Source organism: Streptococcus taoyuanensis, from assembly GCF_029589235.1.
Lineage (GTDB): Bacteria > Bacillota > Bacilli > Lactobacillales > Streptococcaceae > Streptococcus > Streptococcus taoyuanensis.
On sequence record NZ_JARQVW010000001.1, the window covers coordinates 344,720 to 389,401 of the forward strand.

Consider the following 44,682-nt stretch of genomic DNA (forward strand, 5'->3'; position numbering starts at 1 on the left):
TTATAGAGTTTGGCATACTGGTCCCTGCTACCGTATCCTGTCAGATAGTAGGCTTTGGCGATCTCATTTTTGAAATAGACGGCTTGGAAATCATGCTCTTGGAAGATTTGCCGTAGTTGCTCTAAATCCTCAGGGATATTTCCAACTACAACAGCGGGCTCGCCTGTCAGATCTGGCAGTTCTTGGGTAAAATCAAGAACAGGAACACCTGCGGGGAGACTAGCATTTTTAGAGCGGATATTAAAGAGCTGCACGCCGTCCACACGCGCATCAACCAGCATGAGCTGCAAGGTTGTTTGGCCATTCCATTGGTTGACCGACAACTGCACAGCTAGCTCTAGGTCTTGCGCCTGTGCAAACTCTGCCTCTAAGCTTCCCAAGCCAAAGGCAACCACCTCAAAGGTCGCATTTTCTTGAGAAATTTTGAGTTTCAAGTGGGTATTGCCGGCTCCCATCGAGCGTGCCCCTTCTACCTTGAAATTACGGACCAAAAAGACGGGCTTTTTATTGTCCATGCCAAATGGACTCAGGCGATCAAAGCTTTTCAAGGTCTCAAGCGTTAGTTCTGTTAGATGTAGTTCCTCGTCGATGGCTAAGCTGGACTTGCTGCTGAGATCAATTCCTTGCTCTCTAATGTAATCCGTAAGAGCCCGAGACAAGGCAGGGAGTTGGTCCACCTCCAGCGTCATCCCTGCTGCACCGGCATGCCCGCCAAAGGCTACAAAGAGCGACCGGTGGGGATCGAGGGCATCAAAGATATTGACCGACTCAGGACTTCGAGCGCTTCCTTTAGCCCGTCCATCTTCGATACTTAAAACAACGACCGGCTGATGAAGCTCTTCCAACAAACGACCAGCGACAATACCAAGGACCCCTGGATTCCAGCCTTCTTTGGCCAAGACTTGGGCAGACAAGTTCGGATCGACCATGGTTTTAGCTTCGTCATAGATAGCTTGGACAATCTCTTTTCGTTCTTCATTCTTTTGATGAATCATGAGGGCAATCTCGTGTGCCTCTTCATCGTCAAATCCTGTTAGGAGTTCAATAGCCGGATTGGGATCATCGAGGCGGCCAAGGGCATTGAGACGAGGAGCAATCTGAAAACCAACTGTTTCTTCATTGACATCCTCCGGACGAATCCCTGCAATCTCCAGGAGTTCCTGCAAGCCCATGCGCTGGGTATGTTTGAGAACGCCCAGACCGTATTTGACCAGGATCCGATTCTCATCTGTCAGGCTGACCATGTCAGCAATGGTCCCAATTGCTACCAGGTCTAAGAGATCGACTGGTACTTCCTCTAGGAGGGCACAGGCCAACTTAAAGGCCACACCACATCCTGCTAAATAATGGAAGGGATAATCCGCATCTGGATGCTCCGGATGAATGATCGCATATGCATCCGGTAAAACCTCTGGCATAGAGTGGTGATCCGTCACGATAACATCAACTCCCATCGCTTGGGCCATGGCAATGGCTTGATTGCCCGCGACCCCATTGTCCACCGTGACAATCAGGGAAATGCCTTGCTGCTCGATAAAGTAGTTGTAGACACTCTCATTGGGACCATAGCCGTCTGTGAAGCGGTTGGGTAGGTAGACTTGCACCTCTGCACCCATCTGCTCCAAGGTTTCCTTCATAATGGAGGCCGATGTCATCCCGTCCGCATCATAGTCTCCGTAGATGAGGATCTGCTCATAATCTTCGATGGCCCGTCGGATGCGCCCCACTGCCTTGTCCATATCATGGAGCAAATAAGGGTCATGTAGCTTCTCTAGTTTGGGTTCTAAAAAGTCTTCTAAATCCTCTTTGGTTTGAATGCCACGCTCATACAGCAAGGTTGCTACGGACGCTTCTAGGCCTGCTTTTTTGGCAAGGGCTAAAAAGGCCTCATCTGCACTTGGCGAAGCTAACTGCCAATCGTATTTTGAAGTGATCATCTAGCTTTTGGTCTCCTCTTTTTCTTATCTGAATATTATAACATGAAAGGCTAAAATGGCGGGAAATAAAAGGTCGACTTATACAAAAACCAAAATCAACATTTTTCATTATTTTTGTTGCATTTAACTTGACTTATCATACTAAAAGAATATAATAATGATGATAATAATCTTTTAAATATGCAATGGGATGATTATTCTGTTAAAATTTGCAACGTTTATTATCACTTTAACATTATGACGCTTGTCATTTCCCTTGTTTTTCTATCTAAACAAACGTAGTTAGAGGGTTTGAGCTGATTTTGTCGGTGGGTTTGTTTTCTTTTAATGCATAAAGAGGAGCATATAATTCATCGATCTATCCTAAACTGAGGCAGCTGGTTTCATGGAGTAGAAATTAGAAGCCTTTCTATTTTAGGATATATCACTATATAGAAAAGCCTCGGAAAGGGCAGGCAGAAGAAAGGAAATGAGGCCAATTGAAATCTCTTTATAAAAAGATAGTTGCATTTGTAGCTATCATCGGTGTGGTAGCCTTGGGCTTGTCTGTGATCAAACCCGTAAGCGCGGCCACTGTTTCACCAACCGTCACCAACTTAAAGGCCCAAACAAATGGACAAAAGGTTACCTTTTCATTTGACTGGGATTTAACCGGTAAATCAGTTAAAGACGGTGATACATTTACTATTGACGCTCCAGAAGGTGTTAATATCACTGAAATTGCAACTCAATCACTCCAAGCAAATGGAGCTGAAGTCGCAACCATTTCAATGACAAACAAAAAGATTACTTTCACCTTTAAAAAAGCAATCGAATCCATGAACCAAAACGTTAAGGGTGGTTTCTCATACAAAGCAGAATGGGATAGCACACCAGGAAATCCTGGAAATAAAACTGCCACTTCTAAGGTTGGATCTGAATCCGTTGTTATCACTCGTCCTGACGGACCTGGAGTATTTGAATCTGTGTTGAACAAGTACAACCTTACTGGTGACTATGTAACTAAGCAATTCAAATTAGACGCATCTGAAAACTATGCATGGTTGAATGTTGGAGATGACTACTATCTGACAAAATGGTTCATCCGTATCAATGGAGATGGTAAGAAACAAGCTTTGACAAACCCTGTTGTATCAGATAAAATCCAAGCTCCAGCAGTCGATTACTCAAAAATCACTTTTGCTCCTGCTGCTAACCACGCTGCAAATGAATTCTTTGTGGGAACTTACTTGAAACCATCCTTTACATTAAGAAAAGGTGGACAAGTGGTGGCTTCTGGTTGGGACTTCTGGCAACATGTGAAATTCGATGCGGACGGCAATGGATTTACTGTGAATTTATCAGACGTCAGTGATGTCTTTAAAACAGCATCAAGCGATGAATTGATCGTTGAATACCAAACATTAATTCCTAAGACAACCATCAGAGTAGATAACAATGCTACATTGACAGCTGATGAAATCACAACACCTCAAACTGACCCAGCATTCTGGAACAATACAGAATTGAAATACTGGGTTACTGGAGATCAAACAGTTACTGTTCAAAAAGAATGGGTTGGTGATGATGAAGCTGACCGTAAAGATATCACGGTTCAATTGTATGCGGACGGCAAAGCCTTGGATGGGTTAACACAAACCCTTACAAAAGCTTCTGGCTGGAAAGCAGAATTTACGAAATTGCCAGGTATCAAAGACGGTAAGAAGATTGAGTACTCAGTAGTGGAAACAAACACTCCAGAAGGTTACACTTCTAAAGTTGAGAAAATTGATGATAACAACGTGATTAAAGTGGTCAACACATCAAATAAACCAACTACAACTACAACTACAACCACAACCACTACGACTACTACAACTACGACTCAAGAGCCTACAACTACAACTACTACGACTCAAGAGCCTACAACCACAACTACTACGACTCAAGAGCCTACAACCACAACTACTACGACTCAAGAGCCTACAACTACAACTACTACGACTCAAGAGCCTACAACCACAACTACTACGACTCAAGAGCCTACAACTACAACTACTACGACTGAAGAGCCTAAGACTACTTCAACTACAACTGAAGAGCCTAAGACTACTTCAACTACAACTGAAGAGCCTAAGACTACAGTAACGACTACCGATGAACCTTCGACTACTTCAACTACTTCTGAAGAGCCTAAGACTACTTCAACTACGACTCCAGAGCCTAAGACTACTTCAACTACAACACCTGAGACTCCTCCTACTACAACACCAGAGGAACCAGAAAATCATAATAGTAGTGAGGAAGATACAACAACCACTACGACTACAACTGTAGAACCTAAGACTACACCCGAAAAGCCAAGTAAACCTAGTCATTCTGGTACCACAACGACACCAAGTGCGCCAGGTTCAAATGGTGGAAACAATGGTGGACGTCGCAAACCGCTTCTTCCAAATACAGGTGAAGTTGTTGCATCTGGACTTGTCTTCTCAGGAATTCTTGTCTTAGCAGGTGCTGTTGGAATCAAACGGAAATTGACTGATAACTAATCGTATCATTAGGAACAGTCCTTACTTCTATCAACCCCCTAACGAAGAAACTTCTACTCTCATTCGTAGAAGTTGAAACAAATAAGAGAGAACCTAAAGGTTCTCTTTTTTATCCCGTTTTTCTTTAATAGATAACAAAAACAGCTCAGGGACCTTCATCCTGAGCTGTCGTTTTTTCTATTTTACCTTTTTTACTGATCCAATTTCACAACCTGTCCATCCTTAACGTTGAATTTATAAGTGATGGATTCATGATCTTTATTCTTGAAATCCAGATAATAGAAATCATAATCACCATCTGGAAGATCACTGGCATCCAACTTTTTAGCAGCAGCTTTTAAATCCTTTTCCTGGATGGCTTGGTCATCTTCTACTGAGATCATCATACGAACCATCCCCTTTTGAATAAGGGTGGCGTACGGAATCTGGTAATAACCCGCGAAATCATTCTTTCCTTCTTGCCTATTTTGAGCCGCCAGTTCTTCCAACTCTTCTGCAGACTCCTTTTGATAAGAAGAATCAACATTGGAGATAAAATGAAAATAAGAGAGAGTCAGGCCTAAATCCTGCTTTTTAAGCTTATCCAGTAGTTGGGCCTCTTTTTTCTGTACTATCTTCTGCTCTGTAAAAACTTCTTTATAACTTGGAGTGGTTTGTCCATAGGGATCAGACCAGTCATTTTGTAAGAAAGCATGCACCTCAAGAGGTACGGTTTGACCGTCATAGGTTTTCTCCGAATAAGTAAAATCGACATTATAACCTGGAATTTCTAAAGCCTGCCAGGAAAGACGATTAATTTTAACATTTCCATGAAGACCAACCTTAGCAAGCTCACTGCTGACAACTTCCTTCGCTTTTTTATAATCACTCGGTTTCATGATCTTACAACTGGAAAGAAACAGGCAACAAAGAATAAGTGGAATTCCTGCGAATAGTTTGAAATAGTTGGGCTTCATAGCCTGACCTCCTTGCTAAATTCGACCTAATCGATTAATTTTTTACATCATATGGGAACATTTTTTTAATATCTTCTTTCATCTTTTTATTAGGAATTTTCTCTAAATCCATATATTTGAAGAATTCTTCATCATTTTGAACGACATGAACCTTCCCATCTTTAGTATACTCAGCTGGTATGGTCAGATTACCGAAGGACTGACCAAAATCTCTAGAGACCACGTAGTTCTGTACTTCATATAAGCGTCTCAGCAATGAGAACTCTGTAGTATCCTTACTTTGATTTAATTCCTTTTTAAAATATTGGAAAAATTCTTTTTTGTTATTCGCAAGATGTTCTTGCCCATCTTTTGAAAATTCTGCGGGAATAGTTAAATTTTTAAAAAGCTCTTTCCTTAGGTATCCTTCTGGGTGTTACTTCGTAAAATATATTCATAAGAGCTAACTCGAAATTAGTACTGTTTTTTTTGAGGCTGGGATTTGAAGTATCGAAAGAATTCTTCTTTATTCTGAACAAGGTGCTCTTGCCCATCTATTGAAAAATCAGCAGGAAGCGTGAAATTTTTAACGAAAGAACCATAGGAATCATGTAGTAATTCCAAAAAGGAGAGTTGAAACTCTACATCTTCCTCGCCTAAAAAATACAAAGTTGATCGATACTGATTTTTCATCATCTGATAGACCTTTGGGTAGGCTGAAGCTAAAGGTATGATATTCTTTTCAGTTTCCCTAAAACTTTGATTAAACCTAAGTTGTAAGCCTCTAGAACTTAAGTGATTTGCTCTGGGACCAAATAATCCAGTTCCTAGCATAAAGGCAAATGGATGTCTATTCTCAAATCTCTGTTTTGACTCCGTTTTAACTTCTTCAACACTTTTACCAGAGGAACTCTTTTTAGATATTTTTCCTGTTTTTGCATCGATCAGCCCCAGCTCAACCGGATACTGTGAAGTCTCGTTAAACCCCTCCGTAACAACTTTCATAGCTCCATTTTCAATCACTACGTTTGATTCCTTGGGTGCTAACATAGTAATAAGAAAGTAGGCTTCATTGTCCTCTGTTTCGTATATTTCTTCTGAAATATCGAGTGGGATATATTTCTTATTATAGTCACGTACCATTTTAAAGACATCATAGGTTTTAGGTTTTAGGTTTCGATCGTGCGTGTCGTATACATCAATCAACCAATACTCCCCTTCTTTGGGCTCATTGTAGCTTAGATAAGGCGCCGAATCTGGTGCAATTCTATAGGCTAAAAACTTATCACTACTCGCTTTTAACTTATAGCTTTCTTGCATGATATAGCGCTCACCACTTGCACCATTAGGTGTATTAAGTTGGTACGCAAATTTTGGTTTACCATTATTAACTTCTTCAATTAATTCTCTCTCATCAACATCGTCCCATTCGATGACTAGTGCTTCCCCGTTATGAATAAATTCATAGTCCTTAATTACTGGCCTCGGTTTCCATTGAACATACTGACGCAATTCTCTTTCACGAAGTTGTTCTTTGATAGAGGAGATAGAACCAATCATAACGACGAATAAAGTAAATAAAAATATCTTTGACTTAAATAACTTAGGCATAAACAGTTCCTCCTAATCACTAGCTCCTACAAACTATTTTACCATGATTCTTATAAAGTGTCAGTGGTTGAAAAAAAGGATTTCTACTCTTGGAAATCCTTGCATTATGTGAATACTGTCTGATAGAAAAACTCAAAGTAAACAAACATCAGACTAAACCTATCCTATCAAGAAGTATTCCTTATTTTGGAATCACCCATTTTGCATCACCATAAACAACCGTAAATGGTCCATCCCCATCTGTTAAATAGTTAATTTTATATATACCAGATTCTCCTGCCTCAAGGACTGTTGGCTGTTTGTAATTTAAAGTATTATTCAGCATATAAGCAGATTTTGCATGGCCATCATAGAGATCTACATTTGTATAATCTGGAGTATTTTCAATACGGAGAGGTGTTGGATTCGATATGGTGAATTCGACGATCAATCGATGTTGTTTTTTCCTTGTATCGATACGGTCTTGATCATCCTGAACATCCAAATTTGGATCGTCTGTTACACGATTCAGTGTAACTTCTAAGCCATTAGCAAATAGAACTGGCTCTCAAATCGCATAGCTTTTAACAGGATTTTTTGGGTTAAAATTCTTTAATTTTTCTTTTACCTTTTGTCCATCACTATTATTTCCAGATGGGATGGTCCAAAAGATATTATTCTCATCTTGCTTACCATACTGATTATCCCCCTTCATTTGTTGAGGGATTTGTAAGAGAATAGCCAAGTTTTTTAAATCAATTCGAACATCACCTTGATTTGTCACTTCCATTTCAACCGTGAATTCCGTAGGCGAAGTTTTACTATCAGCATAACCGGATAATGAGATTGCCTCGAAATTTTTGTTAACTAACTGTTGTAAAACTGTTGAAAGCATGATATAGGAAATATGATCATCACGATTTGTTTCTTTTTCAGCATACCTTTGATGGAATTCATCGAGCCAATCATAGAAGGCTTGATTGAAATCTGACTCATTAGGATTTTTATAATATTTATTCCCTCTCGATAAAAGCTCTGGGAAGTAAGTTGGTACCTGAATGCGAATGAATACTTTGTTTCCCTTAACTGCATAGCCCTTTAACTCATATTTTTTTCCAAAGCTCAATGCATTCGTCATGAGCTTCAAATACATCGGACCATATATTTTGAGGGGGTACTTCTCACCAAGATATTCCACATAAGTATTTGGATCAAAAGTACTACTGTTTTTTTCAATTTTAGGGATAATATAATCGTTCCAGAGTCGAGTATACATATCTTCTTGATTTTTTGCCCCATTGGCCTTGATTACTGTGTCTATTCTACTTTGATCTACATAGACTCCTTCAACGACCTGCAAAGCTTTTTGAACCCTTCCTTCCTCAGATAGAGAGGCTTCATTCGGTTGCTGTCCATATATTGAAATACCATCGCTATCATCTGACCTCATATATTGTGGAAGTTTTTCAAACGTTATGTATCTGATACTGTTCTTTGCATCCCAATCAAATGTTGCTGCAGGTCCTGTCTTGTCAAAATGAATGTTTTTTCGATCGATTTTCTTCTGTACTTCTTTATTCGAAGAACCTTGTTTTTCTACAGTTCCTTGTTTGCAGGCACTCAAACATACTGGTATAAGTACCGAACATAAGACAAGTCCCCATTTTATTTTCTTCTTCATTCCATCTCCTCCTAATCTCATCCTCATTTTACCATCAATCACCCCTTTTGTCAGTCAAATAGATAAGGCTGGGACAAAAGTCCTAGCCTCTCAATTGTTTTTGGATTGTCGAACAAGGCGCAGTGGTTGAGTGGGCTCTACTACGCTGATTTCATCAGCTTTTACAGCCCTACTCAACTGTGCGGAGGTGGGACGACGAAATCGAATTCTAACGAATTACCGATTTCTGTCCCACTCTCTATTTCATATAAATCATCCCTGTACAGGCTTGCTCTGAAAGTTCGACAAAGCCGAGAGACTGGTAAAAGGCTAGATTTTTCTCGCTACGTTCAGTGACGAGGAGCCGTTGATAGACAGTAGGGAAGGTCGCTAAAGCCTCTGTTAAGAGTTTCCTTCCGATACCTTGACGCTGGTAATCTGGTCTTACCAAAAGGTCCTGCACAAAAATAACCGAGTGGCCATCACCTACCAAGCGAATGTAGGCGACGAGCTCTTTCTCATCATAGACGGCCAACTGCCAGAGACTGGCTTTGACAGCTTGTTCCAGCATAGATGGGTTGTTGGTATAATTGGTCCAACCCACCGAGCTGTAGAGTTCGAGTAGGTCTGTCATCGCTGGAATTTCTTTTTTATAATCTAACATCTTAACTCCTTTTTAACCTATAGTGCTGGAAGAAGGCGATATCCCGGTAAGGGGACTCTTGGCAAACAGCCAGCTCCATCTTGAGCATAGACTCTCGCCAGCCTTCTTGGCCCTTGAAGCGATTGTCCTGCAAGGCATAAAAGACACGGATCCCTTGGTAATCCTTGACTTCAAGGGCTAAGTCTTCTACTGCTGCACCGAGATCATAGGCCTGTGCCAAACCCATGGAGTGGGTTTCCAGATCCTGACCTGCTAAGAGATCAAGGGCCTTTTGAGTATCATTTTCAAAAACGACGGTCTGCAGGACGCGGCCAACTTCATTGTGCTTAACGATAGAGAGCAAGCCTCCTGGTTTCAAGAGACGGATGAATTTCTTGAGAACCACCTTGCGATCCTCTACATACTCCAAGACATTATGGCAGAGGATGACATCAAAGCTGGCATCTTCAAAGCTCTCTATCTGGTCCAGACTCCCAACGAGTTGCTGGTAGGGATGGTCCTGGACCCGCAAGGCCACCATTTCCTCATTGGGTTCCACAGCAAGGACTTGATTGTCTTGCGCCAGGTGGTTGGCTACAAGGCCAAAACCACTGCCGAAATCAAGCACTCGCTTCCCCTTGATGTCCTGTAATTGTTCAAAAAGGATATCATAATAGATCTGTCCCCAGGGTTGCCGAAGGTTTTCTAAATAGGCTTGAATATTTGCGGCCATCGATCTCCTCCTATTTGAAATTGAACATCTTGCTAGCTATCTTATCCGAGATGCGTGGGAAAAGGGTATAGAGCTTGTGGGTCAGGTTCAAAAGCCAAGGAAGATTGAGCTCACGTTTTGGTTTTCCAAAGTTTTTAACAATCTTCTTAGCCACAAAGTCTGGTTCCAAAATGTAGCGATCCACAGCTTTGACATAGCTTCCGTCTGGGTCTGCCTGATCAAAGAAAGTGGTCCGGATGGGGCCTGGATTAACCGTCGTCACATGGACACCAAAAGGCATGAGTTCCAACCGCAGAGCATTGGAGAAGCCGATGGCCGCAAACTTGGTAGCCGAATAAAGGCTGGATTTGGCAGTTGCGACGAGACCCGCCATGCTGACGATGTTGACGATGTGCCCCTTTCCTGCTGCCTTCATGTGCGCACCCATCAAGCGTGAAAACTGCATGAGGGCAAAGGTATTGACCTCAAACATTTCCTGCACCTGCTGGTCAGAAATGCGATCAAAGGCCTCAAAAATCCCATAGCCTGCGTTGTTGACCAAGACATCGATCTGCCCATAGCGCTGATAGAGCTCTTCTACCAAATCTTGAACGGCTGAAGAATCAGTGATATCGATCCCGATGCATTCAGCTTGAAGATGACTGGCATAGAGCTTTTCCAGTTTTTCTTGATTTCTGCCTAGGAGAATCAGCCGATCTTCAGGGAGGAGCTTGACCATTTCTTGGGCCAAGCCTCCACTTGCTCCTGTTATGAGAATAGTTCGCATCTTAGATCTCCACTTCTTCCAAATCTTTGACGACATAGACATTTTCAAAAATGCTGGACGCATCCTTGCGCAATTGGCTGATGTCTTTTGATAAGAAGCGAGCACTGATGTGGTTCAAAAGAAGGCGCTTGGCCCCTGCTTCACGCGCCACTTCTGCTGCCTGCATATTGGTCGAGTGACCGTGTTTCTTAGCAATCTTCTCATCACCCTTGCCATAGGTAGACTCATGGACGAGGACATCCGCATTGACTCCAAGGCGGACGCTGGCATCAGTCTTTCTGGTATCTCCGAGGATCGTGATAATCTTACCAGGCCGAGGGGCTGAAATATAATCCGCTGCAATGATCTTAGTCCCATCTTCCAGGGTGACATCTTGGCCATTTTTAACCTGACCAAAGAGCGGCCCAAAGGGAACACCCGCTGCCTTCAGCTTATCTGCGTCGAGCGTCCCTTCGAGGTCTTTTTGCATGATCCGGTAACCGACACAGAAAATGGTGTGGTCCAAAGCCTCCGCATAAACCGTAAATTTATCGGTTTCTAAAATCTTGCCCAGAGAATGTTCATCGAATTCATGAAAATGAATGCGGTAAGGCAGGCGAGAGCCTGATACGCGAAGACTAGTCATCACAAAGGATTTGATCCCTACTGGTCCATAGATATCTAGATCCGTCTGCTCTTCATTGGCCTGAAAGGCCCGACTAGAGAGGAAACCTGGCAAACCAAAAATATGGTCTCCGTGTAAATGAGTGATAAAGATCTTGCTAACCTTTCGCGGACGAATGGTCGTTTCTAAAATTTGATTCTGTGTCGCTTCGCCACAATCAAAGAGCCAGACTTCATTGATCTCGTCCAGCAATTTGAGCGCTAGGCTCGATACATTACGGGCTTTTGAGGGTTGCCCAGCTCCCGTTCCTAAAAATTGAATGTCCATTGTCTACTTTCTATCTATATAAATCATGGCCGTCCGGTTCTCTGAACGGAAAGAAAGGTCGCCAGGGTAGGCTTGCGCTAACTCGAGGAGCTCTTCTTGGTTATATCCTGACAGTTTCAAGCGTCCATCTTCCAAGGTCATCAAGTCAGTCAGGGCTGAGAGGGCTTCTGTTTTAGTGACCACTTCTGGTTCAGCCTCTTGCAAGCAGATCTTACCATCTTTTTCGAAGACCAAACAATGCGGAAAGATCTCTGCAATTTCGAATAAAATCGAAGAGGTGATATCCTCTGCTGGATGTTCAGCAAAGACACAGGCTAGCTCTTCATTTACGTAAGCCAAGCCATAAGACTTACCTGATAAGTTGAGGCGGATAAAAGGCTTCCGTTCATCAAAGGTTTGCTGGTCTGTGAATAAGTCAAATACCCGGCTCAAGTCCAAGAAATAATCCATGGCTTCCTTGGGGCTCTTCTTTTGGTAGAGCTCGGCGAAATAGGCGTTGATCACACTTGGGGGAGGCGTGATCACACGGAGACGCAATTCCTCAGGGATCGTGCTTAAAAGATTGGTCAGATAGACCCGATCGAGGCTGGTATAGCCTCCATATTTTATTGCTAAATCAACGTAATCCGTCATAAAATTCTTCCAACTTCCACTTATTTTTCTCTGCGATATAACCTTGAATGACCTCGACATCCTCTTCAAATTCACGCTGGTCAATGATCGCAACTGTTTCTAGATCATGTGTCCGATAAGATTTTGAAAAGGGAACGCGAATGGTAAAGGGAACAAAGAGTTCTCTCAGTTTTTCTAGAAGCAAAGCCTGGAGATCTTCACGGGCTGTCTCAGAGCGCGCTGAAATCAAGCTAAAAGGTGTCTGGGTTGGTGTAAAGTCTGCTACTTTATCTGCTTTGTTGTAAAGCGTCAAGCGAGGGATCTCCAGCATATCCAGGTCCTTCATGATCGAAAGTACCGTCTTTTCATGCTCTTCATGATTGGGGTCAGATGCATCGATGACATGGACCAGAAGGTCTACATTCTTACTTTCTTCCAAGGTCGACTTAAAGCTTGATACCAACTCTGTTGGCAGATCTTGGATAAAGCCAACCGTATCGGTCAGCGTTACTTGCAGATTGCCTGTTAGATGGATGCTCTTGGTTGTGGCGTCCAAAGTCGCAAAGAGTTCATCGGCTTCATACTGGCTCTTACTGGTCAACTGATTCATAATGGTCGACTTTCCTGCATTGGTATAGCCGATCAAACCAATCTTAAAGACAGGTGATTCCAAGCGTTTTTCACGAAGGGTTTCCCGGTTCTTTTCAACTGCCTTGAGCTGACGCTCGATATCGGTGATTTGATTGCGAACGCTCCGGCGGTTCAACTCCAACTGACTTTCCCCTGGTCCACGAGAACCAATTCCCCCAGCCTGACGGCTGAGCATGATTCCTTGACCGACAAGGCGTGGCAAGAGGTATTTGAGCTGGGCCAAGTGCACCTGCAACTTGCCTTCATGACTCCTAGCCCGCATGGCAAAGATATCTAAAATCAACTGCATCCGGTCAATGACCTTAACCCCAAGGATTTCTTCTAAGTTGACATTTTGACGGGGGGTCAGGCGGTTATTGACCACCACGGTCGTAATCTCATCTGCTTCGACCATTTGAGCGATTTCTTCTAGTTTTCCTGAGCCGACAAAGGTCTTGGTATCGTATTTCTCCCGCTTTTGTGTATAAGAGCCCCGTACATCTCCACCAGCTGTTTTAGCCAGGCTCGCCAACTCCTCCATAGACATGTCAAAATTGTCCATACCTTGAAGTTCCACACCGACCAAAAGGATGCGTTCTTGTTTTTTTTCTGTTTCAATCATGCTGTAAAAACTCCTTTACATCTGCAAGAACCTGCTCCTTGAAGTGGGGGGCAGAAATGGCGTAAAATTTTACTTCCATCCGATTTCGAAACCAGGTCAACTGCCGTTTGGCAAAGCGCCGCGTATTGCGCTTGAGGATCTCACTGGCTTCCTCAAGGCTCTGCTCTCCCTTAAAGTAAGGAAAGAGTTCCTTGTAACCAATCCCTTTAGCTGCCTGAACCTCCAGATGGTCATCATAGAGCCACCGAGCTTCATCCAGCAAGCCTTCCTCTAGCATGCGATCTACTCGGCGATTGATGCGCTCATAGATCAAGGATCGATCATCATCTAGACAGATGAGATAGGGTTCATAATCGGTCTCTTCGTTTGCGAGGTCCTGCCCAAAATGCCCAATTTCAAGAGCCCGCATGGCCCGACGGCGATTGATCTGAGGAATCACAAGTCCTTGCTCCGCTACCCTTTGGTACAAGTCTTCATCCGACAACAAATCCAATTGAGCGCGATAGGCCAGAATCTCTTCATGAGGAACTTCACCACCTAGATGATAACCTTCGAGCAGACTTTGGATGTAAAGGCCCGTCCCACCTGCAATGATAGGAAGTTTGCCTCTAGCTGTGATATCCTCAATCGCTGTCTTAGCTTCTCTTACAAAATCAAAAGCCGAGTAAGACTCGGTTACCTCCCGCACATCGATCAAATGATGAGGAGCTGCAGCTTGCTCTTCTGGTGTCGCCTTGGCCGTTCCAATATCCAGCTTGCGATAGACTTGCTGGCTATCGCCACTGATAATTTCACCATTGAGGGCTTGCGCTAAATCGATCGCAAGAGCTGTTTTCCCAACAGCAGTTGGTCCCACAATCACAATTATCTTGGTTTTCATCGTTTTTCCTTGCAAAATTCACGTTTTTTCGTTACCATATATTATAACATAAATATTTAAAGTTCAGAAAAGGAGAAATTCTCATGGCTAAAGGATTTGGTAAAGGTTTTGTTACTGGTGTTGCTGGTACAGTTGCTGCTGTCGCAGGTGCAGTTTACACATTCAAGAAGAAAGTAATCGAACCAGAAGAACAAAAAGCAGCTTTCATCGAAGAAAACCGCAAAAAAGCAGCACGTCGCCGTGTCTCACACTAATCATTCAAAAAGCTCCGGGAAACCGGAGCTTTTTTTGTATCTGTTAGTTGCTTTTACATTTTAATAAGTCAGTTGAAATATCCAATGAATTAGTCAAGTAATCCCACAATTCACTATGTCATCATTTGTATATTTTTCTTTCCGCAGTGACAAAAGTACCTGAAACAGGAGCTGTTTCAGGTACTCGGAATTATTGAGAGTAAAACAGTTCGGGGAACTGTTTTAGCCTGAGCTAAGAATTTCAAGAGCGAAGGGGCTCAATAATTAGCTATGGAACTTCGTAGAAGTTCGCTAGCGTCCGCCGTCACCTAAGGAAAGATAAAATATAAATAATGATTTCACCGTTCTTTGATCATCTTTGTTGCGATCTCCAAGAGCTCCACTCCCATCTGAAAGTGCTCGTCTAACAAATCATAGACGGCATCTTCGGACAGGACACCACAAGGAAGATCTGCTGGAAAGTCAGCTTGATTGGACAAGTCCAAATCATCAAAATAGGCCTGACTACTATAATAATCGCGCAGTTGGATATAGTTTTCTTGATGCTCTCTTAGCTGATCCACTGCTTTTTTGGTTTCTTCCAAAGTTTTGGCATAGTCATTCAAATAATCTTCCATTCTTTGGATCCGTTCGATGTTTTTCTGTGCAATTGCCATGATTTACTCCACTTTCACCACTTCTAGATGGGGGCTACCTAGAAGCACGAGGTATTTTTCTACTTGCTCTTTGCCATAAGAACGACGAAGAGCTTCTGCATAGAGATCGAGCTGATCCCGGTAGCGTTCGACCAATTGGCTAGGAACCTTGTAGTGATCCGTCTTGTAATCAAAAAGTAGGATCCGGTCTTCTAGCACCAAGTAACCATCCAGGATCCCCCGCACGACAAAGTCCTCTCCACTAGCTGGATCTTTCTTCAGCATGGCAAAGGGAGCTTCGCGACGGACTCGAGAGGCTTCTTTTTGAAGCAAGGACCCCAAAGGTGTCTCATAAAAAGCAAGGATGGCCTCTAGCTTGATGCGGGCTTTGACCGTTGGCTCTGCTTGAACTTGCTCCAAGGCTTGATGCAGCGTATCCAGCGTGATTTCTTCTCCAAGAGGCACGCGCTGCATGAGTTCATGGACAGCACTACCGACCTGGGCTCCTGTCACGGCTTTTTCTTGACCAAAAGTTGGCAGCTCAAAGTCAGGCGCAACTAGCTTTGCATCCATGATTTGGACGCCATTGGCATCCATGACCGGCTCGTAGAATTTCTTGATCTGACTAGGAGTACGGACACTTGGCAAATGAATGGCTGGAGCATAGAGCTGATTGAGGCGATCAACATTTTCCAAGATATCCAAGGCCCGACGAATATCCTCTGACTGACGGATATCCTTGAGCTGATCGAAGCGGGAATCCTTCTCCTTCTCTAGTGGCTCCAGCTGGTCTGGTGTCAGGTCTTCGTCTGTCACAAAACGCGTGTCATAGGCCAGAGTATTCTTAGCAAACACATCTTGAATAGCAAAGAGCCAGTCCTGATAAGAGGTCCATGCTTTTCGTTTCTCCGGATCCAGCTTGCCATTGCGACTGGTCCCCCAATCGGTATCACGCAATTTGTCCTCACGGCCTTTTCCAACCAGATAGAGCTTGAGCTCGGCCCGTGTCATGGCGACATAAAGAAGACGCATCTGCTCTGAAATCGTGGCCAATTTTGTTTCTTCCACGTTCCGTTGGTAGCAAGGCGTTTCGATCTGCAGGCGAATGGTTTTTGGAGCAGCTGGATTCTCTGTCTCAACCGGCAGGTTCGCAACATATTTAAGGCCAATCCCTTTTTGACGACTGAGAATAATTGGCCCCGATTGATCCTTACGGTTAAAAGCCTTGTCCATATTGAGAATAAAGACATACTTGAATTCCAGCCCCTTACTCTTATGGACGGTCATGAGCTGGACGGCATCTTTTGGAGCCGCAAGAGGTACGCTAGCCAAATCGTGTTCATTTTCGATCACCTTGTCGATCATGGCAATGAAGCGCGACAAGCCCTTAAAGCTGGCCTTCTCATAATCATTGGCCCGAAGCGTCAAGGCATAGAGATTGGCCTGGCGCTGGGCCCCATTTGGAAGGGCGCCGACATAGTCATAGTAATAGCGATCCTCATAGATTTTCCACAGCAAATCATAGAGCGAATGGGTCTTGGCAGCAGCTCTCCAAGTAGATAAAACCTTGAGGAAGTTCTCGATTTTAGCTGAGAGCTTGGCATCAATCAGATTTGCATGCTCTGCAGTCTTTTCAAGGGCTAACTGGACCTTGTGGTAGAAGGCCACTTGCTTTTGCTCTGGAAGCGTCTGCAAGGAAATCCGTGCCAGCTCATCTTCATCAAAGTCAAACATGGGGGATTTCATGAGAGCAACCAAGGGATAATCATGCAAGGGATTGTTAATGGTCCGCAAGGTATCCAACATGACCATCACTTCCAGTGACTCAAGATAATGCGCCTGTCCGCTATCTGCCACAAGAGGAATATGGTACTGGTCAAAGGCTTCCAGAATCGCATCATTTCGCGTTCGAGTCGCCGTTAAGAGCGTGATCTCTTTAAAGGGCACTTTTTCCACCCGATGGAGGCGTAAAATTTCTTTGATAACTAGAAGAATTTCTCCCTTGGAAACCGTCTCGAGTCCAGAAGCAGCTTCCTCGTCTTCTGTCTTTTCTTCCTGGTCTTGGCTGCCATCATAGAGCAAAAATTCTGCCCGATGTTGTGGTAAGGCCATCCGCTGCTTGTCACTACCTGCGACTAGATAGTGGGTTTGATTGTAGTCAATCTCTCCTACCTCTTCGTCCATCAAATGGCGAAAGACATCATTGGTCGCGTCCAATACCTCCACATGACTCCGGAAATTTTCCTTGAGGAGGATCAACCGCCCTTTCGCCCCTTCTTCTTGGTAGGCCTTAAATTTATCATTGAAAATCTGTGGATCTGCCTGACGGAAGCGATAAATGGATTGCTTGATATCTCCCACCATGAAGCGATTATGGCCATTTGACAGTAAATCCAACATCCGCTCTTGAGTGTGGTTGGTATCCTGGTACTCATCGACCATGATCTCATGATAGCGCTCTTGATAGGCTTGTCTCACCTCTGGGAATTGCTCTAAAATTTGAATGGCAAAATGACTGATATCCCCAAATTCATAAGCTTTTTCTTGGATTTTTCGCTCCAGATAAGCGCGAGCAAAGTCTCTGATAAAGTTCCGGAGCAAGGAGAGCATGGGGCCTTCTTCTTGGTGGAAGGATTGTTGAAATTCCAGCTGATAGAGCTGATTTTCCAAGTCTCTGAGGCGATTGATATGTATGGTTTTATCCTGGTTATAGGCTGTGACTAGGTCTTTTAGCTCTTCCTTACGGGCTCTATTGGTCAAGGCTCCCCCATTTGATGCCCGACTAATCGCCACGACTGCCTTTAGGACCGAAGTCAGTTGTTCTTTATTGGTGTGACCTGTCAGGATTCCAATCTGATCGAGCACCTCTTCTACAGCTTCCAAATATTTGGCCTTACCAAATGCTTGGCCCTCATTGGACAAATGAAAGGCAAAAAAGCTTTCTGCCTCATAAAGGGCCTGCTGGATGTTCTCCATCAGATCGCCTTCAACCTTTTCAAAATCAGTCTCCTCATAGCCTTTTAGGAAATGCTCTTCCAGCCATTTCTCCGGATCACTGGTCGACTGAAGAAAATCATAGATCTGGTAAACCTGTTCTTTAAACAAGGTCAAATTTTTGCGCTGGCCGGTGAAATTCTTGACCATCTGCACAAAGGCTTCTTGGTTTTCCCCCTGGTAATAGCGGTCAAAAACAGTTTGAAAAACTTCATTTTGTAAGAGGCGTTGCTCACTGGCGTTTTGTAAAATGCGAAACTGAGGCGCCAACCCAAGCAAATAGCCATAGCGCGTTAGGACCTTTTGGGTAAAAGAGTCCATGGTTCCGATATCGCTGGTGGCGACATCTGCGATTTGACGGGCCAGGTGTTGCTTGAGCTCTGGATCATCACTCGCTTGCAGGGCTTTCCCAAGTTCACTTTCCAAACGCTCCTTGAGCTCTCCTGCTGCCTTGACCGTAAAGGTCGAGATAAAGAGCTCCTTAATCGAAATGCCACGCTGCATCTGATCCAGTATCCGCTGCACCATGACAAAGGTCTTTCCTGATCCAGCAGAGGCCGACACCAGGATATTGGTACCCGAACTATAGATGGCATCGATCTGTTCTGGTGTCCGCTTTTGCTCTTTGGTAGAAGCTGCCTCTTGGACCTGGAGGGCCTTGATTTCTTCTCTTGTCAAAAATGCTTGTTTGATCATTTGTTCAAGACCTCCTTCATCTTCTCGATCCAAGCGGCTTTCACCTTTTCACCGCGTATTCCTTTTTGGTCTAGTTTGGTCAAGAACCGTGCCTGACCTAGGTGACGATCGGCTTCAAATCCTGTAATGGATTTAAACTGCTCCACAAATGGTGCGATATTGCGCCCATTTTCACTATAGGGATTGATGGCAAATTGCCCCTTGAGAATCCCTTCTGCTGCTGTTTTATAGAGATAAGCGTTGTACAAGAGGAGCAAGTCCAGCTCTTCCTTACTCAGCATCATGGCCTTGTTTTTGTCATAGGCCTCGCCCAGATAAGGCGCCTGATCTGCCATAAAGAGCCCCTTGTACTGTTGACTTTTCATGGTTTGGTTGATGGCATCCTCTACTGTCTTGGTCTTTTTCAGATCCACTACAGGATCTCCCATTTCCAAATACATGGCCCCGAAAATCCCCTGCTCTTCTTGGTATTCCTTCAGATCCTGGATGGCAGAAAGATAGGTCGGCAATTGAGAATTCAGGCCATTAAAGAACTTGTCATAGTGGAACTGCGTCAGACTGGACTTGTAGTCCACGACTCCGAGGGCTCCCCGATCCCTCAATTGATCAATGCGGTCCACCTTGCCTCGTAGCTGCAGAAGACGGCCATCGGACAATGGATAAGAGGTGTGGGTGCTCCCTCCAAAGAGGGTCTCTTCACCAATGGTCTCGATGCCATTTTGCTGGGCGAGGACCCGTCCGGTTGTTTTCGCGGTATCAAGAAGCAACTGACGAATAAACTCGGTCTCTCCACTTTCAGCATACAATTGCTGGAACTCTGCTTCCTGGCTGGTTTCTCGAATCGCCTCGTTTAAACGCCGATCAAACGCTTGATCGGAGCTATCTTTTAAGACTTTTTCAAAGATCCGGTGCAGGAAATTCCCATGACTGCGAGCATCTGGCCGGATGGTTTCGTCTTCTTGTAAGCCCAAGACATAGCGCAGATAAAAGGCATACTGGTGCTTGTAGTATTCATTCAAGGCAGAAGCGGATAAGGTCAATGCTTTGCCCTCTGGATAGAGCGCTTGAAGCGTATCCGACTGAAGCTGACGGCTCTTTAATTCCGTTGAAATTTGAGGAATCTGGATGCCTTCAGTGGCTAATTTCTTGCGTAAGACCCGTACCGCCACACCCCAAAAGCTGGCTTCTTCAGGAGACAACTCACTCGTAATTTCTTCTTGATGGAGCTCGATCACGCGCGCTAAAAGGGCTCGGTAGGTCCCGATATCATCACTCGAAGCTTGGGCTTGTTTGGTCGTCCACTCGATGGCAATAGGCTCCTTGGCCAATTCGACAAGGTAAGGAGAGACACTATCTTCCATTTCATTGACCAAGCTAGGAGCCGATAGAACCAGTTGGTTGGTCGCCGCATTGAGGAGCGAAACTGCCACAAAGCGATTCTTCTTGAGATTTTCGCTGGTCACCACCTGGAGCTCTGCTCCTTCTTGGGTGGCCTCATTGAGCTGCTGGCGCTCTTCTTCACTGAGTAGAGAGGTGTTCTGAGCGATCTTTGGAAAACGCTCCTGGGTCAGCCCGATCGCGTAGACGTAAGGCGCTGTCAAGGGTTCAATCAAGTCATAGGACTGAACCGTGACTACATCGACCGTAGCAGGAATTGTCCGGTATTGAGACAATTGCATCCCCGATAAGAGGAGGGCCAAAAAGTCATCCACTGTCAGCTCTTGGTCCTCAAAGACCAGGTTCAACTCTTCTAAGACATGAAGGAAGGCCTTCCAGACTTGATCATAGCGCTCCTGCTCCTCCAAGGATAGATCCTTGATCAAAGCTTGTAGGTTCTGAGAAAGCTGAGCCTCTTGCAGAAACTCTGTAAAGGCGGTTAAGAGATGGGTCACCTTTTGTTTGCGCTGTGAAAAGAAAGGGACTAGAGGTTCTACGACGCGTTCTCGGAGAGTATTGAGCTCTTCCAAATTAAACTTGCCCTGACGATTGCTGGTAAAAGGCTTGTGAAATTTTGTAGCACCCTTTACTTCTGCAAAGCGAAGGTATTGCTCAAAAGCATCGACTTCCTCTTGCGTCAGATCACTATACAGACCCGTTTTCAACAGATTGATAACGTCTTCTGTCTGGTAATTGAACTGCTTGATCCGCCCTAGCGATTCAACGACCTGAATCAAGGGATGGTGGACCATGGCTTCACTTCGTCCCAAGTAAAAGGGAATCTGATACTGGTCAAAAATGGTCTTGAGTTGCAGTTGATAAGCTTCTACATCGCCTAGCAAGACCCGAATATCCCGATAGCGGGCCCCATCATGAAGACGCTGACGGATCGATTTAGCGACAAATTCCAACTCTTCCTTTTGCGTATTGGTTTGCCAGAGTTGAACCGCTGTTCGGTCGTGCTCCTTGAGCTCATTTTCAACTTGTGAAAAATCGTAGCGCGCTTCTAGCATGCGGGTAATGCGACTAAAGGAATCTTCAATCGCTTGCCCACAATACTGAGGCTGTACCTCAAAAGTCTTAGCCAGCTGAAGGAGAAAGTCAACACTAGCCTGGTAAAGATTGCCCTCTCTAAAGCTTGCTCGATAGGCTTTTTCACTGGCATAGACCCCGATGACAATCTCCACTCCTTTTCGGTGAAGGAGACTAATCAAAGCCTCTTCTTCCGCAGAAAAACGCGTGAAGCCATCGACGACGATCGCTACATCCTGTAATTGCTCTTCCAGCCGTCCTTCTTCGACCTGATTGAGGAAAAAGGCCATCTTGGACTGGGATTCATACCGGTGCTGGACCAGCATCTCAGAGACTGCTTCAAAAATCGCCAAGAGGTCCTCTCTTTTTTCAGCTTCCTCGAGCAACTCCAAATCTGTAAAATCCATCTGGGCTGTCTGCAATTCATGATAGAGCTGGACCAGTTGCTGGATAAACTGAGGATCCTTACGCAGGGCCCCGTAAACTTTAAGATCCTGCTCCTTCATGTGGGAAAGAGCTTTAAAAAATAACATGCCGAGACCGATATCATCTAAGGGTTGCTCCTCAAAAACCTGATTCAGGATGAAATAACGAGCCATTTGGGCAAAGCGCGTGACAGTAATGGCAAAAGAAGCCTGACCTTCTAAATAGGACAAGACCTTGGCTTCTTTTTCAAAGGAAAGAGAGTTGGGCGCAATGTAAAACACACGCTTGCCCTTTTCTACTAACCCTACGGCTTCTTGTGTCAGGACCTGGGTCAAGGGGGTCCGAACATCCGTATAGAGTAATTTCATCCGATACGTTCTCCTTTTGGCATTTTCTTGAGAGCTTGTTATCTCCTTATTATATCATTTTCACAAGAGGGACTAAAGCAAGAAGTCATGCTCCTCTTGGCCCAATATTAGGAGATTTATGCTACAATAAAAGTTGAAGAGACAGAAAGGATACCACCTATGACCAGCATTTATGATTTTTCTTTAGAAAACCAGAATGGGGAGGAGATTCCCCTTTCTCACTACCAAGGTAAGGTCCTCATCGTGGTCAATACAGCAACAGGCTGTGGCTTGACCCCGCAATACCATGGACTGCAAGATCTATACCTGCGCTACCAGAAAAAGGGGCTTGAAATCCTAGACATCCCCTGTAACCAATTCATGGGGCAGGCACCAGGAACGGCAGAAGAAATCAATAGCTTCTGTAGCCTCAACTACCAGACCACCTTCCCACGATTCGCTAAAGCCAAAGTCAATGGTAAAGAAGCCCTTCCTCTCTATGACTGGCTCAAAAACCAAGCAGCCGGGCCACTAGGCAAACGCATCGAATGGAACTTCGCAAAATTTGTCATCGACCGACAAGGCCAAGTCGCCCAACGCTTCTCCTCCAAAACAGAACCAGCTGCCATGGAAGACTTGATCCAAGAATTACTTGAGAAATAAGCAAAAAGCCTGAAAGTGTAGTCAGGATTTTGATGAATGGCTATTTATTTTCGAGACTTTCCGCTGTGAGAAAAGTGCCTGAAACAATAACGTTTCAGGTACTCAGGAATTTTGAGAGTAAAACAGTTTGGGAAACTGTTTTAGCCTGAGCCCAGAAATTAAAGAGCGAAGGGGCTCAATAATTAGTCATGGAACTTCCTGGATTGCTGAAATCATCCACTGGATAATTTCACCTAACGTCCGTACTCACCTAAGGAAAGTTTCTAAGAAGTCATTATCCATAAGCCAAAAAAGCCTGAGCTAACGCTCAAGCTTTTTTATTATTAATCAATTTCAAGTCCACCGGTGTACAGGCGGTAATAGGTGCCACGTTCTGCCATCAAGGAAGCATGGTTGCCTCGTTCGATGATGCGTCCGTGGTCCATCACCATGATGACATCGGAATTGACAATCGTCGATAGACGGTGGGCGATAACAAAGACAGTCCGACCTTCCATCAAGCGGTCCATCCCTTCTTGCACCATCTTCTCTGTCCGTGAGTCGATCGAAGACGTCGCTTCGTCCAGAATCAAGACTGGCGCATTGGCAAGGGCTGCACGGGCAATGGCGATCAATTGTCGTTGACCATTTGATAGGCCAGCCCCATCATCCGTCAAGACTGTCTCATAGCCCTGATCCAAGTGCTTCACAAAGGAATCCACATTGGCAATCCGAGCTGCTTCAAGGATTTCTTCCCGTGTTGCATCAGCACGGCCATAAGCGATGTTTTCTGCAATCGTACCAGTGAATAAGTGGGTATCTTGAAGAACGATTCCAAGGGAACGACGAAGAGAATCTTTCTCGATCAATTTAATATCGATTCCATCATAGGTGATCATTCCTGACTGGATGTCATAGAAGCGGTTGATCAAGTTGGTGATGGTTGTCTTTCCTGCACCAGTCGCTCCGACAAAGGCCACTTTTTGACCCTTATCTGCATAGAGATTGATGCCATGAAGAATTTGTTTCTTCCCATCATAAGAGAAATCAACATTATCAAAGACCACATTTCCGACCATCTTGACAAGCTGGTAATCTCCATTTGGACGAGGGTGTTTCCAGGCCCACTTGTTGGTTTTCTGATCAGTTTCGACCATTTCTCCATCGACCAGTTCATAATTGACCAGCGTCACTTTTCCTTGGTCGACTTCTTCTTCTTCGTCCAAAAGATCAAAGACACGATCTCCACCAGCCAAGGCCATCAGGACAAAGTTCAATTGTTGAGAGACCTGAGCAATGGGACCTGTGAAGGAACGGTTCAATTGCAAGAAGGCCATGAGTCCACCAATGGTTAAACCACCGACGCCGTTTAGCGCAAAGAGTCCACCGATCAAGGCTGTTAGAACAAAGGAAACATTTCCCAAGTTCCCAAGAATCGGCATGAGGACATTGGCATAGCGGTTGGCTTGGTAAGAGGATTCAAAGAGTTGATCATTGATCCGATCAAAATCCTCAATGCTTTCTCTTTCATGCACAAAGGCCTTAACCACTTTTTGACCAGACATCATTTCTTCAATAAAGCCGTTCTCAATCCCCAAGTTCTTTTGTTGGGCCCCGAAGTAACGACCTGACTTGCCAGAAACATCCTTGATGATAAAGACCATGACGATGACCATGAAAAGAACAATCAAGAACAAGAGTGGACTAACCGTCAGCATAGTAATCGTTACCCCAAGGATGGTAATCGCTGAGGATAAGAGTTGCGGAATGGATTGTTCAATCGCTTGGCGAAGGGCATCAATATCATTGGTATAGATAGACATGATGTCCCCGTGTTGGTGGGTATCAAAGTAACGAACGGGCAGTTTTTGCATGCGAGCAAACAACTGATTTCGAAGACTTCTAAGTGAGTCTTGTGAAACGGTCGCCATGATCAAGGTAAAGCCATAGTTGGCAAGTACCCCGATCAAACAGATCAAACCAACCCGTGTCAAGAAGGACAAGAGCGGTCCGAAATCATGGCTGTTTGACGTTAACATGGGCTCCACATAGACGTCGACCAAGGACTGAATCGAAGCTGTTACATTGACCGTCGCAAGAGACGATAGAATGATTAAGATAAAGGAAACAATCAAGGATACCTTGTAGTTTTTCCAAAGGAAGTCGAGCAGGCGAAGGATAGAGCCTAGATTTGCTTTTTTCTTAGTTTTCATCTGCTTCTCCTTTCCCTTGTGTTTGCATTTCATATACTTCTTGGTAGATGGCATTGGTCGCAAGCAATTCCTCGTGACGACCGATCGCATCGATTTGGCCATCATTCATCACGATGATGCGATCTGCATCTTGAATAGAGGAAATCCGTTGACCAATGATGATTTTGGTAGTCTCTTTCAAGCTGGTTGCCAATCCTTGACGGATCAAACTATCTGTCTTGGTGTCGACCGCTGAAGTCGAATCATCCAAGATCAAGATCTTCGGATTCATGAGAAGAGCACGCGCAATACAGAGACGCTGGCGTTGCCCACCAGAGACGTTGGATCCCCCACGTTCAATCATGGTGTCATAACCCTCTTTGAAATCTTGAATAAATTCATCGGCTTGCGCAATTTTACAAGCTGCGATGATCTCTTCATCTGTCGCATCCTTATTTCCCCAGCGCATATTTTCTTTAATCGTACCAGAGAAAAGGACATTGGTCTGAAGAACCATGGCCACTTGCTTACGAAGGGAATCAAGATCGTATTCTTTGACATCGTGGCCTGCTACTGTCACCCGACCAGACTCGACATCATAGAGACGAGGAATCAACTGAACCAAGCTTGATTTCCCTGATCCTGTTCCTCCCAAGATACCAATTACTTCCCCTGAACGAATGGAAAGATTAATCCCTTGTAAGACATGGGTCTTGTCGCCATTTTCATCGGTATAAGCAAAGGTCACATCCTCAAAGTTGATCGAACCATCAGCGACATCTTTGATCCCATTTTCTGGAGAGTCAATCGTCGTTTTGGTCGTCAAGACTTCATTGATCCGCTCGACAGAGGCCATGGAAATCGACAACATGACAAAGATCATCATAAACATCATGAGCGACATGAGAATGGTCATGGTGTAGCTAAACATAGAAGTCAGATTCCCAGTGGAGAGTTGGCCACCAACGATCAGATGAGCCCCAATCCAAGAGATCAAAAGGAAAGAAGCATACATGGAAAGCATCATAGCTGGGCTACTCAAGACAACGACACGGATAGCCTTCATAAACATGTTATAAATCCGGCGTGAAGCTTTTTTGAATTTAACGGTTTCATCTGCTTCCTTAACGTAGGACTTCACCACTCGCATATTGGTGATGTTTTCTTGAATGCTGTTGTTGAGATTGTCATAAGCTTCAAATACTTCTGTGAAGAGCGGATACACAATCTTCATGATGATGCTTAAGACAGCTGCCAAAAAGATGGTCACATAGACAAAGATCATGGCCATTTCCGCATTGATCAAGAAACAAGCCACAATGGCAAAGATCAAATTGAGCGGTGCCCGTACACAGATCCGGATCACCATTTGATAGGCATTTTGCACATTGGTCACGTCCGTCATCATCCGAGTGACTAACCCACCTGATGAGAACTGATCAATATTCTCAAATGAGAAGGTTTGAACCTTTTTGAAAATGGCCCGACGAAGGTTTTTAGCAAAACCAGCCGATGCATAGGCGCCATAACGGGCAGACTGCATCCCACAAAAGAGGGAGCAAAAGGCACAGACCAGCATGAGCCCACCGTAAAACAAAATATTGTTCATGTTTCTTTGTTGAACACCTTGGTCCAAAAGACTCGCCATGACAAAGGGAATCGAAATCTCAAACATGACTTCAAAGACCATGAACAAGGAAGCCAAAATCGAGGGCTTCTTGAATTCCTTGATCTCGGAAATTAAGGATCGAATCATTATTACCTCCAATGTTATTCATACTTTTTCCGCGGTAGAAGCAAAGCTTCTTTCCATCGAAAATAGGTCAAAACACACAAAATTCCCTGAGGGAAAGACCCTAGGGATTACGCATTTTTTATAGTCTTCATTGTAACCTAAATTGCAAAAAAATGCAAGATTTTTAGACAGCATCCGTTTTTCTGTTTATCTAGTACAAAAGAGGCTGGGACAAAAGTCCTAGCCTCTCAATTGTTTTTGGATTGTCGAGCAAGACGCAGTGGCTGAGTGGGCTCTACTACGCTGATTTCATCAGCTTTTACAGCCCTACTCAACTGTGCGGAGGTGGGACGACGAAATCGAATTCTAACAAATTACCAATTTCTGTCCCACTCTCTTTTCTATTTATTCTGCTAAGAGCACTTCTTTGATGGTTTGTTTTTGGAGTTTTCTGCTGGATAGATAAAAGAGACTTTCATAAACCACAGCAAAGCCAATCAAGGTCCAAAAGCACACATTCCCATCAAAGTGATGCTCAATCTTTTCAGGAACCGTATCTTTGATCACACCGATCAAAATTTCCATGATACCGTATTGGTAAACCGTCCCAAGAACAAATCCTAGATAAGCCCAGAAACGATAGGGAGCGAGAATATGACTTTGGCATTCACGATCGGTGTAGCCAAAAGCCTTCATAAGAGCCAATGTTTCACGACTTTCTGAGACGACAATCCCCAATGACAAAAAGAGAATCGAGAAAGAAAGGATCAAGCCAATCATGATCATCATGGTTTGGATGATGTCATCTGTGTAATCCCTGAGGCCAAAAGACAATTGAACCATGGCCGCAAAACACATGGAGCCAAAGACCACAAAAAACAAGATCGATTTTCTCCCCCAAATCAGTGATGAGGACAGCTCTTTTAAGAAGCCTTTCTCTTTCTTAGGAGCCCGCTTACTCCTTTTGACCTTGATCGGACTTGGGGACTTTTTCAATAATCGAAGAGCCGGAGTTTGAAGTTGTCTTCTAGCATAACCAATCGCGAGAAGCATAAAAAATGCTGTTGGAAGAATCACCAAAGCAAGCAAGAGCTGCCAGTGAAAATGAATGGTGATTTCTGGCAGAATCCCCTTTTCATTGCGGAAGTCATAAAAATGTCCCATCATGAGAAATGAAGCGAAATAGCCAAGAAACGCTCCAGCTCCAAAACTGAGTCCAAAGGCCCAAAATCGTTTAGCCAACTGGCCATTACTGTAGCCCAAAGCCTTTAAAATTCCTAATTGTTCCTTGTGGTCATCGACAAATTGTTTGATATAAAAACACATGAGAAGGACCGACGTCAAAGACAAGACGACTCCACTGACCATGGCCACCATCCAGGAAAGCGAAACCTGGGCATCATAGTAGGTCTGAATCATGGGATTGGTTTTCGAAATCTCCAACTGCTCGATATCCAGGTAAAAATTCAAGAAGAGATTGGCCACAAAGACCGCACAAGCCCCAATGATACTGACGACAACTAATTTTCGAATATCTTTTACTGAAAACATAGCTTACCATCCAATCTCATAGGCAGTCTGAGGTTGATCATTGGTCACAACTTCGGTAATCTTGCCACTATTGACACGAATGATGGTTTTAGCCATATCCGCAATATTTTGGTTGTGCGTCACCATGATGAGGGTAAAGCACAATTTTTCCTTTAATTTCCAGATATAGTCGAGAATCTTGCGCCCTGTTTCTTCATCGAGAGCTCCCGTCGGCTCATCTAAGAAGAGAATCTCTGGCTTTTTGGCCAAGGCCCGAGCAATGGAGACTCTCTGCTGTTCCCCACCAGACAATTCACTCGGATACTTGTCCAGCTTATCGCCAAGCCCCAAATCCTCGATGATCTGCAAAAAATCATGATTGTTTGCCAGGTCAGCACCCATCTTTACATTCTGTCTGACCGTCAGATTCGGCAATAGATAATACTGCTGGAAAATAAAAGCAATCTTCTCACGTCGAAAGGCTGTCAATTGAGCATCCGTGAGTTGCGATAAATCCTGCCCTTGAATGAGAATATGCCCCTCGTCTACCTTTTCTAATCCGGATAATACATTTAAGAGAGTTGACTTGCCCGATCCAGAAGGACCAAGGATAACCACATCATCCTGGTCTTGAATCTGCAAATCAATCCCCTTTAAAACCTTGGTTTGGCCGTAACTTTTGTGCACATTTTCTAGTTGAATCATTTCTTTCCTACCATTTCTTTGATGAGAGATTGACAAACCTCTGTCAGTAATCCAATCACTTCTTCCATGCTGAACTGGTAAATACCAGAAGCAACCATAGAGGCCATCCCGTGTGAGTAGATAAATAGATGCTGGTACAAGCGACCAGCCTCCTCTACAGTCAAAGGATAGTCTGCAACGATCGAATCCAGAACCAATTGGTAACTATGATCCTTCATGGGAAGAAAATCTTGAAAGCGACGAATCGGCTCTTTGCTAGGATTTTGGAAAAGCAACTGAAAAAGTTGGGGCTCTTTTGAGGCGAAAAGGATATAAGCAACCCCGACAGATCGAAAAGGTTTCTCATCTTCTAAGGCCTTGCGAATATACTCTACCACCACCATCTCCGCACCACCAATAACCTCTGCTTGTAACTCAGACATATTAGCAAATTGCCCAAAAATGACTCTCGGTGTGGCTCCCAGTTTCTCCGCTAATGCTCGAGCCGTTAAACTAACCATGCCCTCTTCTCTCACCAATTGTAAAGCTGTCCCAATCATAGCCTCTTTACTGAATTTAACCTTTGGTGGCATAAGACTCCTTTCACGCAACATTTGTTGCGCAACACTTGTTGCATAAAGAATACCATAAAAAAGAAAGACTTGTCAAGAAAAATCTGAAAACAACAAAACAAAAAACCAGACCACCGATAAGAGTGAAATCTGGTTTACTAACAAGATTCTAAGGCAAATCATTTCCCGCCGCCAAGTAGATTTGATACCATTCCTTGCGCGTCAAAGTGACTGTTGCTGCCTCCCCTGCTTCTAGGACATGTTGGAGCTTGGTCGTTCCGATGACAGCCTGCATCTTACCTGGATAGCGAAGGACCCAGGCAAGGGCGATAGCTGTCGGAGTGACCTGGTATTTTTTCGCCAAGTCATTGAGGACGTGATTGAGGGCCGCAAACTCTTCTTCGCCGACAAAATTCCCCTTGAAGTAGCCATGCTGGAGGACAGACCAAGCTTGAATCACCGTATCGGTTAAGCGACAATACTCAAAGACACTGCCATCTCGCACGGCTGCTTTTGGCCCTTCCATATTGACATGAAAACCAGCTTCAAAGCTCGGTGTAAAGGCTGCACTCAACTGCAACTGGTTGACCTTGAGAGGTTGTTTGACAGCCGTCTTAAGCAATTCCATCATCATAGGATTTTGATTGGACACCCCAAAATGACGGACCTTGCCCGCTTGCTCCAAGTGATCAAAAGCTGCCGCCACTTCTTCAGGCTCCATGAGGGCATCCGGTCGGTGAAGGAGAAGACTATCTAAGCGCTCAATCTGGAGACGCTCAAGAATACCGTCGACGGAGTCCAAAATATAGTCCTTAGAAAAATCAAAATAGGTAAAGCCGTCTTTGCGAATCCCACACTTGGACTGAATCCACATCTGGTCCCGAAGATCCGGACGACGCTTGAGAAGCTTACCCAGCAGGACCTCACACTGGCCATCGCCATAGATATCCGCTAAGTCAAAAGTGTTGATCCCAATCGACAAAGCTGCCTCTACCAAGGCCTCCACCTCGTCTTCACTCATCTGACTGATCCGCATCATCCCAAGGACAATCGTGGACAGACGCTCATTTTCAGCAAACTCAATATAGTTCATGTCCGCCTCCTTTTCTGTAGTTCTATTGTAGTGAAAAGGCTTGCAAAAGTCAATTTGCAAGAAAAAAGCCCTCAGCAATAACTGAGGGCTCTCAGGTTGAAGTAGAATTCCTTATTCGTCCTCGTCATCCAACTCCACTTCACCGTGGATTTTGATGTATTCTTCACGTTTTCGATCTAATTCTTCCCAGAGTGGCTCACCAACAGCTTTCATTACTACTACCTCTCCCAAGCTAATGTCAACTGCTTCATCGTAGGTCAAATGCAACAGATCTGCATGTTTCGTTTTGAATTCTTTAACACTCAGCCATGTTTCCTTATCATCTTCGCTGATGTGACCGTCAATGGCAGATGCTATCTCAATGGTCATGATATAAAGCGCTCGCTTATCAACCGTTAGAATGTCCTTATGAGTCGTGATGATTCTTAGACAGTCTCCTGTTTCTAGTCCATCACTTTCATAGGAATCTTCAAAATCCAGTATTAGATACTCATATTTAAATGAACTCCATGGGTTATTTTCTTTTTTAAAATCTGCCATTCCCCAACGCTCATCATTTGAAGAAAATTTATCCAAACTAACACTAAAATAGAAGTCATCATCACGTGCATAAGAAAAACCAACCTGCACTCCCTTACGTTCCTTGAACCACATTTTCCAAGGATATTCCATACAGGCTTGATAAATACTAGTTTCGTAGTTGCCTTTAAGATATAGTCTCACTCGTCGTCTTCCTCATCGTCATATACACGTTCGCCATGGATTTTGATGTATTCCTCACGTTTTCTATCCAATTCTTCCCAGATAGGATCGTCAGCAACATCAATCGTCTGAATTTCCTCCAGACTCATTTCGTTTGCTTCATCAAAGGTCAGAGATAAGATATCTTGGTGCTTTTCCTTAAACTCATCGATTCTTAGCCATGTTTTCTTATCATCTTCACTAATTTGCCCATCAATCGCAGTCGCAATTTCGAGTGCCATAATATACATAGCTCGTTTATCAACTGTTAGTACATCCAGGTAATTCGAAGCGATCCTTAGATATTCACCCTTTTCTCTACCGTCGCTTTCATAACTTCCTTCATAATCCAAATCAATATTTTCATATTTTTGAGAATTGATTGCACTGCCACCTTTAACCTTGACATCTTTCCAACGAGAACCACTTGCTCCCCACTTATCTAACCGTAAAGATAGATAGAAGTCATTTTGTAGCATCTCATCATCTCCGACATTTGAGAAACTTATTTCTTGACCATTTCTTTCTTTAAACCACATTTTCCAAACAAGCTCTCTTGTCGTAAAGGTAATTTTTTTCTGAAAATTACTTTTGATATATAGTCTCACTCGTCCTTTTCTCTATTCTCTTTATTCCCATCCATCATATCATAATTTAATAAATAATACATGTTCATATGAAGGTATATCGTTTTAAATAGTCCACCGATAAATTTCAATGCATGCTAAAAGCCCCCAGCTGTAACTGAGAGCTTATCTAATTAGCGATAGCTAAGAGCACGTTTGATGGTCTTCCATGGTCCGAGGTCATCGGTCTGAAGGATCAGGCTCGCATAGATACGAGCAATGAGCACTGTTCCCACGATGGTAAAGAGGACCGCAATTCCCAATGAAGCCCAAGATTCAAGACCAGTCGCATAGCCATTAATGGTACGGAAAGGCATGAAGAAGGTTGAGATGAAAGGAATGTAGGAACCGATCTTCAATAAGAAGACATCACCGGCACTTCCCAAGGTGGTTACCCCAAGGAAGCTAAAGATAACTAACATCATTAGTGGCGAAATCGCTTTTCCTGAATCTTCAGGTCGTGCAACTGTGGAGCCTAAGAAGGCAGAGAGCACCACATACATAAAGATCCCAAGGATAATGAAGAAGACGGTATTGAGCGAGATCGACTCTGCAAGGTGTTGGGTAATCGGAGAGTTTGGAGCGAGAATATCCTTGACAACTGGGATATCTGCTCTAAAGATCCAAACAGCTACTAAACCAATCACATAGACAAAAATATGGGTAAAGATCACACCGAAGAGTCCGAGCATGCGTGCGAAGAAATAGTCGGTTGCTTTGATACTAGAGAAGACCACTTCCATGATCTTAGTTCCCTTTTCACTGGCCACTTCTTGGGCTGTGATACTCGAGTAGAAGATCAATATCATATAAAGCAACATTCCCAGACCACCTGCAACCATGGTTTGCACCATTTTCAAGCCTTCTTTTTTCTCATCAATTTTTTCTTTGAGAGAAACCTGTTGAGACAAGGCCGTCAATTGCTCTTTGCTTAGATTGGCACGCGCTAGATTGATCCCTTGTTGGACCTGGCTTAATTTCGCAGCGACAAGGCTTTTCAATTCCATTTTCATGGCTTGATCACCCACATAAGTGGCTTCTAACTGGCCATCTTTTTCATCGACTGTTAGGTAAGCAGCAGCTTTCTCATCCTTGATGGCTTTTTTAGCTGCAGCTTCATCTTTGTAGTCCAAGGTCAAGCCATCGGTTCCTTTGAGGCTTTCTTTGACAGCTGGCACTTCGGTCACCAAGACCACCTGATTCTTCGCATCTGTAGAAGAATCCGTTAGATAACCGATTCCAACACCCAACCCTAAAAAGAGGAAGGGACCGAAGACCATGAAGAGAAAACTCCATGATTTCACTTGTCTGATATAGGTTTCTTTCATTACGACAAACATCTGTTTCATACTTCTACTCCTGATTCAAGTTTAAAGATCTCATCAATAGTTGGGGCTTGGTGGTCAAAGGTCGCAAGGTAGTGACCCTTGGTCAAGCGGTCAAATAATTCTGGACCCGCTGACGCATCATCCAAGATCAGCTTCCAAGTCCCTTGCTTGGTCATGCTGACCTTGGTCACGTGTGGCAGAGCTTCTAGCTCTTCTTTGCTAAAGTCGTTAGAGACAAAGAGGCGAGTCTTGCCATAGCTATTTCGGACCTCTTGGACAGGCCCTGAAAGGACAACCGAACCATCACGGATCATTAGGATATCATCACACAACTCTTCGACATTGGTCATGACGTGGTCAGAAAAGATAATGGTTGCCCCACGCTCTTTTTCTTCAAAGATGACCTGCTTAAGCACTTCTGTATTGACCGGATCCAACCCACTAAAGGGTTCATCTAAAATGATCAATTTAGGTTCATGGATTAAGGTGATGATCAGTTGCACCTTCTGTTGGTTCCCTTTTGAAAGGCTCTTGATCTTATCGGTCAATTTCCCTTTTACTTGGAGTTTTTCCATCCAAATCGGTAATTTTTCCTTGACCTCGGCGGTGCTCATTCCTTTTAAGGCAGCCAAATAGCGGACCTGCTCAAAAATCGTGAGTTTTGGCATAAGACTGCGCTCTTCTGGCAAATAGCCAATTTCTTTGTAAGTTTCTTGTGTAATCGCTTTGCCACCTAGGCGAATCTCACCGCTGTAGTCCAAAAAGCGCAAGATACTGTGGAAAATAGTTGTTTTCCCAGCCCCATTTTTCCCAACTAAGCCAAGTATATGCCCTTGTTGAGCTGTCAGATCCACTCCAAAGAGGACCTGCTTATTCCCAAAGCTTTTTTCTAAATGTCTAATTTCTAACATGGATGACTCCTTTACTCTTTATAATAACGTTTGGTAATTTTGTATTGTGAAATAAGGATATAAATATAGAGAATGGATACGACGAACAACGCCAAGAGGATATCCGTTTTGAAGGCAATCCCAATGAGGAGGAGAGCAAGGAGAAAGCTCGGCAAGATATAATTGCTTAACTTAACCACCACTTCGAAATTTTCCTCGTAGTTTATCTGTTTTTCTGCCTCATCCATCATACTCATCATAAATTCACGCATTTCCTTGGCATCGGCATTGCGGGGAATCGGTTTCCCGTAAACCAAGTTAAAGGTCTTACGATAGAAGATACTCACTAGGAAAAATAGGACAATCAAGGCAAGAAAAAGATAAAGCATGGTAAAAGGTCCAAAGATAAAGGCCGCAGGTTTATCCAAATACACCAATTGAATATAAAAGATGATAATAAAAAAGTATGGCAAGATCATGATTCCTTTAAAGATGGTCGCTAACCCATACAGTTTTTCCTTCTGGATATCATAGTGATAAGCTTCATCCTCGTCTTCTATATGGAGAATCTTGTAATGAAGTTTACTTACCCGCATCAATAGGACCATCGTGATCATAAACACGACCAAGAATAAAACTACTGAACCCAAAAGGAGCACCTCTTTACTAAAGAATGATTGGATTTCCAGGGGCTTTTTGGATCCAAACATCACTGTAAAAAATCCTATAACTCCTCCAATCAAAACGGAAACTGTGATGATTCCCACATTTCTCCAAAAACGGTAACGATCAGATCGTTCTTGTTGTTGCTTTTTCACTTTTATTCTCCTCCCTCTACTAGACTAAAAACATTCTCCACCGGTTCCTTGAAAATCTGGGCGATGGTGATAGCAATGATAACCGAAGGGGTGTATTCCCCTCGCTCCAAGAGACTGATGGACTGGCGCGAGACTCCTGCTAGCTTGGCTAGCTCGGATTGGTTGAGCCCATCACGCGCCCTCAGCTCTTTCAATCGATTTTTTAAGATCATGGCTTTCGCCTCCTATAGCTGAACACCTTGAATATCTTCGATGCGAACTAATTTTGTCTCGCTTTGTTGTTTATTAATCACACGAGTCAGTTTGACCCAATCTTCATCGATATCCATAATTTCATATTTGGTTCCAAAACCATTTACTGTGACAGTGACCGTTTGGCCTTTCAATTCTTCTAAAAGTCTAGACATGTCTTGATTTCCTTTCACTTGTTTTTCTAATCGTCTAATGCGTTTGTTCAACCTTTTTATCTTCTTTTCTGAGCTTGCATAAATGATAACCAGAAAAGGGATAAATAGAATCCATATGGCTCCCATAAGAAACCCTCCCCTTCTTTCAACTAAAATCATTGTAACACTTCTTTTTCTTTTTGACAAGTATATTTGTCAAAAAAATAAAAATATTTGTCAAAAATAAAAATATGATTGACAAGATCATTTGAGGTAAGAAATAAAAGGTCCGTATTTGCGCACCTTTTAGCGTTCCTTTTTCCATTGACAAGATTTAGAAAAAATTTTTATAATGAAGAAAATACTACTAAGGAGAATCTACATGACGATTCGTATAGCTCAACCAAATGATATTCCCCACTTGCTTGACCTCTTAGAACAGATTCTTTCCGTCCACCACCAAGTCCGTCCCGATATTTTCAAAGGAAGTGGCGGAAAATATAGTAAAGAAGAGTTAAAGCAGTTAATGGCGCAAAAGCAGACACCGATTTTCGTCTACGAAAATGCGGATGGCCAGATCCTAGGACATCTCTTTGTCACCATTAAAGAAGGATCTGATAATCCTGTGCTTCATCCCATTAAAACCCTCTTCATCGAAGACTTGTGTGTCGATCAAGCAGCGCGTGGGCAAAAGATTGGTGATCAACTTTATCAATTCGCTGTCAGCTATGCCAAGGAAATCGGCTGCTACAACCTGACTCTTAATGTCTGGAATGACAATGAAGGAGCCCTTCGCTTCTATCAAAGACAGGGCATGAAACCTCAAGAAACGGTCATGGAAACCATCTTGTAAAATGAATTTTAAAAACCGTTGATGAGTCATCAACGGTTTTTTCTATACACATTTTAACGTACTTCTGCGTCTACTTTTTCTTCGAGAGAAGCTTGGATTTTTTCCATGTAGCGTGCAACTTCTTCATCTGTCAAGCTATCTTCTGGATTTTGGAAGGTCAAGCTATAAGCCATTGACTTCATACCAAGTCCTAGTTTTTCGCCTGAGAAGACGTCAAAGAGTTTGATATCTGTCAAACGTTTCACGCCAGCTGCTTGGATGGCATCGACCACCTCTTGGTGAGTCACTTCTGCTTTGAGGAGAAGGGCGATATCACGGCTCACAGCTGGGAATTTAGTGATTTCCACAAAGGCTGCGGCTGGTTGAAGAGCTGCTTCAATAGCAGATAAGTTCAATTCTGCCACATAGGTTTCTGGGATATCATAAGCTTTAGCTGTTACAGGATGGACTTGTCCCAAGACCCCAATCACTTGGTCACCCAGTGAGATCAAGGCTGTCCGACCTGGGTGGAGACTCTTGATTTCTTGTGTTGCTGTATAAGTCACATCAAGACCCAAGCGAGCAAAGAGGGCTTCAAGGATTCCTTTTGCATAGAAGAAGTCAACTGGAACAGCTGCAGTTTGGAAGTCTTTTTCAGCGACAAGGCCAGTTAAAGCAAAGGCAAAGCTGTTGATTTCGTTTGGCAATTCTTCTTTTGGATTACCTGTCTGTTCAAAGACTTTTCCGATCTCGTAGAGGGCCAAATCTTTGTTTTTACGAGCGACGTTGTAAGCTACGGTATCTAAGATCCCTGAGATCATATTTTGACGGAGGACTGAACGATCCACAGTCATTGGCCACATGAGCTCTGTTAAGTTACTTGGCGCAGTTGTGAATTCCACGGCTTTTTCAGGAGTTGTCAACGCATAAGTGATGATTTCAGTCAAGCCTGCTCCTTCAGCAATGGTTCGAACTTGGCGACGCAATTTTTGAGTTGCTGTCAATTCACCTGCTGTCCCGTCATCTTTTGGAAGGGTTGCTGGTAATTTGTCATAACCGTAAATCCGAGCGATTTCTTCAAAGAGGTCCGCTTCAATGGTGATATCCCAACGGCGGCGAGGGACGCTGACAGTAAAGCTTTCAGCATTTCCAGAAAGACCAAATCCAAGACGACGGAAGACATCTTCGACATCGGCATAAGTAAGATCTGTCCCAAGGACACGGTTAACGTCTGCAAGGGTAGAAGAAACTTCCACATCAGAAGTATCGAGCTGGCCTGCTGAAACGATTCCCTTGCGAACAGTGGCACCTGCAAGCTCTGCAATCATGCTCGCTGCCGCATCAAGGGCTTCATTGACGGTTGCCACATTGATCCCTTTTTCAAAGCGAGAAGATGATTCAGAACGAAGGTTAAGGCGACCGCTAGTCTTACGGATCGATTTGCCATTGAAGACAGCTGCTTCAAGGACAACACGAGTAGATTTTTCAGAGATTTCTGTAGCTTGTCCACCCATGACACCTGCAAGGGCTACTGGTTTGTCCGCAACCGTAATCACGAGGTCACTTGTTTCCAACTCACGTTCTTCCCCATCCAAGGTTACTAATTTTTCACCAGCACGCGCTTCACGCACACGGATGTCGTTTCCTTCAAAGGTATCCAAGTCAAAGGCATGCATCGGCTGACCAAAGTAGAGCAAGATATAGTTGGTCACGTCCACCACGTTATTGATTGGACGGATGCCTTCATTCATGAGAAGATTTTGCAACCATTGTGGACTTGGTGCGATGGTCACATTGTCCAAGATACGAGCGGCATAGTAAGATGCCTTGTCTGTGTCAATGCTGACAGAAAGAGTATCGGCTGCAGCTTGGTCTGTTTCAGACAACGTAAAGTCTTTGAAATTGACTGCCTTGTCATAGATCGCTGCTACTTCGTGCGCTACCCCACGCATAGAAAGAGCATCTGCACGGTTTGGAGTGATGGAAAGTTCGATGATTTCATCATCCAAGTCTAGGTAAGAGAATACTTCCTCACCTGGTACTGCATCATCTGGCAAGATTTGGATGCCATCTGCGAATTCCTTAGGTACAACGGAGTCAGAAATGCCCAATTCACCAAGTGAACAGATCATCCCTAGTGATTCTAAACCACGGATTTTTCCTTTTTTGATCTTGTAGTTATCCGCAATGCGAGCACCCGGAAGAGCCACCATAACCTTGATGCCTGCACGCACATTTGGTGCTCCACAGACGATTTGACGGGCTTCTTCTTCACCCACATTGACTTGGCAGACATGAAGATGAGTTTCTGGCACATCTTCACAAGACAAGACTTCTCCGACGACAATTTTTGAGAGACCAGCAGCTGGTGATTCCACACCTTCTACCTCGATCCCTGTGGTTGACATTTTTTCAGCCAACTCTTGTGATGGCACATCGATGTCCACCAATTCTTTTAACCATTTATAACTAACTAACATATGTAAGATACCAAGGGCTATGCTAACATCTAGATGACTGTCCTAGATTTCCTTTGACCCTCGTTTAGATCCTTTCATTTTGTGTTTTCCAGCCCGAGGCTGGCTTAGGTAGGTCTAGTAACCTCCCCTTCTCTAGAATAGAAGTTTCTTGTTCCTTCTAGATCAATTTCTTTCTCAACAACCAGTCTGTATCCACGGTATCTCCGGTTATATACTGGTGTTCACTAAATCGTTCAAAACCAAAGCGGTAGTAAAAATCTTGCGCCTTAAAATTGCGTTCCCAGACACCTAGCCAGGCCCACTCAAAGCCACGTCTCTTGGCTTGATCCAGCGCAAAGGTAAACATTTCCTTGCCGAAACCAGCCCCATGACATTCCTTCTTGACATAGATCCGTTGGATCTCAAAGGACTTGTCCATCTCTACTGGCTCCGTTTGGGCCTTGCCCCAGTTAAACTTGAGAAAACCACAGATTTCTTGTTCTTCATTGAGGACAAAATAGGTTTCGGATTCTGGATCTAGCAGATCCTTCTCAATTTGCTCCAAAGAGAGCACAGTAGAGAAGTAATCTTCCAAATCTTCCTCAACAATATAGGGACCAAAGGTATCCCGATAGGTTTCCACTTCTAGGTCACGTAAGGTCTCTAATTGATCGATTTTTACTCTAACTAACATGATTATTTAAACTGTTCTGAGAAGCGAACATCCCCTTGATAGAAGCCACGGATATCATTGATTCCGTAACGAAGCATGGCCACACGCTCTTGACCAAGTCCAAAGGCAAATCCTGAATAGATTGTTGGATCAATGCCACTCATCTCAAGGACGCGTGGGTGAACCATACCAGCTCCCATGATTTCAATCCAACCAGTTTTCTTACATACGTTACATCCCGCTCCACCACACTTAAAGCAAGAAACGTCCACTTCAACCGATGGCTCAGTGAATGGGAAGTAAGAAGGACGCAAACGGATTTGACGTTCTGCACCAAACATCTTTTGCACGATCAATTGAAGCGTTCCTTGAAGGTCGGCCATGGAAATGTTTTTCCCAACGACCAAACCTTCGATTTGATGGAATTGGTGGCTGTGGGTCGCATCATCTGTATCCCGACGGAAAACACGCCCTGGAGAGATCATCTTCAAAGGCCCCTTGCTAAAGTCATGTGCATCCATCGCCCGCGCCTGTACAGGTGAAGTATGGGTCCGAAGCAAGATTTCTTCTGTGATGTAGAAGGTATCCTGCATATCACGAGCTGGGTGATCCTTTGGCAAGTTCATGCGTTCAAAGTTGTAGTAGTCTTTTTCGACTTCAAAGCCGTCTACGACTTGATACCCCATCCCGATAAAGATATCTTCGATTTCTTCACTAGTTTGGGCCAAAATATGACGGTAACCACTAGCAACTGGACGTCCTGGAAGGGTCACATCGATGCTTTCGCTCGCTAGTTTAGCTTGGACTTTCTTTTCTTCCAAGAGTTTGGCAGTTTCTTCAAAGGCAGCCGTCAAGACATCACGGGCTTCATTGACGTGTTTCCCGATAACCGGACGCATCTCAGCAGAGACATCTTTCATCCCTTTGAGGATCTCAGTCAGAGATCCTTTTTTCCCAAGGACAAAGACCCGTAGTTCTTGCATCTCTTTTTCATTTTCAGCAGATATCTGCTTCAAGGCTGCCAGCGTTTCTTCTCGAAGCGCTTTTAGTTGTTCTTCAATCGTTGACATATTTCCTCCATCATGGTCTTCACTCAGACATAGAAAAAACCACGCGCCACACCCTCATTCGGAGCGTTGACACGCGGTACCATCCGTTTTTATCTGAAACTCAGACCTTAATTCATAAATCCTTTCGCAAGTGAATTCACTCAGCTTTCATGCAAAGAGCTTTCAGTCACGGCTCTTCTCCCTGTGGCACTTCCCTTGAGGTACTAGTCTTGCAGATTTCTATTCAGTTACCTTTTAGTTTATCAGATTTTTAGTTAAAAAACAAGTTAGATGAGACTAATTCCAATACAAAAGGGAACAAGACGCAGTGCATTATCTATTGGCCTGGTCTGCTTCATCTGCTTTCTTTTTCAAGAGAAGGGTTGCTGCTTGGTTAAAACCATCACACCAGTTATACCATTTTGCTTCATACTCATCTTGAGGTAAGATACGATTTTTTAAATCCAAAACAGAGTCTATCTTTCTTTCCTTGCAAGCTTGCGCATAGAGAGCATACAAGGCATCGCCACCATCTCTATCAAACTCAGCAGAAATCATATCCCGACCTGCCAATAAAGCCTGATAAGCCCTGTGATGCCCGTCTGTAATCAAGAAGCGATTTCCAAATGCAAGAACACTAATTGGATCCACATTGATGATGTCTGCCGACTGATCCAGCATCTGGATAGCTTGTAACTTCTTTTCTGATAAATATAGTTGGGTCGGATGAAGATCTGTTATATTAACTTCCATATCTTTCTCCTCTATCATGAGTAACAAAGCTGGTCGTGAGCACTGGTAAACATTTTTAAATATCACAATTTAAAGACCTACCAATGCTAAATTCCCTTGCCATTCTTGTGATTCGTTTCCTTTTTATTTAATGACTTGTCCAGCATCTTTCAAGACAGATTCTGGAATAGTAATACCCAATTCATCTGCGACTTTTTTATTGATGACAGATTTTCCTTGGCTAAAGATTTCAACAGGTGTATCCGCAGGTTTTTGACCTTTCAAGATCTTCGCAGCCATTTTACCAGTTGCTACTCCAAGATCATGTTGGTCAACAACGACTGAACCAAGACCACCAGCTTCAACCATGGCCGTCGCACTTGGGAAGATTGGTTTTTTAGCTGTTTTGTTGGCTTCGACAACTGTTGAGAAGGCTGAAGCGATGGTATTGTCAATTGGAACCCAGATAGCATCGACTTTACCAGTCATGACAGAAACCGTTGAAGCAATTTCATTTGTAGAAGGGACTGAATAAGGAACCACCTTGTAACCTGCTTTTTCAGCTAATTTTGTAAATTCTTCTACTTGCGTTTTAGAATTATCCTCACTGGTTGAGTAAAGGATCCCGATTGTTTTCACGTTTGGAGTCAACTCTTTAATCAATTTCAACTGTTGCTCAGTTGGATTGTGGTCAGATACCCCAGTGATATTGCCACCTGGTTTTTTTAAATCTTTGACCAATTTAGCACCGACCGGATCGGTGATAGCACCCATGACAATTGGTTTGTCTTTGGTTGCACTAGCCAAACCTTGAGCAGATGGAGTTGCAATCCCAATCAAGACTTGGTTATCCTTGTCTACCAATTGTTTACTCATGGTTGCAACCTTGTTTTGGTCCCCTTCTGCATTGAGGAAATCAATGTCCACTTTGTCCTTGTCATAACCTTCTTCAGCCAAACCATCTTGAATTCCCTTGTAGATCAAATCAAGAGAAGGGTGGCTGACCAACTGCAAGACCCCAACTTTAGCTTTTTCATTGCTAGTTGCTGCCTTGTTGTCTTTGCCTGCTGTAGCTGAATAGATCGCTGTCCCAATGACTGCTGCTGCAATCAAACCAATAATTCCCATTAACCGTTTATTTTTCATTTTACTACCTCTTCTATTTTTTCATTTTCTTCTAATTTTCATCCTCTAAAGAATGCGACGCCATCGTTTCTTCATATCTTTTCTCCCTTCTCATCTAAAACAAAAAACACGCCCACACATAGCAAAAGCTATGTGAGGACGTGTCATCGCGGTGCCACCTCACTTATGGGAAAAGGATAGTCTCTCCCCATATCTCTGTCTTGTCTAGCAACAAGTTGCACGATAAGGTGTGCCAACCGAATTTTTATTGTTTCAAATTCATCTCATCATTAGTCCAATTTCATAAACTGCCGCTACCCACTCTCAGCAACCGTGGGCTCTCTTGAAACTTTCATTTACTACTTTTCTAATTTCTTACATTTTAAAGTTTTCTTACAAAAATGTCAATACTTTTTCTGCATTTTTTTGAAAACGTTCGCATTTTCTATATTACATCCCCTTGCTTCTTTCTGGGATTTCCGCTCTATTTTTGATATAATTTACTAGAATAAACGCTAGAATGATGAGGAATCCCATGTCTTTTGATGGATTTTTTTTACACCATATGGTCCACGAATTGAAGGCTGAACTCTTAAGTGGTCGCATTCAAAAAATTAATCAACCTTTCGAGCAAGAATTGGTACTCCAAATCCGAGGCAATCGGAAAAACCAAAAACTCTTACTCTCTGCCCATTCTGTTTTCGGACGGATACAACGGACCCAGACCAACTTTGAAAATCCTGCCTTTCCTAATACCTTTATTATGGTCATGCGTAAATATCTTCAAGGCGCTGTCATCGAAGGGATTGAGCAATTGGAGAACGACCGGATTCTCGAAATCCGTGTCTCCAATAAAAACGAAATTGGAGATGCCATTTCTGTCAGCTTAATGATCGAAATCATGGGCAAGCACAGTAATATTATTCTCCTAGACCGGACCAGCAATAAAATCATCGAGGCCATCAAACATGTCGGCTTCTCACAAAATAGCTACCGGACCATTCTTCCTGGATCAACCTATGTAGCCCCTCCGAAAACCGACGCGGTCAATCCTTTTACAATTGGAGATGAAGCCCTTTTTGCCCTTCTTCACAAGGAAGAGTTAAGTCCAAAGAACCTTCAAAAATGTTTCCAAGGTTTGGGGCGAGATACGGCTCAAGAATTAGCCAAGCGACTTGAGACGGATGGAAAATTAAAGACCTTCCGTGCCTTTTTCCAAGCTCCAACTGAGCCACGCCTAACAACCAAATCCTTCTCGGCTATCCCCTTTGCAGATGCGACTAGTCAAACCTTTGAGACACTTTCCGATCTGCTGGATGACTATTACCGAGACAAGGCTGAGCGCGATCGGGTGCAACAACAGGCCAGTGAGTTGATCCGCAAGGTCGAAAACGATCTTGAAAAGAACCGGAAAAAATTAGCCAAACAAGAGGCGGAGTTAGCGGCGACCGACAATGCGGAAGAATTCCGCCAAAAAGGAGAATTGCTGACAACCTTCCTCCATCAGGTACCAAACGACCAAGACCAAGTTGTCCTGGACAATTACTATACCAACGAGCCCATTACCATCCAACTCAACAAGGCCCTGACCCCCAATCAAAATGCCCAACGCTACTTTAAACGCTACCAGAAGTTAAAAGAAGCCGTCAAACATTTGACCATCCTCATTCAAGAAACCAAGGAAACCATTTCTTATCTTGAAACGGTTGAAACAGCCCTTTCTCAAGCGAGCCTAGCTGAGGTGGCAGAAATTCGAGAAGAGCTAATCCAGACCGGCTTTATCAAACGGCGCAATCGCGAAAAAATTCATAAACGGAAAAAACCTGAGAAATACCTAGCTAGTGATGGAAAAACCATCATTTTAGTGGGTCGCAATAATTTGCAAAACGATGAACTGACCTTTAAGATCGCTAAGAAAGATGAGCTCTGGTTCCATGCCAAAGATATCCCGGGAAGCCACGTCGTCATTACAGGAAATCTAAATCCATCGGATGAAGTGAAGACCGATGCTGCAGAGTTGGCCGCCTACTATTCCAAGGCCCGTCTCTCAAACCTGGTCCAAGTAGATATGATCGAAGTCAAGAAACTCAATAAACCAACTGGTGGAAAGCCCGGTTTTGTCACCTACACCGGCCAAAAGACTCTGCGGGTCACCCCAGAAGAAGAAAAAATCAAAGCCATGAAACTAACAGACTGATTTCAAAAATAAAAGAGAGTGGGACAGAAATCGGTAATTCGTTAGAATTCGATTTCGTCGTCCCACCTCCGCACAGTTGAGTAGGGC

At 43.7% G+C, this 44,682-nt stretch carries 39 protein-coding genes and 1 other annotated feature (1 of these 40 running past the window's edge); of the genes, 5 read left to right on the plus strand and 34 right to left on the minus strand.

All coding sequences use genetic code 11. The features are described 5' to 3' along the window. Nucleotides 1-1,937, minus strand: partial view of a single-stranded-DNA-specific exonuclease RecJ gene (gene recJ / locus P5Y91_RS01670; RefSeq protein WP_155124782.1) — the 5' portion only. Its footprint begins 289 nt before the window's first position; 1,937 of the gene's 2,226 nt are visible here — the first part of the coding sequence; its start codon is at nt 1,935-1,937; the stop codon falls past the left edge of the window. A 479-nt stretch (nt 1,938-2,416) separates the two neighbouring features. On the opposite strand from recJ, the gene P5Y91_RS01675 reads away from it, so the two are divergent. Beyond that, complete coding sequence (locus tag P5Y91_RS01675; RefSeq protein ID WP_155128522.1) at nt 2,417-4,468, plus strand: Ig-like domain-containing protein; 2,052 nt, start codon at nt 2,417-2,419, stop codon at nt 4,466-4,468. 191 nt (nt 4,469-4,659) lie between these two features. Here the strand turns inward: P5Y91_RS01675 and P5Y91_RS01680 are convergent, their stop codons facing one another. The 12 genes from P5Y91_RS01680 to miaA all read right to left on the minus strand — a co-directional run bounded on the left by P5Y91_RS01680 (nt 4,660) and on the right by miaA (nt 14,470). After that, on the minus strand, nt 4,660-5,424 hold the full coding sequence (locus P5Y91_RS01680; protein WP_118095358.1) for a hypothetical protein: 765 nt from the start codon (nt 5,422-5,424) through the stop codon (nt 4,660-4,662). Nucleotides 5,425-5,458: 34 nt separating this feature from the next. After that, nucleotides 5,459-5,647 carry a hypothetical protein gene (locus P5Y91_RS01685; protein ID WP_155124766.1) on the minus strand — a complete coding sequence of 63 codons (189 nt, stop codon included), beginning with the start codon at nt 5,645-5,647 and terminating at the stop codon, nt 5,459-5,461. A 230-nt stretch (nt 5,648-5,877) separates the two neighbouring features. After that, nucleotides 5,878-7,014, minus strand: a complete 1,137-nt coding sequence (locus tag P5Y91_RS01690) for a hypothetical protein (RefSeq protein ID WP_277838813.1) — start codon at nt 7,012-7,014, stop codon at nt 5,878-5,880. A gap of 181 nt (nt 7,015-7,195) precedes the next feature. Beyond that, nucleotides 7,196-7,498, minus strand: coding sequence for a hypothetical protein (locus tag P5Y91_RS01695; RefSeq protein ID WP_277838814.1), 303 nt, complete (start codon nt 7,496-7,498; stop codon nt 7,196-7,198). Nucleotides 7,499-7,561: 63 nt separating this feature from the next. After that, nucleotides 7,562-8,674, minus strand: a complete 1,113-nt coding sequence (locus tag P5Y91_RS01700) for a hypothetical protein (protein ID WP_277838815.1) — start codon at nt 8,672-8,674, stop codon at nt 7,562-7,564. 238 nt (nt 8,675-8,912) lie between these two features. Then, the gene (locus P5Y91_RS01705; RefSeq protein ID WP_155124765.1) at nt 8,913-9,317 is read right to left on the minus strand and encodes a GNAT family N-acetyltransferase; all 405 of its coding nucleotides are present in this window, start codon (nt 9,315-9,317) and stop codon (nt 8,913-8,915) included. A 1-nt stretch (nt 9,318) separates the two neighbouring features. After that, nucleotides 9,319-10,029, minus strand: coding sequence for a class I SAM-dependent methyltransferase (locus P5Y91_RS01710; RefSeq protein ID WP_277838816.1), 711 nt, complete (start codon nt 10,027-10,029; stop codon nt 9,319-9,321). Nucleotides 10,030-10,039: 10 nt separating this feature from the next. Next, on the minus strand, nt 10,040-10,795 hold the full coding sequence (locus P5Y91_RS01715; protein ID WP_155124763.1) for an SDR family NAD(P)-dependent oxidoreductase: 756 nt from the start codon (nt 10,793-10,795) through the stop codon (nt 10,040-10,042). Between the two features lies 1 nt (nt 10,796). After that, nucleotides 10,797-11,726, minus strand: a complete 930-nt coding sequence (rnz, locus tag P5Y91_RS01720) for a ribonuclease Z (RefSeq protein ID WP_003011107.1) — start codon at nt 11,724-11,726, stop codon at nt 10,797-10,799. A gap of 3 nt (nt 11,727-11,729) precedes the next feature. Then, the gene (locus P5Y91_RS01725) at nt 11,730-12,359 is read right to left on the minus strand and encodes a cystathionine beta-lyase (protein ID WP_277838817.1); all 630 of its coding nucleotides are present in this window, start codon (nt 12,357-12,359) and stop codon (nt 11,730-11,732) included. Further along, on the minus strand, nt 12,343-13,590 hold the full coding sequence (gene hflX, locus P5Y91_RS01730; protein ID WP_031576943.1) for a GTPase HflX: 1,248 nt from the start codon (nt 13,588-13,590) through the stop codon (nt 12,343-12,345). The genes P5Y91_RS01725 and hflX overlap by 17 nt, the downstream gene beginning before the upstream one ends. Further along, nucleotides 13,583-14,470, minus strand: a complete 888-nt coding sequence (miaA, locus tag P5Y91_RS01735) for a tRNA (adenosine(37)-N6)-dimethylallyltransferase MiaA (protein WP_155173041.1) — start codon at nt 14,468-14,470, stop codon at nt 13,583-13,585. Before miaA ends, hflX begins: the two co-directional genes overlap by 8 nt. Nucleotides 14,471-14,553: 83 nt before the next feature. Here miaA and P5Y91_RS01740 point away from each other — a divergent pair, with 83 nt between their 5' ends. Next, nucleotides 14,554-14,724, plus strand: coding sequence for a DUF3042 family protein (locus P5Y91_RS01740; RefSeq protein WP_003002781.1), 171 nt, complete (start codon nt 14,554-14,556; stop codon nt 14,722-14,724). Between the two features lie 338 nt (nt 14,725-15,062). On the opposite strand, the gene P5Y91_RS01745 is transcribed toward P5Y91_RS01740, so the two are convergent. The 3 genes from P5Y91_RS01745 to rexB are packed head-to-tail and all read right to left on the minus strand — an operon-like array spanning nt 15,063 to nt 22,312. Beyond that, the gene (locus tag P5Y91_RS01745) at nt 15,063-15,380 is read right to left on the minus strand and encodes a DUF4298 domain-containing protein (RefSeq protein ID WP_118228006.1); all 318 of its coding nucleotides are present in this window, start codon (nt 15,378-15,380) and stop codon (nt 15,063-15,065) included. A gap of 3 nt (nt 15,381-15,383) precedes the next feature. Continuing rightward, nucleotides 15,384-19,049 (minus strand): helicase-exonuclease AddAB subunit AddA, encoded by a 3,666-nt coding sequence (gene addA, locus P5Y91_RS01750; RefSeq protein ID WP_277838834.1) that lies wholly within the window; start codon nt 19,047-19,049, stop codon nt 15,384-15,386. Then, the gene (rexB, locus tag P5Y91_RS01755; protein WP_277838818.1) at nt 19,046-22,312 is read right to left on the minus strand and encodes an ATP-dependent nuclease subunit B; all 3,267 of its coding nucleotides are present in this window, start codon (nt 22,310-22,312) and stop codon (nt 19,046-19,048) included. The genes addA and rexB overlap by 4 nt, the downstream gene beginning before the upstream one ends. A 159-nt stretch (nt 22,313-22,471) precedes the next feature. Between rexB and P5Y91_RS01760 the strand changes: the two genes are divergently transcribed. After that, nucleotides 22,472-22,954, plus strand: a complete 483-nt coding sequence (locus P5Y91_RS01760; protein ID WP_134974078.1) for a glutathione peroxidase — start codon at nt 22,472-22,474, stop codon at nt 22,952-22,954. 323 nt (nt 22,955-23,277) lie between these two features. Here the strand turns inward: P5Y91_RS01760 and P5Y91_RS01765 are convergent, their stop codons facing one another. The 13 genes from P5Y91_RS01765 to P5Y91_RS01825 all read right to left on the minus strand — a co-directional run bounded on the left by P5Y91_RS01765 (nt 23,278) and on the right by P5Y91_RS01825 (nt 35,675). Continuing rightward, the gene (locus tag P5Y91_RS01765; protein WP_041826381.1) at nt 23,278-25,146 is read right to left on the minus strand and encodes an ABC transporter ATP-binding protein; all 1,869 of its coding nucleotides are present in this window, start codon (nt 25,144-25,146) and stop codon (nt 23,278-23,280) included. Then, nucleotides 25,136-26,881 (minus strand): ABC transporter ATP-binding protein, encoded by a 1,746-nt coding sequence (locus P5Y91_RS01770; RefSeq protein WP_247913728.1) that lies wholly within the window; start codon nt 26,879-26,881, stop codon nt 25,136-25,138. Before P5Y91_RS01770 ends, P5Y91_RS01765 begins: the two co-directional genes overlap by 11 nt. 384 nt (nt 26,882-27,265) lie before the next feature. Then, nucleotides 27,266-28,411, minus strand: a complete 1,146-nt coding sequence (locus P5Y91_RS01775) for an FtsX-like permease family protein (protein WP_247913843.1) — start codon at nt 28,409-28,411, stop codon at nt 27,266-27,268. A gap of 3 nt (nt 28,412-28,414) precedes the next feature. Further along, a complete protein-coding gene (locus P5Y91_RS01780) occupies nt 28,415-29,095 on the minus strand; it encodes an ABC transporter ATP-binding protein (RefSeq protein WP_247913842.1) in 681 nt (226 codons plus the stop codon). Then, entirely contained in the window at nt 29,092-29,667 is a 576-nt protein-coding gene (locus P5Y91_RS01785; RefSeq protein ID WP_277838821.1) for a TetR/AcrR family transcriptional regulator, read from the minus strand. The genes P5Y91_RS01780 and P5Y91_RS01785 overlap by 4 nt, the downstream gene beginning before the upstream one ends. A gap of 148 nt (nt 29,668-29,815) precedes the next feature. Then, complete coding sequence (locus tag P5Y91_RS01790; RefSeq protein WP_049472349.1) at nt 29,816-30,739, minus strand: aldo/keto reductase; 924 nt, start codon at nt 30,737-30,739, stop codon at nt 29,816-29,818. Between the two features lie 111 nt (nt 30,740-30,850). Beyond that, the gene (locus tag P5Y91_RS01795; RefSeq protein ID WP_277838822.1) at nt 30,851-31,462 is read right to left on the minus strand and encodes a hypothetical protein; all 612 of its coding nucleotides are present in this window, start codon (nt 31,460-31,462) and stop codon (nt 30,851-30,853) included. Then, the gene (locus P5Y91_RS01800) at nt 31,459-32,088 is read right to left on the minus strand and encodes a hypothetical protein (RefSeq protein WP_277838823.1); all 630 of its coding nucleotides are present in this window, start codon (nt 32,086-32,088) and stop codon (nt 31,459-31,461) included. The genes P5Y91_RS01795 and P5Y91_RS01800 overlap by 4 nt, the downstream gene beginning before the upstream one ends. 152 nt (nt 32,089-32,240) lie before the next feature. Beyond that, the gene (locus P5Y91_RS01805) at nt 32,241-33,455 is read right to left on the minus strand and encodes an ABC transporter permease (RefSeq protein WP_277838824.1); all 1,215 of its coding nucleotides are present in this window, start codon (nt 33,453-33,455) and stop codon (nt 32,241-32,243) included. Next, nucleotides 33,452-34,345, minus strand: a complete 894-nt coding sequence (locus tag P5Y91_RS01810) for an ABC transporter ATP-binding protein (RefSeq protein WP_277838825.1) — start codon at nt 34,343-34,345, stop codon at nt 33,452-33,454. Before P5Y91_RS01810 ends, P5Y91_RS01805 begins: the two co-directional genes overlap by 4 nt. Before the next feature lie 11 nt (nt 34,346-34,356). Further along, complete coding sequence (locus tag P5Y91_RS01815; protein ID WP_227037989.1) at nt 34,357-35,142, minus strand: DUF3169 family protein; 786 nt, start codon at nt 35,140-35,142, stop codon at nt 34,357-34,359. A 2-nt stretch (nt 35,143-35,144) separates the two neighbouring features. Then, nucleotides 35,145-35,354 (minus strand): helix-turn-helix transcriptional regulator, encoded by a 210-nt coding sequence (locus tag P5Y91_RS01820; RefSeq protein ID WP_227037990.1) that lies wholly within the window; start codon nt 35,352-35,354, stop codon nt 35,145-35,147. A gap of 12 nt (nt 35,355-35,366) precedes the next feature. Continuing rightward, nucleotides 35,367-35,675, minus strand: a complete 309-nt coding sequence (locus P5Y91_RS01825; RefSeq protein WP_227038074.1) for a hypothetical protein — start codon at nt 35,673-35,675, stop codon at nt 35,367-35,369. Nucleotides 35,676-35,910: 235 nt separating this feature from the next. Between P5Y91_RS01825 and P5Y91_RS01830 the strand changes: the two genes are divergently transcribed. Further along, nucleotides 35,911-36,381 (plus strand): GNAT family N-acetyltransferase, encoded by a 471-nt coding sequence (locus tag P5Y91_RS01830; protein ID WP_277838827.1) that lies wholly within the window; start codon nt 35,911-35,913, stop codon nt 36,379-36,381. Nucleotides 36,382-36,434: 53 nt separating this feature from the next. Here the strand turns inward: P5Y91_RS01830 and pheT are convergent, their stop codons facing one another. The 5 genes from pheT to trpX form a co-directional block, all read right to left on the minus strand. After that, complete coding sequence (gene pheT, locus P5Y91_RS01835) at nt 36,435-38,840, minus strand: phenylalanine--tRNA ligase subunit beta (RefSeq protein ID WP_277838828.1); 2,406 nt, start codon at nt 38,838-38,840, stop codon at nt 36,435-36,437. Between the two features lie 157 nt (nt 38,841-38,997). Next, complete coding sequence (locus P5Y91_RS01840; RefSeq protein ID WP_070674375.1) at nt 38,998-39,513, minus strand: GNAT family N-acetyltransferase; 516 nt, start codon at nt 39,511-39,513, stop codon at nt 38,998-39,000. A 2-nt stretch (nt 39,514-39,515) separates the two neighbouring features. After that, nucleotides 39,516-40,562, minus strand: coding sequence for a phenylalanine--tRNA ligase subunit alpha (gene pheS, locus P5Y91_RS01845; protein ID WP_070588833.1), 1,047 nt, complete (start codon nt 40,560-40,562; stop codon nt 39,516-39,518). 312 nt (nt 40,563-40,874) lie between these two features. Beyond that, a complete protein-coding gene (locus tag P5Y91_RS01850) occupies nt 40,875-41,294 on the minus strand; it encodes a chromosome partitioning protein ParB (protein WP_277838829.1) in 420 nt (139 codons plus the stop codon). Between the two features lie 123 nt (nt 41,295-41,417). Further along, nucleotides 41,418-42,419, minus strand: coding sequence for a tryptophan ABC transporter substrate-binding protein (trpX, locus tag P5Y91_RS01855; RefSeq protein ID WP_277838830.1), 1,002 nt, complete (start codon nt 42,417-42,419; stop codon nt 41,418-41,420). A 131-nt stretch (nt 42,420-42,550) separates the two neighbouring features. Beyond that, nucleotides 42,551-42,783 (minus strand) — a binding site (T-box leader). Between the two features lie 150 nt (nt 42,784-42,933). Here trpX and P5Y91_RS01860 point away from each other — a divergent pair. Next, on the plus strand, nt 42,934-44,595 hold the full coding sequence (locus P5Y91_RS01860) for an Rqc2 family fibronectin-binding protein (RefSeq protein WP_277838831.1): 1,662 nt from the start codon (nt 42,934-42,936) through the stop codon (nt 44,593-44,595). Nucleotides 44,596-44,682 lie beyond the last annotated feature (87 nt).

Coding starts and splice junctions, on each gene's coding strand:
- P5Y91_RS01680 (WP_118095358.1), bottom strand. CDS start 5,424: ATGAAGCCCAACTATTTCAAACTATTCGCAGGAATTCCACTTATTCTT.
- P5Y91_RS01690 (WP_277838813.1), bottom strand. CDS start 7,014: ATGCCTAAGTTATTTAAGTCAAAGATATTTTTATTTACTTTATTCGTC.
- P5Y91_RS01700 (WP_277838815.1), bottom strand. CDS start 8,674: ATGAAGAAGAAAATAAAATGGGGACTTGTCTTATGTTCGGTACTTATA.
- P5Y91_RS01705 (WP_155124765.1), bottom strand. CDS start 9,317: ATGTTAGATTATAAAAAAGAAATTCCAGCGATGACAGACCTACTCGAA.
- P5Y91_RS01710 (WP_277838816.1), bottom strand. CDS start 10,029: ATGGCCGCAAATATTCAAGCCTATTTAGAAAACCTTCGGCAACCCTGG.
- P5Y91_RS01715 (WP_155124763.1), bottom strand. CDS start 10,795: ATGCGAACTATTCTCATAACAGGAGCAAGTGGAGGCTTGGCCCAAGAA.
- rnz (WP_003011107.1), bottom strand. CDS start 11,726: ATGGACATTCAATTTTTAGGAACGGGAGCTGGGCAACCCTCAAAAGCC.
- P5Y91_RS01725 (WP_277838817.1), bottom strand. CDS start 12,359: ATGACGGATTACGTTGATTTAGCAATAAAATATGGAGGCTATACCAGC.
- hflX (WP_031576943.1), bottom strand. CDS start 13,590: ATGATTGAAACAGAAAAAAAACAAGAACGCATCCTTTTGGTCGGTGTG.
- miaA (WP_155173041.1), bottom strand. CDS start 14,470: ATGAAAACCAAGATAATTGTGATTGTGGGACCAACTGCTGTTGGGAAA.
- P5Y91_RS01740 (WP_003002781.1), top strand. CDS start 14,554: ATGGCTAAAGGATTTGGTAAAGGTTTTGTTACTGGTGTTGCTGGTACA.
- P5Y91_RS01745 (WP_118228006.1), bottom strand. CDS start 15,380: ATGGCAATTGCACAGAAAAACATCGAACGGATCCAAAGAATGGAAGAT.
- addA (WP_277838834.1), bottom strand. CDS start 19,049: ATGATCAAACAAGCATTTTTGACAAGAGAAGAAATCAAGGCCCTCCAG.
- rexB (WP_277838818.1), bottom strand. CDS start 22,312: ATGAAATTACTCTATACGGATGTTCGGACCCCCTTGACCCAGGTCCTG.
- P5Y91_RS01760 (WP_134974078.1), top strand. CDS start 22,472: ATGACCAGCATTTATGATTTTTCTTTAGAAAACCAGAATGGGGAGGAG.
- P5Y91_RS01765 (WP_041826381.1), bottom strand. CDS start 25,146: ATGAAAACTAAGAAAAAAGCAAATCTAGGCTCTATCCTTCGCCTGCTC.
- P5Y91_RS01770 (WP_247913728.1), bottom strand. CDS start 26,881: ATGATTCGATCCTTAATTTCCGAGATCAAGGAATTCAAGAAGCCCTCG.
- P5Y91_RS01775 (WP_247913843.1), bottom strand. CDS start 28,411: ATGTTTTCAGTAAAAGATATTCGAAAATTAGTTGTCGTCAGTATCATT.
- P5Y91_RS01780 (WP_247913842.1), bottom strand. CDS start 29,095: ATGATTCAACTAGAAAATGTGCACAAAAGTTACGGCCAAACCAAGGTT.
- P5Y91_RS01785 (WP_277838821.1), bottom strand. CDS start 29,667: ATGCCACCAAAGGTTAAATTCAGTAAAGAGGCTATGATTGGGACAGCT.
- P5Y91_RS01790 (WP_049472349.1), bottom strand. CDS start 30,739: ATGAACTATATTGAGTTTGCTGAAAATGAGCGTCTGTCCACGATTGTC.
- P5Y91_RS01805 (WP_277838824.1), bottom strand. CDS start 33,455: ATGAAACAGATGTTTGTCGTAATGAAAGAAACCTATATCAGACAAGTG.
- P5Y91_RS01810 (WP_277838825.1), bottom strand. CDS start 34,345: ATGTTAGAAATTAGACATTTAGAAAAAAGCTTTGGGAATAAGCAGGTC.
- P5Y91_RS01820 (WP_227037990.1), bottom strand. CDS start 35,354: ATGATCTTAAAAAATCGATTGAAAGAGCTGAGGGCGCGTGATGGGCTC.
- P5Y91_RS01825 (WP_227038074.1), bottom strand. CDS start 35,675: ATGGGAGCCATATGGATTCTATTTATCCCTTTTCTGGTTATCATTTAT.
- P5Y91_RS01830 (WP_277838827.1), top strand. CDS start 35,911: ATGACGATTCGTATAGCTCAACCAAATGATATTCCCCACTTGCTTGAC.
- pheT (WP_277838828.1), bottom strand. CDS start 38,840: ATGTTAGTTAGTTATAAATGGTTAAAAGAATTGGTGGACATCGATGTG.
- P5Y91_RS01840 (WP_070674375.1), bottom strand. CDS start 39,513: ATGTTAGTTAGAGTAAAAATCGATCAATTAGAGACCTTACGTGACCTA.
- pheS (WP_070588833.1), bottom strand. CDS start 40,562: ATGTCAACGATTGAAGAACAACTAAAAGCGCTTCGAGAAGAAACGCTG.
- P5Y91_RS01850 (WP_277838829.1), bottom strand. CDS start 41,294: ATGGAAGTTAATATAACAGATCTTCATCCGACCCAACTATATTTATCA.
- trpX (WP_277838830.1), bottom strand. CDS start 42,419: ATGAAAAATAAACGGTTAATGGGAATTATTGGTTTGATTGCAGCAGCA.
- P5Y91_RS01860 (WP_277838831.1), top strand. CDS start 42,934: ATGTCTTTTGATGGATTTTTTTTACACCATATGGTCCACGAATTGAAG.